The sequence below is a fragment of the Faecalibacterium sp. Marseille-Q4164 genome, assembly GCF_017377545.1.
Lineage (GTDB): Bacteria > Bacillota > Clostridia > Oscillospirales > Ruminococcaceae > Faecalibacterium > Faecalibacterium duncaniae.
Map to the genome: position 1 here is coordinate 56,167 of NZ_JAFREJ010000006.1, position 55,814 is coordinate 111,980.

General features: G+C 61.9%; 48 protein-coding genes, 3 tRNA genes and 1 riboswitch. Of the genes, 14 read left to right on the plus strand and 37 right to left on the minus strand.

Features of this window, described 5'->3' with window-relative positions; translation table 11 throughout:
* Positions 1-126 precede the first annotated feature (126 nt).
* The 7 genes from J3352_RS07945 to pflA all read left to right on the plus strand — a co-directional run bounded on the left by J3352_RS07945 (position 127) and on the right by pflA (position 9,301).
* Positions 127-1,287 carry an acyltransferase gene (locus J3352_RS07945; RefSeq protein ID WP_097773397.1) on the plus strand — a complete coding sequence of 387 codons (1,161 nt, stop codon included), beginning with the start codon at positions 127-129 and terminating at the stop codon, positions 1,285-1,287.
* Positions 1,288-1,347: 60 nt separating this feature from the next.
* Positions 1,348-2,175, plus strand: a complete 828-nt coding sequence (locus tag J3352_RS07950; RefSeq protein WP_097773396.1) for a hypothetical protein — start codon at positions 1,348-1,350, stop codon at positions 2,173-2,175.
* 22 nt (positions 2,176-2,197) lie between these two features.
* Complete coding sequence (locus tag J3352_RS07955; RefSeq protein ID WP_097773395.1) at positions 2,198-3,799, plus strand: glycosyltransferase; 1,602 nt, start codon at positions 2,198-2,200, stop codon at positions 3,797-3,799.
* 303 nt (positions 3,800-4,102) lie between these two features.
* Positions 4,103-5,128 (plus strand): lysylphosphatidylglycerol synthase transmembrane domain-containing protein, encoded by a 1,026-nt coding sequence (locus tag J3352_RS07960; protein WP_097773394.1) that lies wholly within the window; start codon positions 4,103-4,105, stop codon positions 5,126-5,128.
* 90 nt (positions 5,129-5,218) lie between these two features.
* Positions 5,219-5,671, plus strand: a complete 453-nt coding sequence (locus J3352_RS07965) for a hypothetical protein (RefSeq protein ID WP_097773393.1) — start codon at positions 5,219-5,221, stop codon at positions 5,669-5,671.
* A 635-nt stretch (positions 5,672-6,306) separates the two neighbouring features.
* Positions 6,307-8,559, plus strand: a complete 2,253-nt coding sequence (gene pflB, locus J3352_RS07970) for a formate C-acetyltransferase (protein WP_097773392.1) — start codon at positions 6,307-6,309, stop codon at positions 8,557-8,559.
* Positions 8,546-9,301, plus strand: coding sequence for a pyruvate formate-lyase-activating protein (pflA, locus tag J3352_RS07975; RefSeq protein ID WP_097773391.1), 756 nt, complete (start codon positions 8,546-8,548; stop codon positions 9,299-9,301). Before pflB ends, pflA begins: the two co-directional genes overlap by 14 nt.
* A gap of 134 nt (positions 9,302-9,435) precedes the next feature.
* On the opposite strand, the gene J3352_RS07980 is transcribed toward pflA, so the two are convergent.
* From J3352_RS07980 to J3352_RS08120, 29 genes are all read right to left on the minus strand, one after another.
* Positions 9,436-11,283 carry an HD-GYP domain-containing protein gene (locus tag J3352_RS07980; protein ID WP_156066513.1) on the minus strand — a complete coding sequence of 616 codons (1,848 nt, stop codon included), beginning with the start codon at positions 11,281-11,283 and terminating at the stop codon, positions 9,436-9,438.
* Between the two features lie 187 nt (positions 11,284-11,470).
* Positions 11,471-12,841 (minus strand): MATE family efflux transporter, encoded by a 1,371-nt coding sequence (locus J3352_RS07985; protein WP_156066511.1) that lies wholly within the window; start codon positions 12,839-12,841, stop codon positions 11,471-11,473.
* Positions 12,842-12,964: 123 nt separating this feature from the next.
* Entirely contained in the window at positions 12,965-13,636 is a 672-nt protein-coding gene (locus J3352_RS07990) for a precorrin-8X methylmutase (RefSeq protein WP_097773388.1), read from the minus strand.
* A complete protein-coding gene (locus tag J3352_RS07995; protein ID WP_097773387.1) occupies positions 13,633-15,135 on the minus strand; it encodes a cobyric acid synthase in 1,503 nt (500 codons plus the stop codon). The genes J3352_RS07990 and J3352_RS07995 overlap by 4 nt, the downstream gene beginning before the upstream one ends.
* Positions 15,132-16,181, minus strand: a complete 1,050-nt coding sequence (locus J3352_RS08000; protein WP_097773386.1) for a histidinol-phosphate transaminase — start codon at positions 16,179-16,181, stop codon at positions 15,132-15,134. Before J3352_RS08000 ends, J3352_RS07995 begins: the two co-directional genes overlap by 4 nt.
* Before the next feature lie 96 nt (positions 16,182-16,277).
* Entirely contained in the window at positions 16,278-17,228 is a 951-nt protein-coding gene (gene cbiB, locus J3352_RS08005; RefSeq protein ID WP_097773385.1) for an adenosylcobinamide-phosphate synthase CbiB, read from the minus strand.
* Entirely contained in the window at positions 17,225-17,824 is a 600-nt protein-coding gene (locus tag J3352_RS08010; RefSeq protein WP_097773384.1) for a histidine phosphatase family protein, read from the minus strand. Before J3352_RS08010 ends, cbiB begins: the two co-directional genes overlap by 4 nt.
* Positions 17,818-18,135, minus strand: a complete 318-nt coding sequence (locus tag J3352_RS08015) for a bifunctional adenosylcobinamide kinase/adenosylcobinamide-phosphate guanylyltransferase (RefSeq protein ID WP_005934987.1) — start codon at positions 18,133-18,135, stop codon at positions 17,818-17,820. The genes J3352_RS08010 and J3352_RS08015 overlap by 7 nt, the downstream gene beginning before the upstream one ends.
* Positions 18,132-18,884 carry an adenosylcobinamide-GDP ribazoletransferase gene (locus J3352_RS08020; protein WP_097773383.1) on the minus strand — a complete coding sequence of 251 codons (753 nt, stop codon included), beginning with the start codon at positions 18,882-18,884 and terminating at the stop codon, positions 18,132-18,134. Before J3352_RS08020 ends, J3352_RS08015 begins: the two co-directional genes overlap by 4 nt.
* A complete protein-coding gene (locus J3352_RS08025) occupies positions 18,881-19,402 on the minus strand; it encodes a bifunctional adenosylcobinamide kinase/adenosylcobinamide-phosphate guanylyltransferase (protein ID WP_097773382.1) in 522 nt (173 codons plus the stop codon). Before J3352_RS08025 ends, J3352_RS08020 begins: the two co-directional genes overlap by 4 nt.
* Entirely contained in the window at positions 19,396-20,460 is a 1,065-nt protein-coding gene (cobT, locus tag J3352_RS08030; RefSeq protein ID WP_005934993.1) for a nicotinate-nucleotide--dimethylbenzimidazole phosphoribosyltransferase, read from the minus strand. Before cobT ends, J3352_RS08025 begins: the two co-directional genes overlap by 7 nt.
* Positions 20,457-21,842 (minus strand): cobyrinate a,c-diamide synthase, encoded by a 1,386-nt coding sequence (locus J3352_RS08035; RefSeq protein WP_097773381.1) that lies wholly within the window; start codon positions 21,840-21,842, stop codon positions 20,457-20,459. The genes cobT and J3352_RS08035 overlap by 4 nt, the downstream gene beginning before the upstream one ends.
* Positions 21,839-23,041 (minus strand): bifunctional cobalt-precorrin-7 (C(5))-methyltransferase/cobalt-precorrin-6B (C(15))-methyltransferase, encoded by a 1,203-nt coding sequence (locus J3352_RS08040; protein ID WP_005934997.1) that lies wholly within the window; start codon positions 23,039-23,041, stop codon positions 21,839-21,841. Before J3352_RS08040 ends, J3352_RS08035 begins: the two co-directional genes overlap by 4 nt.
* Positions 23,038-23,775: a precorrin-6A reductase gene (cobK, locus tag J3352_RS08045; protein WP_156059719.1), complete on the minus strand. Its 738-nt coding sequence runs from the start codon at positions 23,773-23,775 to the stop codon at positions 23,038-23,040. The genes J3352_RS08040 and cobK overlap by 4 nt, the downstream gene beginning before the upstream one ends.
* Positions 23,772-24,506, minus strand: coding sequence for a precorrin-3B C(17)-methyltransferase (cobJ, locus tag J3352_RS08050; RefSeq protein WP_005935001.1), 735 nt, complete (start codon positions 24,504-24,506; stop codon positions 23,772-23,774). Before cobJ ends, cobK begins: the two co-directional genes overlap by 4 nt.
* Positions 24,499-25,497, minus strand: coding sequence for a cobalt-precorrin 5A hydrolase (locus J3352_RS08055; RefSeq protein WP_156066507.1), 999 nt, complete (start codon positions 25,495-25,497; stop codon positions 24,499-24,501). The genes cobJ and J3352_RS08055 overlap by 8 nt, the downstream gene beginning before the upstream one ends.
* Positions 25,494-26,255: a precorrin-4 C(11)-methyltransferase gene (gene cobM / locus J3352_RS08060; RefSeq protein ID WP_156066505.1), complete on the minus strand. Its 762-nt coding sequence runs from the start codon at positions 26,253-26,255 to the stop codon at positions 25,494-25,496. The genes J3352_RS08055 and cobM overlap by 4 nt, the downstream gene beginning before the upstream one ends.
* 1 nt (position 26,256) lies before the next feature.
* Positions 26,257-28,173: a cobalt-precorrin-5B (C(1))-methyltransferase CbiD gene (gene cbiD / locus J3352_RS08065; RefSeq protein WP_156066503.1), complete on the minus strand. Its 1,917-nt coding sequence runs from the start codon at positions 28,171-28,173 to the stop codon at positions 26,257-26,259.
* Complete coding sequence (locus tag J3352_RS08070) at positions 28,170-29,186, minus strand: iron ABC transporter permease (RefSeq protein WP_097773375.1); 1,017 nt, start codon at positions 29,184-29,186, stop codon at positions 28,170-28,172. The genes cbiD and J3352_RS08070 overlap by 4 nt, the downstream gene beginning before the upstream one ends.
* Positions 29,187-29,189: 3 nt before the next feature.
* The gene (locus J3352_RS08075) at positions 29,190-30,326 is read right to left on the minus strand and encodes an ABC transporter substrate-binding protein (protein ID WP_156066501.1); all 1,137 of its coding nucleotides are present in this window, start codon (positions 30,324-30,326) and stop codon (positions 29,190-29,192) included.
* Entirely contained in the window at positions 30,326-31,177 is an 852-nt protein-coding gene (locus J3352_RS08080; RefSeq protein ID WP_156066499.1) for an iron transporter, read from the minus strand. The genes J3352_RS08075 and J3352_RS08080 overlap by 1 nt, the downstream gene beginning before the upstream one ends.
* Positions 31,178-31,295: 118 nt before the next feature.
* Positions 31,296-32,531, minus strand: a complete 1,236-nt coding sequence (locus J3352_RS08085) for a sirohydrochlorin cobaltochelatase (protein WP_156066497.1) — start codon at positions 32,529-32,531, stop codon at positions 31,296-31,298.
* A gap of 177 nt (positions 32,532-32,708) precedes the next feature.
* Positions 32,709-32,928, minus strand: a riboswitch (cobalamin riboswitch).
* Between the two features lie 38 nt (positions 32,929-32,966).
* Positions 32,967-34,238: a glycerate kinase gene (locus J3352_RS08090; RefSeq protein ID WP_097773371.1), complete on the minus strand. Its 1,272-nt coding sequence runs from the start codon at positions 34,236-34,238 to the stop codon at positions 32,967-32,969.
* Between the two features lie 111 nt (positions 34,239-34,349).
* Positions 34,350-34,424: transfer RNA gene (locus tag J3352_RS08095), tRNA-Pro, on the minus strand.
* A gap of 72 nt (positions 34,425-34,496) precedes the next feature.
* Positions 34,497-35,276 (minus strand): ComF family protein, encoded by a 780-nt coding sequence (locus tag J3352_RS08100; protein WP_097773370.1) that lies wholly within the window; start codon positions 35,274-35,276, stop codon positions 34,497-34,499.
* Positions 35,276-37,462, minus strand: a complete 2,187-nt coding sequence (locus J3352_RS08105) for an S-layer homology domain-containing protein (RefSeq protein ID WP_156068752.1) — start codon at positions 37,460-37,462, stop codon at positions 35,276-35,278. The genes J3352_RS08100 and J3352_RS08105 overlap by 1 nt, the downstream gene beginning before the upstream one ends.
* 206 nt (positions 37,463-37,668) lie before the next feature.
* Positions 37,669-38,874, minus strand: coding sequence for an ABC transporter permease (locus J3352_RS08110; RefSeq protein ID WP_156066491.1), 1,206 nt, complete (start codon positions 38,872-38,874; stop codon positions 37,669-37,671).
* Entirely contained in the window at positions 38,871-39,620 is a 750-nt protein-coding gene (locus J3352_RS08115) for an ABC transporter ATP-binding protein (RefSeq protein ID WP_005935028.1), read from the minus strand. The genes J3352_RS08110 and J3352_RS08115 overlap by 4 nt, the downstream gene beginning before the upstream one ends.
* A gap of 12 nt (positions 39,621-39,632) precedes the next feature.
* The gene (locus J3352_RS08120) at positions 39,633-41,273 is read right to left on the minus strand and encodes an HlyD family efflux transporter periplasmic adaptor subunit (RefSeq protein ID WP_156066489.1); all 1,641 of its coding nucleotides are present in this window, start codon (positions 41,271-41,273) and stop codon (positions 39,633-39,635) included.
* Between the two features lie 235 nt (positions 41,274-41,508).
* On the opposite strand from J3352_RS08120, the gene J3352_RS08125 reads away from it, so the two are divergent.
* Both J3352_RS08125 and J3352_RS08130 read left to right on the plus strand, forming a co-directional pair.
* On the plus strand, positions 41,509-42,060 hold the full coding sequence (locus tag J3352_RS08125) for a biotin transporter BioY (protein WP_035394764.1): 552 nt from the start codon (positions 41,509-41,511) through the stop codon (positions 42,058-42,060).
* A complete protein-coding gene (locus tag J3352_RS08130) occupies positions 42,057-42,461 on the plus strand; it encodes a DUF1284 domain-containing protein (RefSeq protein WP_005935032.1) in 405 nt (134 codons plus the stop codon). The genes J3352_RS08125 and J3352_RS08130 overlap by 4 nt, the downstream gene beginning before the upstream one ends.
* 62 nt (positions 42,462-42,523) lie before the next feature.
* On the opposite strand, the gene J3352_RS08135 is transcribed toward J3352_RS08130, so the two are convergent.
* The 5 genes from J3352_RS08135 to J3352_RS08155 all read right to left on the minus strand — a co-directional run bounded on the left by J3352_RS08135 (position 42,524) and on the right by J3352_RS08155 (position 48,145).
* Positions 42,524-42,886 (minus strand): NusG domain II-containing protein, encoded by a 363-nt coding sequence (locus J3352_RS08135; RefSeq protein WP_005935033.1) that lies wholly within the window; start codon positions 42,884-42,886, stop codon positions 42,524-42,526.
* On the minus strand, positions 42,883-44,802 hold the full coding sequence (locus tag J3352_RS08140; protein ID WP_005935034.1) for a flavocytochrome c: 1,920 nt from the start codon (positions 44,800-44,802) through the stop codon (positions 42,883-42,885). Before J3352_RS08140 ends, J3352_RS08135 begins: the two co-directional genes overlap by 4 nt.
* A gap of 125 nt (positions 44,803-44,927) precedes the next feature.
* Positions 44,928-45,926, minus strand: coding sequence for a GGGtGRT protein (locus J3352_RS08145; RefSeq protein WP_005935035.1), 999 nt, complete (start codon positions 45,924-45,926; stop codon positions 44,928-44,930).
* A gap of 17 nt (positions 45,927-45,943) precedes the next feature.
* Positions 45,944-46,645 carry an iron-sulfur cluster assembly scaffold protein gene (locus J3352_RS08150; protein ID WP_035394767.1) on the minus strand — a complete coding sequence of 234 codons (702 nt, stop codon included), beginning with the start codon at positions 46,643-46,645 and terminating at the stop codon, positions 45,944-45,946.
* A gap of 276 nt (positions 46,646-46,921) precedes the next feature.
* Entirely contained in the window at positions 46,922-48,145 is a 1,224-nt protein-coding gene (locus tag J3352_RS08155; RefSeq protein ID WP_156066487.1) for an MFS transporter, read from the minus strand.
* A gap of 260 nt (positions 48,146-48,405) precedes the next feature.
* On the opposite strand from J3352_RS08155, the gene hisS reads away from it, so the two are divergent.
* Positions 48,406-49,647 (plus strand): histidine--tRNA ligase, encoded by a 1,242-nt coding sequence (gene hisS, locus J3352_RS08160; protein WP_156066485.1) that lies wholly within the window; start codon positions 48,406-48,408, stop codon positions 49,645-49,647.
* 193 nt (positions 49,648-49,840) lie between these two features.
* On the opposite strand, the gene J3352_RS08165 is transcribed toward hisS, so the two are convergent.
* Genes J3352_RS08165 through J3352_RS08175 form a run of 3 tightly spaced genes read right to left on the minus strand, consistent with a single transcriptional unit; the run spans position 49,841 to position 53,972 of the window.
* Complete coding sequence (locus J3352_RS08165; RefSeq protein WP_156066483.1) at positions 49,841-51,337, minus strand: carboxypeptidase M32; 1,497 nt, start codon at positions 51,335-51,337, stop codon at positions 49,841-49,843.
* A 17-nt stretch (positions 51,338-51,354) separates the two neighbouring features.
* Positions 51,355-52,017, minus strand: a complete 663-nt coding sequence (locus J3352_RS08170) for a metallophosphoesterase (RefSeq protein ID WP_156066481.1) — start codon at positions 52,015-52,017, stop codon at positions 51,355-51,357.
* 29 nt (positions 52,018-52,046) lie between these two features.
* On the minus strand, positions 52,047-53,972 hold the full coding sequence (locus J3352_RS08175; protein WP_242699915.1) for a BMP family ABC transporter substrate-binding protein: 1,926 nt from the start codon (positions 53,970-53,972) through the stop codon (positions 52,047-52,049).
* A 190-nt stretch (positions 53,973-54,162) separates the two neighbouring features.
* Between J3352_RS08175 and J3352_RS08180 the strand changes: the two genes are divergently transcribed.
* The 4 genes from J3352_RS08180 to J3352_RS08195 all read left to right on the plus strand — a co-directional run bounded on the left by J3352_RS08180 (position 54,163) and on the right by J3352_RS08195 (position 55,575).
* On the plus strand, positions 54,163-54,726 hold the full coding sequence (locus tag J3352_RS08180) for a DUF1643 domain-containing protein (protein ID WP_156066479.1): 564 nt from the start codon (positions 54,163-54,165) through the stop codon (positions 54,724-54,726).
* 12 nt (positions 54,727-54,738) lie between these two features.
* Positions 54,739-55,275: a phosphatase PAP2 family protein gene (locus tag J3352_RS08185; protein WP_097773361.1), complete on the plus strand. Its 537-nt coding sequence runs from the start codon at positions 54,739-54,741 to the stop codon at positions 55,273-55,275.
* A gap of 143 nt (positions 55,276-55,418) precedes the next feature.
* Positions 55,419-55,492 (plus strand) — tRNA-Arg (locus J3352_RS08190).
* A gap of 9 nt (positions 55,493-55,501) precedes the next feature.
* Positions 55,502-55,575: transfer RNA gene (locus J3352_RS08195), tRNA-His, on the plus strand.
* Positions 55,576-55,814 lie beyond the last annotated feature (239 nt).

Genomic DNA, 55,814 nt, shown 5'->3' on the forward strand with positions numbered 1-55,814 from the left:
TGATTGACAGCAAGGGCAAAAAGCATTATACTTATTATAAATATCTCTAATTTTTAACATGATGCGCCAAAAATCCGGCAATTCTGCCATCCCGGGGCGGGGTGCGGCGCAGAGGAGGACCTTTTTATGGAGGGAACCAAACGCCGTGCCGCAAATTCGCTGGGCATGTTCGATCTGCTCAAGGGTGTCGGCATGCTGACCATCGTCTTTGCCCACACCGGTGAGCTTTACCCCATGGGCGATGCCAGCCACATCAACCCGCTGACCTTTTGCATGTTCGCCTACCGCGAATCCCTGATGGCGGCTTTTTACATTGCCAGCGGCTACGGCTTCCGCAAGCGCTCCATCGGCAAGTGTATCGACCAGCAGTTCAAAACGCTGCTCAAGCCTTACATCTATACCGGCATTGCCACCACCGTGTTCCATTTTATCATCCATTACAGCCTGTTCGGCAGCCTGCACAACGCCACCTACGAGACCTACAAGGTGCTGGGCGGCTTTGCACTGGGCCTGCCCCACACGGCCACCTATTTCGGCCAGCTGTTCTTCTCCTGCGGCCCCATGTGGTATCTGCTCTCGCTGATGATCGCATGGATCCTGCTGGATCTCATCCTGAATATCTTCCCGGAGCAGTACATAAACTGGGCGGTGCTGGGTACCATGCTGTTAGGCTGGGGTATCTGTATCACCTGGGAGGCTCCTTTTTGCATCGGCCAGGGCATGGTCACCGTTCCGGCTCTGTATGTGGGTTACCTTGCCAAGAAGTATAAGATCTTTGAACAGCCTCTCTCGCCCCGTCTGCGCGGCGGGATGATCGCGGCGGCGCTGGCTGTGGCCGCACTGGTGCTTCTTACCAAGAGCACCGACTGCGTCTCGATGGCCGAGTGGACCCTCGGCCCCGTGAGCATCCTGCTGGATGCCGTGACGGGCCTGGGCATCCTTTCCATCGTCATCTGGTTCCAGCGCAGGGTGGAGAACGTTGTCACCCACGCCATTCAGGCCATTGGCCGTCGTTCGCTGTTCATCTTCTGCGTCCACACTGTGGAGCTCACGGCCATTCCCTGGTATCTGATGCCCCAGAAGTTTGCGGCTCACCCGGTGCTGGGCATGGTGCTGCAGTTCACCCTTTCGCTGGGCTCCACCCTGCTCATCTGCGAACTGCTGGTGCGCCGCCGGGACCTGAAGTTCTGGCTCACCTCCCGCCGGGAGCAGAAGGCGGCGGAAGCGCCCCGCCGGCGCAGCGCCCGCGCCGAAGCGCCTGAACGTCATTTTGCGGCAAAACACTGATTTTTTGCAGAGGGTGCCCCCTCTGCTGAAGTGAAATAATATTATGAGGAGAATCCGGTTATGAACAACGCAGCTCCTGAGAACACTGCGGCTCTGCAGGAAAAGATCGCCGAGCTGGAACAGCAGCTCAAGCTTTCGGACGAAGGTGCTTCCCATCTGGCAGAGCGCTGCCTTTCCCTGGAACAGAAAGTGCAGTCCTACCTTGCGGCACACCCCCAGCGCGAGATGCATACTGACTCGCCCACTCTGCTGCAGCCGCTGCTCTATTATGATGCAGGCTTCGGCTTTTCGGAAAAGGACACCCTGACCGCGCCCGACTGCACCACCGACGAGCTGACCGGTGCCGTGACCGCGACCTTTGAGCTGCCGGTGGCCGTGCAGGCCCTGCGGTTCGACCCGGGTGAGCTGCCCTGCTGCATCACCAACCTGATCTTTTCAGACGACCGCATCATCTGCGTGCCCACCAACGGCCTGAACCTTTCCGGTGGAAGCACCCTGTTCCTGGGCGATGACCCCAACTACCGGCTGGAGGGCACCACCCACTACCCCGCCGGGATGAAGCTGGTGGTGAGCTACGGCTACTTCCCGCTGGAGACCCTGACGGACGAGCCTTTGTTCTGCGCCGTGCTGCAGGGCGTGCAGCAGCTCCAGCTGCGCAAGGACAGCGAAAAACAGCATATCCAGCAGCTGGAGCAGAATGCCGCGGCCCAGCAGCAGATGGTGGCCGCCCTGCAGCAGGAGATCGCACAGCTGCACCAGAAAAACGCCGATCTGCAGGCCCGGAGCACTGCCTACGAGACCTCGCTGGAAAGCGTGTTTTCCAGTAAAAGCTGGAAGCTCACTGCTCCCATCCGCAGCCTGATGCGCCTGTTCCACCGTGGAAACTGAGAAGCGGAACGGAGGAACAGCCATGTATAACAATTACACCCCCCTGCAGCAGCGTCAGCTGGCCCTGCAGGAGTACAGCAACACCCAGAGCACCTATCTGCTGGTCTGCGCATCGGCCCGCAGCACGGCCCTGAAAGCCACCTTGACTGACCAGCTCCACCGCAAGTTCCGGCTGGTGGACCGGCTGGGCGGGGAGCTGACCGCAAGCGTGGACGGCGTGCTTCTGGCCGCCGAGGACGTGGAGCTGATGTCCACCGCCCTGATGTTCTTTGCCAAAGCCCTGCAGGATGGTGCGGATTACGCCGTCTGCAATGCTGTGTTCGGCTTTGGCGGGGCGACTGCCCTCTATCAGAGCCAGCCGCTGCAGGCGCAGAACCGCTGCGCCGTGGTCAGCCGTACCCTGCTGGAGCGCTGCCGCGCCGCCGCCCATGACCCCGAAAATGTGCCCGAGCTGCTGGCGCTGGCCGCGCAGCTCTGCACTAAGCCCACCCTCATTCCGCAGGCCCTGCTCCACTACGAGCGCGGCATCTGCGCCGAGGATGCGTTTTCGGCCCACGGCAAACGTGCCTTTATTATGAGCCATGTGCTGGATATGACCGGCGCACCCATCGTGCTGGTGAGCGCCGTGCCGGTGCTGCGCAGCATGGGGTATGAGGTACTTGTGCTGGGCCCCAGTGACGGCGGCTCCCTGCATCTCTTCCTGGATGCCGGGGCCTCGGTCATCACCCGGTCGTCCTGCCGCAATGTCTCCGATGCCTGGGGCATGGCCCTCTGTGCCGACTTCGTCATCGCCAACACGGTGGTCATGGCCCGGGCTGTCCGTGCCCTGAGCGGCACCGCCGTGCCGGTGCTGTGGTGGCTCCATGATGCCTTTGCTGGCTATCCCCACATTGCCCACCAGATCCCCACCCAGCTGGGAGAGAATGTCCGGGTCTACTCGGTGGGCAGCCACGCCGCCAACGCCATGCACGCCGTGCGGCCCGACTTCGAGATCCGGCCGCTCATCTACGGCCTGCCCGATTACGCGGCAGAGAACTTTGTCTGCACCGATCTGGGCTACAACCGCGGCCGCCCGCTGTTTGCCACTGTGGGCTCCTTTGAGCGCCGCAAGGGCCACGATATCTTCTGCAAGGCCATCCGCCTGCTGCCGCCCGAGGTACGGGAGAAGGCCTCCTTCCTCTTTGTGGGCCAGGCCGCTGACAAGGAGATGATGGACTCCGTCCGCGCCCTGACCGCAGACTACCCGGAAAACGTGTACTACTGCAAGCGGCTCACCCGTGACGAGATCAAGAGCCTGATGGAGCAGTGCACCGGTTTGGTCTGTGCTTCCCGCGATGATCCCATGCCCACCTTTGTCACCGAGGGTCTGATCTTCGGCAAGCCGTCCATCGTATCGGAGCACACCGGCACCGCCGGGCTCATCTCCGAGGGGCGGAACGGCTTCGTTTACCACAACGACGACCCGCAGCAGCTGGCTGTCCTGCTGGAGTACGCCATTGAACACCCGGAAGAGCTGGCCTCCATGCGGACAGAATGCCGTAAAATGTACGAGCAGTATTATTCCAAGGAGGCTTTTGAGCAGACGCTCCGGGCTGCTGTGGAAGATCTGACAGCGAAAAAGTAACACAAAACCTCTCCGTCATTGCTTCGCAATGCCACTTCTCCTCATAGGGGCAACAGCAACAACCGCCGCCAGTGGCGGATAAAGGGCGTTGCTGCTGGGGCCGCGGCCAGCAAGACACAAGTGTTGTTTCCAACACGAAGTGGATGCTGGGAGCCGCAACCCGAACCTGGCAAACGAAGTAAGCCTGAGAGGTTCTTTTTTATCATATCACACAAAGTGACGAGAAAAATTTTGTTTCAGTTCACAAAAACAAGGTTCCGCTGTGTTATACTGCAAGCAGTATCGTGAAAGGAGCCTTGTCCCATGGAACAGACCAACACCCCCCAGCAGCCCTCCCGCAAAAAGGCAATCCTTTCGCTGCTGGTGCTGCTGGCTCTGACCTGTGTAGTGGTTTTCATCTTCAGCAGCCACTGGGCCGAGATCTCGACCGCGCTGGCCCAGCTCTCCCTCTGGCAGGTGCTGCTGGTGCTGGCCATCGGCCTGACATACCCACTGCTTGAGGGAATCGTCTGCTGGCTCATCATCCGCTGCCGCCTGCCGGGGTTCACCCTGCGGCGCGGCATGGATGCCGCCTTTGTGGGCATCTTTGGCAACGTGGTCGGCCTGGGTGCCGGGGCTGTGCCCATGGAGTCCTACTATCTCTACCACTGCGGCCTGCCGCTGGGCCCCGGTGTGGGCCTGATGACCCTGCAATATGTATTCCACAAGACCACCGTTCTGCTCTATGCCACTGTGATGCTCCTGCTGCAGCACCGTTGGCTCGCCGCCAACACCTCCGGCGTGATGCATTATCTGCCCGCCGCCTACTGCGTGGTGGCGCTGGTCATCGTGACGCTGGTGCTGCTCTGTGTCTCGCCGCTGGTGCAGCGGCTGGCCCGCTGGGCCATGGGCTTTCTGCCCAAAACAGAACCGTGGCAGACTCGCCGGGAAAAGTGGCTGGAGCAGCTGGACACCCTGGCCACCGAGAGCCGCCTCCTACTGGCCGACAAGGGTCGCTGTGCCCGCATCCTTGCCGTGCAGACCCTCAAGCTGTTTCTGATGTTCACCCTGCCGTGGTTCTGCATCCGGTTCATGGGGCTTTCCTGCGGGCTGAGCTTCTGGCAGGTACAGCTGCTCACCAGCCTGATGCTCTTCCTTTCCAACGCCCTGCCCAATGTGGCAGGCATGGGCTCCATTGAAACAGCCTTTCTGCTGGTGTTCAGCAGCTTTATGACCAGCGGCGAGGCCATGAGCACCCTGATGCTCTTCCGCATCGCAAGCTACTATTTTGTGTTTGCCGCCAGCGCCGCAGGCACCTTTGCGGCGCAGAAGCATCTGGAGAACAGTTGACATCCTGCGCATTCCGGCACTATAATGAAAGCGTACTCTTTGAAGATCTCTGGCCGCCCAGCTGGGCGGCCCGCCAAAGGAGAACGCCTTATGGAAAACAAAAGTCTCCGTTTTTATGCCATCATGGCCCTCTGGGTCGTGTTGTTCGTGATGTTGTTCGTATCCAACCGCCGCGTTGACCTGAAAACTGATATCAATAAAAGCACTTCTGTCTCCGTCAGCGTGGAGGATACCGTCAGCCTGAGCCCCTCTGTGGTCACCACCCGTGCCTATTCTGCGGGCGATGATACTTATCAGGCATTTTTCGAGATCCTGCAAAACGCGAGCTGTTACCAAAAGTTCAACCAGAATGTCCGCTCCTACTCCCACGACTACGAAGCGCATTCCATCACCCTGCGCTTTGCAGACGATGCCAGCCAGAACCTGCTCTTCACCGTCTATTCAGACGGAGTCTGTCAGGTAAACGGAAAATTCGTCTTCCTCCGCTCCCCCGATGGAAACGCGGGGGCGATCTACCAGCTGCTGCGGGATGCGGTGGTGTAAAGAATGTCGTCCGCTCCCCGGGATGCGGCTGATCAACGACCGGGACAAAACAAAAATCGGGGCACTCAGGTGGTCAAGCTGAGTGTCCCGTTTTTGTTTTCATCTGCGCACAGTGCCGTACCAGAGCCCTGTGTGCCGCGCAGCGGATGCAGAGCAAACCAGAATGCTGCATCCTGCCAAGAAAAAGAGAATATGGAATGGAGGAATGGAACGGAGCGCTTGCAGACGCTCCGTTTTCTTGGTGCATCGTGGTTAGAATTAGCTAACCGCCGCTGCGAGAACAGAATACCATAAGCGGTTAGTCTTGTCAACCCTCAATTTGCAATTTTTCCCGAAAAAGGTGTGTGTCGCCGGGGTTTTAGCGTTTTTTCTACATTCTGCCCAAAGAATCCCCCTTGCTTTGGAAGAAAACCCACTTGTTTTCTATTGCTTTTTAAAGTGGTTCTTGTTATTATAGTAACGCAAGATTTTGTGGGCAAGTTTTCATTTTTGTCTACACCTTGTAGTTGGAACTGCCGCAGACGGCAGTTCAAGACCGTTTCGCCCCCAGAAAGCCGCCTATGCAGTGCGGTTTTTCAAAGGCTCAATAGTTAGAATGTGCTAACCTGCGCATGGAATGGAGCAAGGAGGTTCCAATGATCAATTTTGAACAGTGGGAAGGCTTTGAGGGCCGCATCTGGAAAGAGGAAGTCAATGTCCGCGACTTCATCCAGAAGAACTACACCCCGTACGACGGCGACGAAAGCTTTCTGGCTGGCCCCACCGAGGCGACCGATAAGCTGTGGGGTGCCCTGCAGAAGCTGCAGAAGGAAGAGCGCGCCAAGGGCGGCGTGCTGGACATGGAGACCGAAGTCGTCAGCAGTCTGACCGCTTACGGCCCCGGCTATATCGACGAGACCCTGAAGGATCTGGAGCAGATCGTCGGTCTGCAGACCGACAAGCCCCTGAAGCGTGCATTCATGCCCTACGGCGGCATCAAGATGGCAGAGCAGGCCTGCACCACCTACGGCTATCAGCCCAGCGAGGAGCTGCACAAGATCTTTACCGACTATACCCGCACCCACAACCAGGCTGTGTTCGATGCCTACACCCCTGAGATGAAGGCTGCCCGCCACACCCACATCATCACCGGCCTGCCCGACACCTACGGCCGCGGCCGCATCGTGGGCGACTACCGCCGCGTGGCCCTGTACGGCATCGATGCCCTGATCAAGTTCAAGCAGGAAGATTTCGCCAACTGCGGCGACGGCACCATGACCGATGACGTGATCCGCCTGCGCGAGGAGATCGCACGCCAGATCAGCGCCCTGAAGGGCATGAAGAAGATGGCCGAGGCCTACGGCTGCGATATCTCCCAGCCCGCTAAGAACGCCAAGGAAGCCTGCCAGTGGCTGTACTTCGGCTACCTGGCCGCCATCAAGACCCAGAACGGCGCTGCCATGAGCGTGGGCCGCATCTCCACCTTCCTGGATATCTACATCCAGCGCGATCTGGAGAACGGCACCCTGACCGAGAGCCAGGCTCAGGAGCTGATCGACCACATGGTGATGAAGTTCCGCATGGTCAAGTTTGCCCGCATCCCCAGCTACAACCAGCTGTTCTCCGGTGACCCCGTGTGGGCCACCCTGGAAGTGGGCGGCATCGGCATGGACGGCCGCAGCATGGTCACCAAGAACTGCTACCGCTTCCTGCACACTCTGGAAAACATGGGCCCCGCACCGGAGCCGAACCTGACCGTTCTGTACTCCTCTGCCCTGCCCGAGAGCTTCAAGAAGTACGCCGCCAAGGTGTCCATCAACACCAGCTCTGTTCAGTACGAGAACGACGATGTGATGAAGCCCGTGTGGGGCGACGATTACTCCATCTGCTGCTGCGTGTCTGCCACCCAGACCGGCAAGGAGATGCAGTTCTTTGGTGCCCGTGCCAACCTGGCAAAGTGCCTGCTGTATGCCATCAACGGCGGCGTGGACGAGAAGAGCCACGAGCAGTGCGGCCCCAACTATGCCCCCATCACCAGCGAGTACCTGAACTATGACGAGGTCCTGCCCAAATATGTTCAGATGCTGGACTGGCTGGCCGGCCTGTACGTCAACGTGCTGAACCTGATCCAGTATATGCACGACAAGTACTACTACGAGGAAGCCGAAATGGCCCTGATCGACACCGATGTGCGCCGCACCTTTGCCACCGGCATTGCAGGCTTCTCCCACGTCATCGACTCCCTGAGCGCCATCAAGTACGCCAAGGTCAAGGTCGTGCGCGATGAGACCGGCCTGGCCACCGGCTATGAGGTGGAGGGCGACTTCCCCAAGTACGGCAACGATGACGACCGTGCCGATGAGATCGGCGTGTGGCTGCTGCGCACCTTCCTGGAGATGATCAAGAAGCGCCACACCTACCGCAACTCCGAGGCTACCACCTCCATCCTGACCATCACCTCCAACGTGGTGTACGGCAAGTACACCGGTGCTCTGCCCGATGGCCGTGCCGCCTTTACCCCCTTTGCACCCGGTGCAAACCCCAGCTACGGTGCGGAGCAGAACGGCCTGCTGGCTTCCCTGAACTCTGTTGCCAAGCTGCCCTACCACTGGGCTCTGGACGGCATCTCCAACACCCAGACCATCAACCCCGAGGCTCTGGGCCACAGCGAGGAGGAGCGCAAGGAGAACCTGGTGCAGGTGCTGGACGGCTACTTCGATCAGGGTGCACACCACCTGAACGTGAATGTGTTCGGCAAGGAGAAGCTGCTGGATGCCATGGAGCACCCCGAAAAGGAAGAATACGCCAACTTCACCATCCGCGTCTCCGGCTATGCGGTCAAGTTCATCGACCTGACCCGCGAGCAGCAGATGGACGTGATCTCCCGTACCTGCCATGCCGCACTGTGACCCTGTCGGTCTCGTCCACTCGCTGGAAAGCTTCGGCTCGGTGGACGGGCCGGGTGTCCGGTTCGTTGTCTTTCTGCAGGGCTGTGCCCTGCGCTGCAAATACTGCCACAACCCCGAAACGTGGAGCGCTGAGGGCGGCACGGAATGGTCTCCGGAGAAGCTGTTCCAGCACGTCTGGCGCTACCGCAATTACTGGGGCAAGAAGGGCGGCATCACCGTCAGCGGCGGCGAGCCGCTGCGGCAGATGGACTTCTTGACAAAATTCTTCCAGCTGGCGCGCGCCAAGGGGGTGCACACCGCGCTGGACACGGCCGGTCAGCCGTTCCAGCCCGATGACCCCGCCTACCTGGCCGCCTTCGATACCCTGATGGCTTCCACCAGTCTGGTGATCCTGGATCTCAAGGAGATCGACCCGGAGAAGCACCGTCAGCTTACCGGCCGGGACAATGCCAACATCTTAGCCATGGCACGGCACATCTCTGATCTGGGCGTTCCGCTCTGGATCCGGCATGTGCTGGTGCCCGGCCTCACCGATGACGAGGAGGGCCTGCGCAGGACCGCAGATTTCATCCGCAGCCTGAAAACGGTGCAGCGGGTGGAGGTGCTCCCCTACCACACGCTGGGGCTGTTCAAGTGGCAGAAGCTGGGCATCTCCTATCCCCTGCCCGATGCTGTTCCCCCCACGGCGGAACAGGTCCGCCGGGCGGAGGAATTGTTGGAAGTGGCTAAGTACCCCGGCTGAACTGCACCGGCAGGGTAGACTGGGAAAGCTTCATCCTGACTTAAACAAAAAGAATGACCCTCTCTATCACGCTGACGTATGCCCGCTCCCTTTTGTGGGAGGTGGCACTGCGAAGCAATGATAGAGAGGGTCGTTTATTTTTCTTCACTTCCGGCGTGATACACCTGCAGATACACCCTTTTGCGCTCGGCATCCGTGTTCTCTGCCAGCTGCTGGCAGAAACGCTCATCCTCGAACAGGGCGACCACATTGGGCGCATAGCGGGTGCCGCTCTGGGCCCGCAGCTCTTCCAGCAGCGTGCGGAAGGGCTTGGCAAGGTTGTAGCACCGACCGATATTATCGGTGGCGGCATCCAGCGAGTCTGCCACGCTCAGCGCATCCACGATTCCCTTGATCTCCGGCGGGCAGGAGGGTACATCATTGGGATAGCCGCCTTTGCCGTTGTAATAGCAGTGGTGATAGAGCGCCGCCAGGGCCAGCGTTCTTCCGCAGCCCATTCTATTCAGAATGTCAGCGCCGGTCCTTGGGTGGCTCTGGATGCAGAAAAATTCCTCATCCAGCAGGCGGCGGGCGTTGTTGTCGATGTACATCAGAACGGCACACTTGCCAAGGTCGTGGTACAGGCCGCACTCATAGGCCGTCTGGCAGAGCTCTTCCCGCCGGGCCTGCACCTCGGCCGCGCTCCTGCAGCCCAGCAGGCCCACCAGTGTTTCGGGCCGTGTCTCGATCTGCCGCTGCAGCAGGGCACGGGTCAGCTCTGCCACCATCAGCGAGTGGACATAGGTCGGCTTGTGCCCGGCCAGGATACTGCCCAGCATCCGGCGGTTCGCCGTTTCATCTGAGCTGGTGTTGATCTTGCTCAACTCCCAAGCAGCAGAGTTTACCACACGGGGATACTGGCTGGCCGGCATCTGTTCCAGATACTGATCCGCAGAACGGCGTACCTGCTCCACGGTTGCACGATATCTCTGTGCTCCCGCCTCGTCCAGACGTTCTGCATAGACCGAAAGATAGGCCGCCAGAACCAGCTTCCGGTTGATGGCCTCGGCAGAATAATCATCCTGCGCCACGCTTCCCGCCGATTCCAGAAGGATCTTGACCACGTCTTCCAGGCTGCCCACCCCGGCATGGTAGCGGGCAGCAGCGTAAAAATAGGGCACCCGCCAGTTCTGCAGGCGCGCATCCTGACCCTTGTACTTCTTCTTGTGCCCCCAGATGTATTCCGCCGATTCCAGCACCTGCCGCGCCACCTCGGGATCCTCCTCCTGCCGCAGATGGGTCAGCAGGGTCATGCGGTCCATGTGCATGGAATAGATGTAGCTTTCCCAGGGGAACTCCGGGTCCAGCGCATGGTAATGCGCAGACTGGATGATGTCCATTGCGCGGCGGAACCGCTCCAGATACCGGCAGCTTTCCGCATGGGTGCCGCGGGACATCCCCAGCCGGGTGTTGCCCACACAGCGGATGAGATACTGCCGGGTATTCCTGTCCAGCTGTTCATACCGTGACATGTATTCAGCAGCTTCCGTAAAATAGACCTGGATCGCATCTCCCAACAGGTTGATGCCAGTTCCCTCATCCCGGACGTTCATATAATGCAGGGTGATGCCTGTGTAGTACAGCTCCCTGACGATCATGGGCACGTCTTCCCGGCTGCGGGCCGCTGCCAGCAGCAGCTGATGCACCTTGAACGCCACGCCCATATCCTCGCTGTTCGCATAGTTGAACAGCCTGCCTGCAAAGGCACTCAGTCCCTGGATATCCGTTTCGGTCAGGGAGGCAGGGTCACGGTCGTAGACAAGCTGCGCCAGCAGTGCCTCATTCTGCCGCATCAGGGCGTTGCATCTCAGCGCGTTGGTCTGGATCTCTTCCAGCACGGCAGTGGGAGCTTTGCCCTCCGGAAAGCTGGGCCGGGAGATCGAGCGCACAACGCGCAGATCCCGAATATACTGTTCAAAAGCCTCTGCCTGTGTGCACTCCATCTCATCAGCCCCTTTTGTCGAAGTCCGTCGTTCGATTTGAAAACTATAATTCAGTATACGGTATTTTTCGGCAGAAATCAACTGATTTTCGCAGATTTTTTATCCCCCCCCCCCCGAATATTTTTACGCATTCATACGTCATTTTTGCATAAAATACACTTTTACCGGGGGATCGGGTGCGTCCGGTTTATGAAATTGCTTCCGGCAGCTGCATCCATTTGCCCTTCCAGGCGTAGAGCACCATCAGCACTGCACCCACAGCCCAGGACACCGGGTAGACCAGCAGCACACCCTCAATGCCTGCAAACAGGGGCAGGGCAAACTGGATCCAGACAATACGGAACAGGCACAGGGAGATCAGCAGCACCACCATGGGCGGCACGCTCTTGCCGGTGCCGCGCACCGTACCGGCAAGGCCCTGCAGGATGCCCAGCATCCAGTAGAAGGGGCAGAAATAGAGCATACAGATCTTGCCGTAGGCAATGACCGTTTCATCGCCGGTGAACAGGTGCATGATGGGGTCCTGGAAGATGAGCAGCAGGATGCCGGTCAGGATGGTGTAAACGATGCACATGCCCAGGGTGACAAAGGTGCCCTTTTTGACACGGTCGATTTTGCCCGCACCAAAGTTCTGGCCCACAAAGGTGGTGGCCGCCATGCCGAAGCTCAGCACAGGCAGAATGTTGAAGCCATCCACCTTCATATAGGCGGCAAAGCCTGCCATGGCAGCGGCACCATAGCCGTTGACGCTGACCTGCACCAGCACATTGGAAAGGGAGATGACCATGTTCTGGATACCGGTGGGCAGGCCCACCTTGATGATGCGGACCGCCATCTTTTTGTGCACGCGCACTTCCTTTGCCGTCACGCGGTAATCGTCCTCCACCCGCATCAGAAACCGCAGGGAGAGCACACAGGACACCAGCTGGCTGATATCGGTGGCAATGGCCGCACCGGCCACGCCCATCTTGCATCCGGCGATCAGGACAAGGTCGAGGACGATGTTGGTGATGGAGGCAACGCCCAGGTAGAGCAGGCTCCGCTTGGAGTTGCCGGCGGCGTTCAGGATACCGGCCGCCATGTTATACACCACGCTGAACAGCACGCCGCCAAAATAGAGCCGCATATAGAGCACCGCATCCTCCAGCACCTCTGCGGGGGTGTTCATGGCGGTGAGCAGGGCCCGGCTGACGGCAATGCCGCACACGGTCAGGATCGCACCCAGAATGGCCGAAAGGGCCAGCGAGGTGTGCACCGCAGTGTGCGCGCCCTCCCTGTCCTTGGCTCCCAGAAACTGGGACACCACGACACCGGCACCCACGGCAATGCCCTGGCTGAACCCGATGAGCAGGAAGATGGGCGAGCCGCTGGAGCCGACCGCTGCCAGCGCGTTGCTGCCCACAAAGTTGCCCACGATGATGGAATCGGCGGTGTTGTACAGCTGCTGCAGCATGTTGCCCAGGATCAGCGGCACCGAGAAGAGCAGGATGCTCTTCCAGATGCTGCCCTCTGTCATCAGCCGTGATTTTTTCTTTTCTTCTAAAATCGTCTGTGCCATAATGTTTCCTTTTTCACGCAAAGCTTCAGCTCATATATCAATCGTCATACAAATAAACGATACCTTGTTTCTGCCAAAAAGTCAAGCAAAAGCGTAAAAAGGGGCGTTTTTACCGGTTCCACCCTATTTCCACCCTCTTGCCGCTGGGTCCAGCATCTCGGCAGCGGAGTAGACCAGAGCGTTGCAGACTGCAGCGGCCACGGTGCTTCCGCCCTTGCGGCCCATGGCCGCGATGGCAGGCACGCCGTGGGCTGCACAGGCGGCAAACAGCGTCTCCTTGCTTTCCACCACATTCACAAAGCCCACCGGCACGGCGATGACCAGGGCAGGCCGCAGCCCGGCCTCGACCTCTTCCGCAATGGTCAGCAGGGCGGTGGGGGCATTGCCCACCGCAAGAATGGCCCCGGGGTGCTCCTGCGCCGCGCGGTGCATGGAGGCCACTGCCCGGGTGGTTCCGGTCTCGGCTGCGACCCGCGCCACCTCGGGGTCCGCCATATAGCAGAGGGCACTGCCGCCCAGCCGGGCAAGGGCAGGCTTGGAAATGCCCGAAAGCGCCATGTTGGTGTCGGTGATGATGGGAGTTCCGGCCCGCAGGGCGGCCACACCTGCCGCCACAGCCCCCGGCGTGAAGCGCAGATTTTTCGCATAGTCAAAGTCGGCGGTGGTGTGGATGACCCGCTTGACCACAGCGGCAGTCTCGGGCGGCGGGGTCAGGCCCAACGCTTCCAGCTCTGCCGTGATGATGGAAAGGCTTGTCCGCTCAATGTCGGCGGGCAGATGATGTTGTGGGATCATTGTGCATTCCTCCGCGGGTTCTCCAACCCCATGGCCGCGTAAACGGCATCCAGATCCAGCGCGCCGCGCACGCCATCGGCCAGCAGGTCAAATTGCTGCTGGCGGTACTGCTCCATCGGGATGAGGGCGGCACTGTCCGGCGCAATGCCCTTGCGCTGGCAGAGCAGGGCCACCAGCTTCTCGGTAAGCTCCCCGGTATCAAACAGGCCGTGCAGGTAGGTGCCGAACACATTGTCCTGCACGCAGCCCTCGGGTGTGCCGTCTGCCAGTGTGCAGAAGGGCACACCCTGCACCTCGGTGCGGCCGGTGTGGATCTGGTATCCGGTCAGGGCCGCACCCGCAAAGGGGGCGGCGGTCACGGCGGCAGTGTCCTGGGTGCGGTGCTTCTGGCCGGTAAAGACCGTGTGGGTGGGCAGCAGCCCCAGCCCCCGCACGGTCTGCGCCGTACCACTCTCCGTGCCCTCAGGGTCGGCCAGCGTCTCGCCCAGCATCTGATACCCGCCGCAGACCCCCAGCACCGGCGTGCCGCTGGCCGCCAGCTTCAACAGGGCTGCTTCCAGCCCGGACTGCCGCAGCCAGAGCAGGTCATCCACAGTGTTCTTGGTGCCGGGCAGAATGACGAGATCCGGTGTGCCCAGCTGGCGGGTATTCTGCACATACCGCACGCCCAGCAGCGGGTGCTGCTCCAGCGGCATGAAATCGGTAAAGTTGGAGATGTGCGGCAGGCGGAGGATGGCCGCATCCAGCGGGTGGACCGCTTTGCCCGCATCCAGCCGGGTGGAAAGAGAATCCTCATCCTCAATGTCCACCTTCAGGTAGGGCACGACCCCCAGCACCGGCAGCTGCGTTTTTTCTTCCAGCATAGCAAGGCCGGGGCGCAGGATCTCCACATCGCCGCGGAATTTATTGATGAGCAGCCCCTTGATGCGGGCGCGCTCCTCTGGCTCCAGCAGCGCCACCGTGCCGTACAGCTGGGCGAACACACCGCCCCGGTCGATGTCTCCCGCCAGCAGAACGGGGGCATCCACCAGCCGGGCAAGGCCCATGTTGACGATATCGTCTGCCTTCAGGTTGATCTCCGCCGGGCTTCCGGCCCCCTCGATGACGATGATATCCACGGCTTCGGCCAGACTGTTGTAGGCTGAGAGGATCTCCGGGATGAGCGCTCTTTTCATTTTGAAGTAGGCGGCGGCGGGCATCTGGCCCCGCACCTCGCCGTTCACGATGACCTGACTGCCCACGTCACTGCTGGGCTTGAGCAGGATGGGGTTCATCCGCACATCCGGCTCGATGCCTGCGGCCTGCGCCTGCACCACCTGTGCCCGGCCCATTTCCAGCCCATCCCGGGTGACAAAGCTGTTCAGCGCCATGTTCTGGCTCTTGAAGGGAGCCACGCGGTAACCGTCCTGCGCAAAAATGCGGCAGAGGGCGGCGCACAGCAGGCTTTTGCCTGCACCGCTCATGGTTCCCTGCACCATGATGCACTTTGCCTTGCTCATTCCAGCACCTCCGCAAGAAGTTTCAAAAGCTGTTCGTTTTCAGATCCGGTGCGCACGGCGGTGCGGTACCAGCCGGGGCCCAGCCCGGGGTAGTTCGCACAGCTGCGCAGCACAGCACCCCTTTGCCGCAGGGCTTCTCCCAGCGTCTCCGGGGCCTGAAACAGCAGGTAATTTGCCCTGCCGTCCAGCACCCGCAGGCCCAGCGCCCGCAGCCCGGTCGTCAGGCGGGGCCGCTGTTCGGCAATGAGGGCCCGGACCTTTTCCACATACGCCGTCTCCTCCAGCGCGGCAAGCCCCGCCGTCTGCGCCAGACTGGACACGCCCCAGGGCTGGCCGCAGGCCTGCATCTGTTCCAGCAGCGCTGTGTCGGCACTCAGGGCATAGCCCAGCCGCACGCCCGCCATGCCGTAAAGCTTGGTGAAGGCTTTCAGGATGACCAGATCTCCCTCCCCCAGCAGGCCTTTTGCCGTGTGCAGGGCATGGTCGGGCAAGAAATCGAGGAAGCATTCGTCCACCACCAGCAGAGTGCCGCACGCCGCGCAGCGGCGGAGGATCTGCTCCACCAGCGGCAGGGCCGTCAGCTGGCCGGTGGGGTTGTTGGGCTGGCAGAGGAATACCATGTCCACCCCCGGACGGATGGCCGCACAGAACGCATCCGTGACTGCAAAGTCCTCCTGCTCCCGCAAAAAGAAGCGTTCCACCGTGCAGCCGATGCTTTTCAAGGCAGTGGCATACTCCGCAAAGGTGGGTGCGGTGACCAGCGCCCGGCGGGGCTTTTTTGCCCAGACCAGCCGGAAGATGAGGTCTGCCGCCCCATTGCCGCAGAGGATCTGCTCCGCCGGCACGCCCTCATGGAGCGCCAGCTTTGCCCGCAGCTCCCGGCACAGAGGGTCGGGGTAGCGGTCGGCCGTGGGCAATGCCGCCGTGATGGCCCGGGCCACCCCTTCCGGCAGGCCCAGCGGGCTGACGTTGGCCGAAAAATCCAGCGGGTCCCGCCCGAACTCGGCCCGGTAACCGGCCCAATCGCCGCCATGTACTAGTTGCATGTTCGTTCTCCTTTTCCTGGATGGTTCTGGATCCCAGCTCTTGGCTCCCCCTTTGGGGGAGCTGTCATGCAAGGCATGACTGAGAGGGTGAGGTGGTTACAAAAAAGCCCGTATTGCCACGCCCCACGCCAGTGCAAAAGCGCTTGCCACGTACATCATCTGGTTGGCACGCAGGATATCCTCCGGTTCAATGGGGCGCAGCGGATCACCGATGGTGGGCTTGGCGTAGTATTCGCCAAAGTAATAGGCGGGCCCGGCCAGCTGCACCCCCAGCGCACCGGCGCAGGCGCTCTCGGTCTGGGCGCTGTTGGGGCTGGCGTGGTTGCGGCGGTCCCGCCGCCAGATCTTCCACGCCCCTTTTGCGTCATTGCGGGTAAAGGCCGCGGCAGCCACCCACAGCAGGGCGGCAAGGCGGCTGGGAAGGTAATTTGCCGCATCGTCCAGCTTGGCAGGGATGCGGCCAAAGTAGAGGTATTTTTCGTTTTTGTAGCCCAGCATACTGTCCATCGTGTTGATGGCCTTGTAGGTCAGGGCCAGCGGTGCCCCGCCGATGAGCATATAGAGCAGGGGCGCGATCACGCCGTCGCTGGCGTTTTCGGCCACCGTCTCCACAGCGGCTCTGGTCACCCCCTCCAGCGTCAGATCCTGGGTGTCCCGCCCCACGATGCGGCTGACCGCCCTGCGGGCGGCAGGCAGGTCGGGCTTGACCAGTTCCCGGTAAACATTGGTGCTCTCCTGCGCCAGCCCCTTTGCGGCCAGTGCCTGCCCGCACCAGAACATCTGGACGGCCAGCCCCAGCCACGGGCTGATACGGGCAGCCCCCAGGCAGACAAGGCTCGTCAGCAGAAAGGTGCCCACCGGCAGGCAGAAGGCCACAATGGCACCGCCCAGCAGTTCCCCCTGAGGCGTTTTGGGCAGGCGGGCCCGCAGGCGCTTTTCCAGCGCCGAGATGGCCTTGCCCATGTACACCACCGGGTGGGGCAGCCAGGCCGGGTCGCCCAAGAGGCAGTCCAGCACAAAACCGCCGAGTACTGCGTATTCGATCATCGGGCATCCTCCTTTGTGTACTGCACAGTCTTCAGCAGGTGCAGCGCCCGCTGCTCCGCCCAATCTCCTGCATCCAGAACGTAGCCGCCCGCGTTGGGGGCGCACCAGTGGTAATAATCCGCATGGGGCAGGGCGTAGCGCTCCATGGCAGCCATCTGGGTGCCGCCGTGGGCCAGAATGACCAGTGTCTCTTCCCCATCGGCAAGGGCCCTGTCCACCAGTGCGGCAAAAGCCCTGCACACCCGCTCCGAAAAAACAGCCTTGGTCTCGCCGTCCGGGCAGGGGCTTTCGCAGTTGGCGTTCACCCAGGCCAGATAATCCGGGTCGTGCTCCATCTCAATGAAATTGCGGCCCTCAAAGCTGCCGAAGCACATCTCCTGCAGGTCTTTCACCTCCACGAGCCTTGCACCCGGGAAGAGCACCTCCGCGGTCTGCCGGGTGCGGCAGAGCGGGGTGATATAGACCGTTTCCGGCCGGAGATCCGCCTGCCGCAGCTGGGCGCGGCCCGCGGGGCACAGGGGGATATCCCGCTGGCCCTGATAGCGCTTTTCGGCGTTGTAGGCCGTCAGGCCATGGCGCAGAAGATAGATCAGCATGGGGGCAGTTCTCCTTTCAATACTGTGGGGATGCCGCAGAACATCTGCACCACGCACCCGGCCCGGGCCGCCAGCAGGCAGGCCAGCCGCCCGGCGGCTTCCCGGGCGGCCCGCTCCCCTGCGTCCATGGGCACCACGCCGCCGCCCACCTCGGTGGCCATCACGATATCATAAGCGGAGAGCTCCTCCGCAAGCTTTTCCAGATCCTCAGCCTCTGCGGCCAGGGCCTGCACCTCCGCAATGCGGGTGCCGGGCAGGCGCTGGGCAAAGGTGCGCTTGCCGCTGTACAGCGGCCCGGTGATAAAGATCATAACAGTCCTCCCCACTGGCAGGCACACAGCGCCGCCAGCATCCACAGCTCGGCTTTCTGCAAAAACCACCCGGCCAGATCGCCGGTGATGCCGCCAAACTGCTTGTCCGAAACAACATGATAGCGTGCAAACACAAGAAACGCCGCCAGCACCAGCGCCCAGCCGCCCAGTGCCAGCAGGGCGGCGCTGAGCAGAGCGGCCAGCACCATCAGCACCCGGCGGACAGTAGTTCGATCCGCCGCCGTGGCAAAGGTGTGGGCAAGGCCGGTGTTCTTTGCCATCGGGAACGATGCCACGGCCAGGCCCGAAAGGGCCCGTTCCAGCACAAGGGCCAGTGTCCAGCACAGGCCCACCCGGGGCGTAAAGTCCACGCAGGCGCAAAGGGCAAGGTAGGCCGCAAAATAACTGCACAGCCGGATCACCGCAAAGGCACCGCAGTGGGGGTCTTTGAGGATCTCCAGCTTCTTTTCCCGGTCGCCATAGCTGGAAAGTGCATCGCAGGTGTCGGCATAGCCATCCAGGTGGATGCCGCCCGTGACCCAGACCGGGATCAGGCAGAACCCCGCCGCTTTTGCGGGCATCGGCAGGGGCAGAGCGCCGCACAGGCACCACAGCCCGCCAATGACCACCCCGATGAGCGGGAAGGCACACATGGCATACCGCATGTTTTTCTGGTTCCACGCGAACTGCGGCACCGGCAGGGCCGAAAACATGGCAAAGGCCACTGCAATGGTCTGCAATCCAATCATTTTTCCACTCCTTTATAATAGACCGGGATGCCGCACACCACCCGCACCACATGGTCAGCCCGGGCGGCAAGGGCATTGTTCACCTGCGCCAGCGCTTTCAGGTAGCGCCCGGTGTCGCCTGCATAGTCGGCACCGCCGCTGAACACCTCGTTGGAGACCACGATGAGGTGCGCGCATTGTCCGGCCAATTGGTCCAGTCCTTCCAAAATAGCCGAAGCGGCATTTTCTCCCGCCCCGGCGGGGTCGTAGAGCTCGTTGGCGGTCAGGTTGCCCAGATCCTCCAACAGCACAGTTCCCCGGGCAGGCAGACGGATGTTCTCCAGATGCAGGGGGCACTCCACGGTCTCAAACTGCTTTGCCGCCCGCATCTTCCGGTGCTTTTCCACCCGGGCGGCACATTCCGCATCCCACACCTGCATGGTGGCGATGTAATAGCGCGGAAGCGCGGTTTTCATCACCAGGCTCTCGGCATACCCGCTCTTGCCGCTGGCGGCACCGCCCAATACCAGCGTCAGCATTGGGGGGTGTACGGCGTGATGCCGCCCTCCGTGAAGGAATAGCAATCGCGGTAAACGGCCAGCGCCATATCCCACAGCGGGATGCTTGCCACCGCTCCGGTGCCCTCGCCGAGATGGAGCCCGGCGGTGAGCAGAGGCACTTTGCCCAGCGCTTCCAGCACCAGCCTTGCTGCCGGTTCGGTGGAGCAGTGGCTGGCAAACACGGCCTTTTCCGCGGCGGGGCAGAGCCGCACAGCGCACAGCGCCGCCACCCCGCTGATGAAGCCATCCATCAGCACGGGCAGGCCTTCCAGCGCACCGCCCAAAAAAACACCGCACAGCCCGGCGATGTCAAACCCGCCCAGCTTGGAGAGCACATCCAGAGGGTCAGCGGCATCGGGCTGATTCCGCGCAATGCCCCGCCGGATGGCATCCAGCTTGCGGGCAAGCCCCGCGTCGGAAAGGCCCGCACCACGGCCTGTCATCCGCTCCACGGGCTGACCCAGCAGAACCGCAGCCACGGCGCTGGAGGTGGTGGTGTTGCCAATGCCCATCTCCCCCGTGGCCAGCAGCTGCACCCCCGCCGCCTTCTGCGCCCGGACAAGCCCGATGCCCGCCGCAATGGCATCCACCGCCTGCTGACGGGTCATGGCAGGGCCGGTGGTGAAATCCGCCGTCCCGGCGGCAATGCGGCAGTTCTGCACCCCGGGCACCGGCTCCCCGGCCATGCCAAGGTCCACAGGCACCACTTCGCAGCGGGCCGTTTTTGCCATCTGGCAGACACTGGTGCGCCGGGCGGCAAGGTTCTCGGCCACGGCCCGGGTCACGCTCTGGTCCGTCTGGCTCACGCCCTGCGCCACCACGCCGTTGTCGGCGCAGAGCACCAGCACGGCCCGGCGGGAAAACGCCAGCTCTGCCGTACCGGTCAGGGCGGCGGCATCCTCCAGCATGGTCTCCAGCCTGCCCAGCCCGCCCAGCGGCTTGGCCAGGCTGGCCCAGTGAGCATGGGCGGCGGTGCGTGCGATCTCGTCCGGCCGGGTGATCTTGGAAAGAAGCTGTTTCAGTTCAAGCTCTGTCATTGGTCCTGTTCCTCTTGATGATAGTGTGCTGCGGCATCCACGAACCGCCGGGGCAGGGCCGTGCCCGCCCAATACAAATGCGGGAAGCCCGCATAGAAATGCTCGTTTGCAAAGCCGCAGTCCCATTGTTTCCCGTTGGGCTTTGCGGCGGTAAAGCCGGTGCCGTTGTCTGTGGAATCCCAGTGGTGGAACTCGTGCACGGGCAGACGCTCCCCGGCGCGGAACAGCATACTGTCGGCGTGGGCAGTCAATGCCGCGTATCCAAACCGTACCAGCCGCCCCACCCGGAAGCCCTGCCCCGGCAGGACACCTGCCATGGGCCAGCGTTCCCCGTTGGCATCCTCCAGGCTCTGGCCCAGATAGAGAAAGCCCCCGCACTCGGCCACCGTGGGCAGACCGCGCTCCACAGCCCGGCGCACAGAGGCCAGCATGGAGCGGTTCGCGCTCAACTGCCCGGCATACAGCTCCGGGTAGCCGCCGGGCAGATAGAGCCCGCCGATCTGCTCCGGCAGGGCGGGGTCCTGCAGGGGGCTGAACCAGCAGAGCTCCGCCCCCGCCCGCTCCAGTGCTTCCAGCGTTTCGGCGTAGGTGAAGCAAAACGCCGCATCCCTTGCAACGGCAATGGGAACGCGGGGGCGCTGTTCCTCTGCTCCCTGGGGCGGCAACTCTCCCGCAGGGGGGAGCCTGTCGGTGTACGCCAAAGGCGCTGCGCCTTCGGTCAGGGCAAAAAGCTTCTCCCAATCCACCACCAGCGCATCGGCCATCCGGCTGATCTTCTGCTGTAAGTCCGCGATCTCCCCGGCAGTTTTCAGGCCTAAGTGGCGGCTCTCAAGGGCAGCATCCGGCAGGTGGGGCAGATAGCCCAGCACCGGCAGGCCGGTCTCCCGTTCCAGCATGGGAGCCAGCAGAGCATACAAATGGGGGGCGCAGTCATTGAGCAGGATGCCCGCCAGATGGCTGGGGGTGCGGAACTGCTTCAGTCCGTTGATCTGGGCCGCCAGCGTCAGGCTGGCCCCTCTGGGCTGGACCACCAGCAGCACCGGCAGGCCCAGCGTATCGGCCAGATGCCAGGCACTGGCGGTATCACTCACGCCGCCCAGTCCATCGTAAAAGCCCATAGCACCCTCGCACACGGCTGCCCCGTGCCCGGCGGCGGCCTGCGCATAGAGCGCGCGCACGGTCTCCGGCGCGGAGAAAAACAGGTCGAGGTTGTGGCTCTCCACCCCCAGCACGGCCCGGTGAAACATGGGGTCGATATAGTCCGGCCCGCTCTTGAAGGAGCAGGGGTCCTGCCCCCGCCGCTTGAGCGCCGCCAGTAGGGCGCAGGTCAGTGTGGTTTTGCCGCTGCCGGAACAGGGCGCGGCCACAAGAAATTGGATCATTTACGTTCTCCTGTGATAAGGAAGATGGGGTTATTGGCCATCAGCAGGTGGAGCCTGCCCGCAGGCCGGGTGCGGCTGACCGAGATCTGCGTCACCTCCGCAGCAAGGCCGTGGGCAGTCAGTGCGGCCACGGCGGCGCTCAGCGTTTCCAGCGCAATGGCAGAGATGCAGATGCGGGCGTTCGGATTCCGGGCAAGCACCGTGTCCACCACAGCCTCCATGCCCCCCTTGGTCCCGCCGATGAACACGGCATCCGGAGCGGGCAGGTCAGCCAGCGCAGCGGGGGCGCGGCCCTCCACCAGTGTCAGGTTGCAGGCGTGGAACGTTTCCCGGTTCTGCCGGATGAGCCCGCAGGCCTCCGGATCACACTCCACGGCATACACATGCCCCCGGGGTGCGGCCAGCGCCAGCTCCACGCTCACGCTGCCGGTGCCCGCCCCCACATCCCACAAGGTATCGCCGGGCTGCACGGCCAGCTTGGCCAGCGCCGCCGCCCGCACCTCCTGCTTGGTCATGGGCACCTCTCCCCTGTGGAAGGCTTCATCCGGGAAGCCGGGCACCCGCCGGGGCGGCTGAGGAACGTGTTCCACAAGCAGAACGCTCAGGCTTGCAAACTGCTTTTGCGCAAATTCCTGCGCCGTGCCGAACAGGATCTTTTCCTCTGCCCGGCCCAGCTCTTCGCCCACCAGCACATGGGCATCGCCCAGCCCGGCAGCAGCCAATCGGCCGCAGAGGGAGGCAGGCGTTTCTGCCCCGCCGGTCAGGAAAAACACAGGCTTTCCCCCGGCCGTCAGGCATTCGGCCACCGGGTCGCAGGCACAGCCGTGGGCCGAGACCAGCTTCCACTCCTGCCAGGAGCGGCCCACCGCAGCGGCCAGCAGCTGAACGCTGGAAAGCCCCGGCAGCACCCGGCAGGAGATGCCAAAGGCCCGCAGCATCGGCAGCAGCTGGGCCGCACCGGAATAAAACCCGGTGTCGCCGCTGTACACAAGGGCAGCATCCACCTCCGGGTCAGCCGCCAGCGCGGCAAGGACATCCTCAGGCTGATACAGGGCCTTCCGGTGATCCGTGCAGCCCTGCGGCAGCTGTTCCAGCAGGCGCTTTGCCCCCAGGATCAGTCCGGCGTTCTGCAGGGCGGCAAGGCCCTGCGCGGTCAGGCTTTCCGGCGTGCCCGACCCCATCCCGATGAGTGTGATCATTGCAGCATCTCCTTACAATGTGTCAGGATCTGTTCCGCCGTTTCGCCCTGCTCGGCCGGGCGGCGGATGACGATGAGCTGAGCCCCGGTGTCCTGCGCTGCCCGGGCTTTTTCTTCAAAGCCGCCCGCCGCGCCGCCATCTTTGGTAACGAGGAAGCGGATGGCAAACTGCTCCATCAGCGCCCGGTTCAGCGCATAGGAGAACGGCCCCTGCATGGCGATGATGTTCTTATGGGGGATATCTGCCCCCTCGCAGGCGGCAATGCCCTCCCGGGTGGGCAGGACACGGGGAAAAAGCCGTGCCGGTTCCAGCACAGCAAAGGCAGAAAGCTCCTTGGCCCCGGTGGCAAGCAGGACATTTCCCTGCGTCCGGGCCAGAAATCCCGCCGCATGGGCCGCAGAGGCAAACACCATGCTCCCGGCAGGCAGCGGGCTTTCGGGCCGGAGCAGGCGGCGGTACTCCGTGCCCGCTGTTTTGCAGGCTGCCCGGATGTTCCGGGTGGCCTCCACGGCATAGGGATGGGTCGCATCCACACAGAGGTCAGCCCCTTGCAGCAGGGCGGTCATCTCCTCCGGGGTCAGCCGCCCGCAGTGGACGGTGATGCCGGACCTTTCGCCCTGTTCCTCGGCCCCCAGCGGGGTGGCCACGCTGACCAGTACCTCGGCCCCCAGTGCGGCCAGCTGCTTTGAAAACACACGGCCCTCGGTGGTGCCGCTGAATACCACGGCCCTCATGCGCGGTACCCCCGCGGCGTGACCATCCGCCCGCTCAGCTGGCGGGTCTGGGCGTTGCCGACAAACACGGTGGTGAACATATCCACCGGGGTGGTTTCCAGCGCAGCCAGCGTCAGAACGCGGCTTTCCTGCCCCTCCCGGCCAATGTTCCGCACAATGCCGCAGACCGTTCCGGGTGCTTTGCCGTTTGCCAGCAGGATGCGCACCGCCCGCGCCAGATAGTCCGGCCGCCCCTTGGAGGAGGGGTTGTACAGCGCGATGCAGAAATCCCCCATGGCTGCTGCCGCCAGCCGCCGCTCAATGACCTCCCAGGGCGTAAGCCGGTCAGAGAGGGAGAGCACACAGAAATCGTGGGCCAGCGGGGCACCCAGCACCGCACCGCCGCTCAGGGCGGCGGTCAGGCCGGGCACCACCTCCACCGTCACGTCCGGGAAGTGCTCGGCCAGCTCCAGCAGAGGGCTTGCCATGCCGTAGACCCCGGCATCTCCCGAGCAGACCAGCGCCACCGCCCTGCCGCTCCGGGCCGTTTCCAGCGCCCAACGGCAGCGGTCGATCTCCTTGGTCATGCCGGTGGAATAATAGAGCTTGTCCGGGAAGTAGGGGCGCACCAGATCCAGATAGACCGTATAGCCGCACAGCACCTCGGCTTGCGTTAAGGCGCTCTGCGCCTGTGCGGTCAGAAACCGGGGATCCCCGGGCCCAAGCCCGACAACAAAAACAACATTAGGCATCCTGCCACCTCCAATCCGGGGCAAAGGGACGAAGCGCCAGCGCAAAGGTCACGCCGTTGCCCGCCTGTTTGGGAAGAATGATCGTGCCGCCTGCCGCCAGCACCGCCGCCCGCTCGCAGACATTGTCCACACCGGTCACGCTCCGGACAAAGGCCGAAGGTGTGAACTGCCCGGGGGCATTCTGCAGCTGTGCGGCAGAATAGAACTGCACCGGCCAGCCGTGGGCTCTGCAAAATTCCAGCAGACCCGGCTCATGGGCTTTCAGGTCGATGCTGGCTGCCGCCGTGATGCACACTGCTGCAAGGCCGTGGGCCGCACAGAACTGTGCAAAGGCCGCTTCCAGCTGTGCGGCGCTGGTCCCCCGCCTGCACCCGATGCCCAGCACACCGATCTTCGGGATCAGGTGCAGCGCATCGCCCGCCGGGAAAAGGGTCAGGGCAAAGTCGGCGCGCTCTGCCTCCCCCGCCGGGACCACCCCGGCAGGGGCCTGCCCGGCAATGGGGAATTCTGACCGGTACCGCACCGGCCCGCCCGCCAGCAGTCTGCTGCTGACGCGCTTGATGCGCCCCGGCTCCAGCACGGCGCAGTTCTGGTGCCTGGCCCACTCATCCACGGCAAACACACCGTTGGCATCGGTGGCCGTGGTAATGACCGGCACCGCACCGCAGACCGCCGCCAGCGCCCGGACCAGATCGTTGGCCCCGCCCAGATGCCCCGAAAGGATCGGCACCGCAAAATGACCACACTCGTCCAGCACCACCACGGCAGGGTCCACCGCCTTGCTCCGGCAGTGGGGCGCAATGGCCCGCACCGCTATGCCCACAGCCCCCACAAAGATCAGGGCATCCGCATGGGCGAACTGCTCTGCAGCCCAATCGGCAAGGCCGGGCCCGCCATGGCCGCAGCGGTCTACGGTGCCGGGCAGGGCACCGGCCAGCTTTTGGGCCAGCGCCAGCCCTTTTTCCGTAAAGGCGAGATAGGCGCGGGTCACTGGTCTGCCCCCTTGCGGAACTCCGTCGTAAAGGTTGGGTCGTAGAGCTTGCTCCGCTCATACCGGGTGCCCAGAAATTCCCCCACCACGATGAGCGCCGTCTTGGTGATGCCGTTGGCGCGGGTGCTCCCGGCCAGCGTGCCCACGGTGCAGCGCACCACCTTCTGCTCCGGCCAGCTGGCCTTATAGACCACGGCGGCAGGAGTCTCCGGCGTGTAGGCTCCGCCTGCCAGCAGGGCCTGCTGCACCTTGTCGATGAGGCCGATGGAAAGGAAGATCACCATGGTTGCCCCATGGGCGGCAAGGCTGGCCAGCTTCTCCTTTTCCGGCACCGGGGTGCGCCCCTCCATCCGGGTGATGATCACGGTCTGGCTGATGGTGGGCAGGGTGTACTCGGCGTTCAGCGCCGCCGCCGCCCCGCAAAAGCTGGACACGCCGGGGGTATCATCGTAGGGGATGCCATCCGCATCCAGTGCGTCCATCTGCTCCCGGATGGCCCCATACAGGCAGGGGTCGCCGGTGTGGAGCCGCACGGTGGTCCTGCCTGCGGCTTCCACCCGGCGCATCACGTCCAGCACCTGTTCCAGTGTCATCTCGGCGCTGTTGTAAACGGCACTCTCCGGCTTCGCCAGCCCCAGCAGAGCCGGGTTGACCAGACTGCCCGCATAAATGATGCAGTCGGCTTCCTGCAGCAGGGCCGCGCCCCGCCGGGTGATGAGGTCAGGTGCGCCGGGGCCTGCGCCTACAAAATGTACCATCTCAATGCTCCTTCCATTCGTTCAGCAGTTGTGCGGCAGTGTCGGTGGCTCCCAGTGGGCCGTGCTGGTTGGAAAACAGCACCGCCCCCACCCGGAACGCCCCGCAGGCCCGCCGGTCAAGGTGGAGCTGGACTGCCCGCAGCAGGCTTTCCAGCACCGGAGCCCGCAGGCCGGCGCTGTCCAGGAGTTCCAGGCAGGCATCGGTGGTGGCAGCGTTCATCAGGGCGGCGCAGACTTCCCGGGAAGCGCCGCAGAGTGCCGCATGGGTGCAGAACAGCTCGGTGCGGCAGTCAGCAGTGTGGGAATGGGTGTTCATAATGCCGCCCGCCACCTTGACCAGCTTGCCCACATGGCCCACCAGAAGCACCTCTTCAAAGCGGGCCGCTGCAGCCATATCCAGCGTGTCTCCAATAAAGTTCGAGGTTTTCACCACCGGAACAGCGTGAAACTCCGGGTATCTTTCGTGCAGATAGTCCAGCCCGTAATTGCCGGGGGCCAGGATGAGCCGCCTGGGGCTGCCCGCCCGGAGAGCAGCCTGATTCATTTCCAGCTGGATGGTGTCCAGGATCGCCTGCTGGCTCATAGGCTCCACAATGCCGCTGGTTCCCAGCACCGAAAGCCCGCCCTCGACCCCGATGTGGGGGTTGAAGGTACGCTTTGCCACCTCTTCCCCTCCCTCGATGGAGATGGTCACGGCAAAGCCGCCGGTGTAGCAGGCGCTTTCGGCTTCCCTTTGCAGGGCCTCAGCGATCATCTGCCGGGGCACATGGTTGATGGCAGCTTCCCCCACCGGCTGATCCAGCCCGGCCTTGGTCACCCGGCCCACGCCCTTGCCGCCGGAGATGCGGATCTCGGTGGTATCGGGCAGCAATTCTACGGCGGCGATCACGGGCAGGCCGGTGGTCACATCCACATCATCCCCGCCGTCTTTCTCAATGGCGCATTCGGCACCGGCTCCGGCGGGGCGGCAGTACAGCGGGGCCACCTCCACCACGATGCCCTTCGGCGTGCGCAGGGCAACGCTCTCCGGTGCATGGCCGGTGAGCAGGAGCCGCGCGGCCCCCGCCGCACCCAGCGCCGCGCAGGTGCCGGTGGTGTACCCGCAGCGGAGCAGCTTCTGCCCACTGCGGACGTAATGTTCAAACTTTGGCCCGGCAGGCTTTTCCGGGCCGAACACGGCCTCGTACTGCTCCTTGGTCAGGCTGTACAGCGCCCGGATGTTCTCTGGGGCAAAGGCCTCCTTTGGGGTCAGCACCCCCGAAACGCTGTGCGGGAACACGCAGACCACCGCATCCGCGATCTTCTGCGCCATGTCCAGCTCGTGCAGGCTGACGATCACGGCCAGCCCCCGCTCATGGGCCAGTTTCTGCAGGATGGTCAGCAGCTCGATCTTGCCCTTGACATCCAGAAAAGAGGTCGGCTCGTCCAGCAGCAAAACTCCGGGCTGCTGGCAGATGGCACGGGCCAGCAGAACGCGCTGGCGCTGGCCGTCGCTGATGCAGTTGAAATCCCGGCCCGCCAGAGGGGACGCCCCCACCAGTTCCAGCGCGTCCCGCACGGCCTGCCGGTCGGCATCGGACAGGATGCCCAGCCGCCCGGTATAGGGGATGCGCCCGGCGGCGGCAAACTCAAAGCAGGAAGTCAGCTCGGTGCGGCGGGTGTGGGGCAGCATCAGGGCCAGCTTCCGGGCCCGGGCCGGGCCGGTGTAATCGGTCAGGCTGCGGCCATCCAGCAGGACAGCCCCGCCCAGGGGGGCCAGCTGGCCCGCCAGCGTTTTGAGCAGGGTGGATTTTCCCGCGCCGTTTGGCCCGATGAGGGCCAGGATCTGCCCCGGCACCGCCCCCAGCGTGATGTCGGAAGCAAGGGGCGCGCTGCCATAGCCGATGGCCAGCTCTTTCGTTTCACAGAGGTATTTCATCGCACACCCTCCTGACCCCGGCGCACCAGCAGCCAGATGACCACCGGTGCACCAAACACTGCCGTTACGGCGCTGATCGAAAGCTCGGTGGGGGCAAACATGCTGCGGGCGATGAGGTCGCACAGCAGGCAGAAGGCCGCCCCGCCCAGGCAGCACCCGGGCAGCACCACCAGCGGCCTTGCGCTGCCGAACAGCTGCTTGACCAGATGGGGCACCGCGATGCCCACAAAGGAGATGGGCCCCGCAAAGGCCGTGACACAGGCGGCCAGCAGGCTGGAAAGCAGCACCAGCAGCCGGGAAAAGGCTTTGACATTGATGCCCACGCTCCGGGCGTAGGCCTCCCCCATCTGGTAGGCGGCCATGGGCTTGGAAAGGCAGAATGCTGCCGCCAGAGCGGGCAGCACCACCAGCGCCGCCGCCCGCACATTGCCCCAGGTCATGCCGGAAAAGCTGCCCTGAGACCAGTTGTGGAGGTTGACGATGTTGCTGTCCTGGGCAAAGGCCACCACAAACTCCGTAACGGCCGAACAGATGTAGCCGATCATTACGCCGCAGATAACAAGGATGCTCATCCGCTGCACCCGCCGGGAGACCGCCAGCACAAAGGCCATGGAGGCCATGGCCCCCGCAAAGGCGGCTGTGATCAGGGTAAGGGAGCTGGTGAGCAGGCCATGGTTCAGAAAAGCCACCATGACCAGTGCCACGGCCAGCTTGGCCCCGCTGGAAATGCCCATGACAAAGGGCCCTGCAATGGGGTTGGCAAAAAAGGTCTGCAGCAGGTAGCCCGCCGCCGAGAGCGCCGCCCCCAGCAGCACCACCATCACGGCCCGGGGCAGGCGCAGCTGGGTGATGATACCCACGCTCAAAGCGTCCTGCCCGCGGCCGGTCAGGGCCGCCAGCACTGCCCCCGGTGTCAGGGACACACTGCCCCAGAACAGATTGGCGGCAAACAGCACCGCCAGCAGCAGGGCAAGGATGCCGTAAGAAAGGATCAGGCGCTTTTTGCTGGTCATAGGTTACTCTACTTTCCTCAGAAATTGCAGGTCGGCTGGGTCGTTCTCCGTAAAGACACGGTGCAGGTCGAGCACAAAATCGACCAGCGCCATGCTCTGCTGGAAAAAGCTCTGGGTGGTGCACCAGACACTGCCGCTCTGCACGGCCTTGAACTCGGCCAGCAGGGGGCATTTTGCCACCAGTTCCTCGGTGGTGTGCACCACGCCCTCAATGGTGCTGTTGTAAAGGAGCACATCCGCATCCTTTGCACCGGCGTAAAAATCCTCCAGCGGCAGGTTCATGGTGGAAAGGTTGTTGCCGTTGTCGGTCAGGTCCGCAAAAACATAATCACCGCCCGCCATCTCGATCATCTGGGCCACATAGTCGCCGCCCTTGCGCACATTGGCAAGGTTGTTGGCTGTGATGGAGAAAAAAGCACAGCGCTTGCCGGTGGAAGCCTGCCCGGCCAGCGGTGCAAGGCGCTCCACCTGCCGGGCGAATTCCTGTTCCGCCAGCTCCTCTTTCCCCAGCAGGATGCCCCAGAACTTGAGCCATTCCAGCCGGGCCAGCGGGCCGCTCTCATAGCTGGAGCGCTCCACCAGCACCGGGATGCCAAACCGTTCCAGCTGCTCCTTGACCTCCGGGGTGTGGTAGATCATGGTGTTCTCGATGGCAAGGCCGCAGTTGGCCGCAAGGATCTTTTCATAGTCCGGGGCGCTGTACTTGCCCGCATAGGCAATGCGCCCGGCCTCCATGGCGGCTCTGGCCTCATCCAGATACCAGCCCTCCGCCTGGGTACCGGAAAGAGTCACACTGTCCAGCCCATCCAGCGCGAGGAACAGGTCCATCACCGAGGTGGAGACAAGGTAGATGTTCCGGACGGGCTGACGCAGCACCGTCACGCTCTCGGGCAGGCCTTCCACCGCAGCGGCATCCTCCGGGGTCACAAGGAACTGCTGCCCCGATTCGGTCAGGGTCAGCATGGTATAGCCGCCCTCATAGCAGTCGGCAGTAAACTGTGTGGCGTAATCCAGCGGACAGGCATGGTCAAAGACCAGTTCTTCTGTGCTGGCGGGCGCTGTCTCGGAGGCGGCGCAACCCGACAGGGCCAGTACTGTAGCAGGCAGAACGCGCAGGAATTGTTGTCTCGTCAGTTTCATCAGTTCAGCGCAAAGGTCAGCGTATACTCGATCTCATGGGGGGTGCTCATGGCTACGGTATCGGCAGTGACAGCCAGCGGGGTGCCCAGTGCAGAAACAGGGATCTCAAAGGTGGAGTTGCCCTCGGTGTTGGTGGGCAGATACTTCTCACCATCCACGATCATGTAATCATAATTGGGGCTGCTCCACCGGATGACAGCGGTCATTTTGCCGTCCGCCACGGTCAGGGCGGCAGGGCTTTCCACAGTGGCACGGCCAGAGCCGCCCTCCAGGGTCACATTGACGCTGTATTCACCGTCCGCAGGGGTCTCGGCAGCTTCCTCAGCCTTGGGCTGTGCATTGCGGATGCTCACAGTGTGGTCATACCACTTGCCCTTGGTCCCGAGGAGTGCCAGCTGGAAGTCCTGGTCCACAGCGGCCACGGGAATATCATAGCCGTAGACTTCCTCCGAGGTGCCGTCGGAGTAAGTGACGGTGTCAGTGGTAGGCAGCAGCCAGTCTGCCTTGTTGGCCTCGGCATCGGCGGCCATGCCAACGTACAGGTTGACGATCTTCTTGGAGGACAGACTGACATGGAAGGTCATCTGCCCGCTCTCCACGGTCAGGGTGCCCATGCCATTGCAGGCTTCGTTGGCGTGGAACATGCCGCTGTCGGTGTCGAACTCAGCCGTGTATACGCCGTCCGGCAGGGCGGCTTCGGTGCTTTCGGAAGCGGCGGCAGCGCTCACGGCAGAAGCGGCTTCCGAGCTGGCAGCAGAGGAAGCAGTGGAAGAAGCCCCGCCGCAGCCGGTGAGGACGGCGGCCAGCATCAGAGAAGCAACGGACAGGGAAACAAGCTGTTTGCAGTGCATAAACAAAATACCTCAAAAATTCAGAATTTGAAATGGGAGTGTTTCTCCTCATGCGGGGAAGCTCTCCATAAAAAATGCCCGAAAAGATCTCTCCCTTCGGGCATTGGAATGCGGAATATTAGCCGTTCAGGGAATCAATGGCGGCTTTGGTGTGCTCAATGTAGCGCTGCTGGATGTCCTCGATCTCACCCAGACCGGCGATCTGGCACTCCACGGACGCGAAGTCACCGGAGGCCTGGAACTGGCTCAGCCAGGAATCGTCATCCGCACCGGCCATATCGTTGTTGGCGTGGTCACCGGCAACGACCATCAGGGGGCGCAGGATGACCTTGGTGTAACCGGCGGCCTTGACAGCCTCGATGATGTTCTCGCAGGCGGTCTCCTCGGGTTCACCCTCCACCGTGCCGATGAACACGTTGCTGTAGCCCAGGGTCTGCATGGCGGTCTGCATCTGGCTGTAGCTCACCTTTGCGGTGTGGGAGGTGCCGTGGCCCATAAAGACGAAGGCGACCTTCTCCTCAGCAGCGGCCTCCAGGCTGTCGAAACCGGCATCCTTCACAGCGGCAGCGGTAACGGCCTTGGCAACAGCTTCCTTGTCGGCGTTGATGACCGCAGCATCGGCACCGACCTCGCCCAGCAGGGGCTCGGCAACGGCGACGCTCTCGAACTTGTCCTTGTACTCGTCGATCATCTCCATCATCTCGTCGTACTCTGCACCGTGCATCAGGTGGGTGGGCTGGACGACCAGGTTCTTCACGCCGTTGGCCACAGCGCGGTCCAGAGCCTGCTGCATGTTGTCGATCTTCTCGCCGTCGCGGGCCTGAACATGGTTGATGATGATCTGTGCGGTGAAGGCGCGGCGGACAGACCAATCAGGATAAGCGGCCTGCAGCGCATCCTCGATGCCCTTGATATCCTTCACTCGGCTGTCGTTGAAAGAGGTGCCGAAGGAGACCACCAGCAGCTCATTCTCGCCGATGTCGTCCTGATTGCGGCTGTCGTCCTTGGAAGCATCGCCGGTGTCGCGGCCAAAGTAGTCAGGGTCAGCCTCTTCGCCCTCGACCAGCTCCTTCTGGGCATCGGTCAGGGCATCCCATGCGGCCTTGGCGGCCTCACACTGGGCATCGGTGTCATCGGTGCGCTCCTGCACATAGATGGCATCGATCAGGTCTGCAACGTTCTTTGCGGCCAATTCGTCAGCCTCCTCGCCGGAAACCTCGCTGCTGGCAGCAGATCCTGCCGTGCTGGAAGCAGTGGTGCTGCTTGCGGCACCGCCGCAGCCGGTCAGTACACCGGCGCAGAGGGCCAGAGCGGTCAGAGCGGCCGCTGCTTTGTGGATGGTGCGTTTTCTCATTTTTGTTCGTTCCTTTCCTGTTTTTGAACATGATTTTTGCTGAACAGAAGGTACAGGAAAGAGTGCCCGGCAAAACAAAAGGGGCCTTTCTGCTTGCGGGACGGCAAAGCAAAAAGGCCCTTTTCAGTTTTTTCAGGCTTTTTGGGTACAACCAATTCCTCGTGATCTGGGGCTTGCGCCCCCGTACCAACAGCGGGCAGGTTTCCTGGCTGAAAGCTCAACATCCACCGCCGCCTTCCCGGAACATACGTTCCAGTGACCGGTGCAGCTGCACCCTGGCGGTAAACTCCCTTATCACAGTGACGAGATCGTGCGGGATTTGCACCCGCTTCCCTTTTAACGTGCCTGCCCCCGGCCAGAGCCGCGGGCGGTACGCACCTGCTGTTTTCTATTCAGTTCGCTGTTCAGTATAACATACTCAACGGAGGAATGCAATCACCACTCCGGGGAAACTTCCGGGCTCACAGGCGGTGTTTTTTCCCCGATCAGGGCCACCGCCACATCGTTGACATTGGTGCCCGTTGCCCCGGTGATGATCAGGCCATCCACTGCTTTCAGGGCGTGGTAGGAATCGTTGTTCTGCAAAGCAGCGTATCCGCTCCAGCCCCCGGCCTCCAGCGCGGCAAGGGTATCCCCATCCACATAGCCGCCGGCGGCATCGGTGGGGCCGTCTGTGCCATCGCTGCCCACAGAGAACACCGCCGCGTTCAGCCCGGCAATGGCAGGCGCAGCCGCAAGGGCCAGCTCCTGATTTCTTCCGCCAAGCCCTTTTCCGGTCAGGTGAACGATGGTCTCGCCGCCCGCGATGTAGGCCAGCTTTTTCCCCTGCCCTGCCTGGGTGCGGACAATGGAGCCAAGAAAGCTGCCTGCTTCCCGTGCTTCGCAGCAGAGTTGGTCGGTCAGGAGAACCGGTTCATATCCCAGATTCCGGCAGGCACTGGCCGCGGCACGGCAAAGCTCCCGCACGCTGCCGGTGATCCGGGTGGTCACATTGTCCAGCGTTTTGGGCGTTTCCTGCGCCAGCAGGGCCCGGGCCTGTGCTGAGAGTGCCAGATGATACCTTTCGGCAACGGCAAGCGCCTGGGCGCAGGTGGAGGTATCCGGCACCGCCGGGCCGCTGGCGATCATATCCAGCGGGTCCCCCAGAATGTCGCTCAGCACGATGCTGAACACCTGCGCAGGGGCACAGCGCTGCGCGAACCGCCCGCCCTTCACACCGGAAAGCCGCTTGCGGATGGTATTCATCTCCACAATGTCGGCCCCGCTGGCCAGCAGCTGGCTCGTGATGTCCTGCAGCTCTGCCCCGGGAACGAGCGGCTGCTCGAACAGCGCACTGCCGCCGCCGGAAAGCAGGAACAGCACTGTATCCCCGGCGGTCAGCCCCTGCACCAGCTCCAGCGCCTTTTGGGTGGCCGCAAAACCGTTTGCATCCGGCACCGGGTGGCCCGCCTCATAGCAGGTCACACCTGGGATCTCACCTTTCACATGGCCGTACTTGGTCACGACCACGCCGCCATCCACCCGGCCCAGCGTTTCAACCGCCGCGTGTGCCATCTGCCAGGCCGCCTTGCCCGCCGCCACCAGAAGCACCCGGCCCTTCCCGGGCCGGAGATCCCGCAGCGCGCGGCGCACCGCCTCATCCGGCAGAACAGTGTTCAGGCTGGAACGAAGGATCACATCCGCATCCCGGCGCAGTGCAGCATTCATAGACTCGCCCTCCTTGCAGCGGTGCCCGCCCCTCCGGGACAGCACACCGAAAACAGCCGAATAAAAAATCAAGACCGACGATCTCTTTTGAAATCGTCGGTCTTGTTCCAATCCGAGTGGCGAGAATCGAACTCACGGCCTCTTGAACCCCATTCAAGCGCGCTACCAAAACTGCGCTACACCCGGACATCTGATCGAGCTTGTCGCTCACAGCTCAATCAGTATACCCGAAGAATGGTGTTTTGTCAAGCACTATTTTCAAATTTCTTCTTCATTTTCGGCAATGGCCGTTGTGCTGCCCACCGGCTGCGGAAACTCCACCGTGGCCAGTGCCACAGCGAACACGCTCTGCGCACCGGCATCCAGCAGAGCCTGCGCGCAGGCCGAGGCCGTGGCTCCGGTGGTCAGGACATCGTCCACCAGAAGGATGCGCTTTCCCTCCACAGCCTCCGGCCGGGCCACCCGGAAGGCACCCGCCACATTGGCCAGCCGCTCGTCAAGGGAGAGCCCCTCCTGCCGCCGGGTGGAGCGGGCACGGGTCAGCGCGTCCGTGACCACCGGCACGCCCACCGCCCGGGCAAGGGGCTGTGCCATCCGCTCCGGCACATTGTAGCCGCGCTTTTTGCTGGAGGCCGGTACCGGAAGGATGCAGTCGTAACCCCTGTCAAGGCCCGGCACCGGTTCGGGCAGGGGCTCAGAGCCGCACATTCTGATCTCGCTGCCAAAGAGCAGGCGGGCCATCTCCACGCCCAGCTCCACAGCTGCCCAGGGCGCGCCCTGATATTTCGCCCGCAGCACCGCGCGGCGGACAAGGCTGGTGTATCGGTAGGGCGCGGCTGCCCCATCCAGCCGCCCCAGGTAATGCTCGGAGCCGCGCAGCCGCATGGAGGGTGCACGGCGCAGCTCTGCCAGCCCATCGGCGCAGTCCGGGCAGGCAGGCTGGTTCCCCAGCACCCGGTCACAAAAAGGGCAGCGGCGCGGGTAAAGCACCCAGCGCAGCTGCCGCAGTGTGCGGCTCAGGCCGCTGTAATATAGCATCAGTCGTTCTTGACCGCAATGATGACGCGGATCTTTTTTCCGGCAGCGCAGCCGAAATTATCGTACCAGCCGGTCAGCTGGTAGCCGTCCGCATCCACCTGAGCCAGCTTGGTGGGGTAATACTGGCCCTTGTACCACAGGTAGACCTGCACATTGTCTGCCATCTCGTAGCGTTCATTGCCCGAGAGCACCGAGGCCGCGCCGACCTTGTCGATCTTCAGGGGCATCAGCTGCATCATGGCCTTGACAGAGCCGGTGGTCTCCTGCCGCACGGCAATGCCGCCCGCCAGCACCGGATACTTGATGGCCGTGGTGTAGCTGGCCACCGCGCCGTTGACGTAGCAGATATAGGTCGCCCCGCCGCCGATGTAGTTAAAGATCTGCTTGAAGGGGGTGCCCGTGATCTCCGCGATCTGCTGGAAGCCAATGCTCATCAGGGAGCCGGTGTTGCTGGTCAGCTTCTGCCAGGCCGTGCTCAGGATATCGCCCGAGACGATGCCCCACAGGATCTCGCTGGTGGTGGGCACCAGCAGGTTGGACAGGCGGTCTGCCGCCGTGGCACCGGTCACAGTGGTGGTGGTATCCGAGGTGGAACCGGAGCCGTCGGTGCCGCCCGTGGCCGCTCCGGTGGTGGTGCCTGTCGTGGTCGTGGTGCCGGAAGCGGAATCTCCCGCCGCAATGCTGGTGACGAGGCTCTTCAGATCAGAATAATTCATGGCCAGATTTTTCACATCGTCCAGCACGCCGTAGCTCCACAGGTCGCCGGTCACATCGTTCAGGATGAGCCGGTCGATCTGTCCGGCATCGTTGACGGTATAGTAGCGGACATCGAGGTCACTCAGTGTTACCCCCGATAGGCGGCTGGGACGAACCGTCCCAGCCACACCCTCCGAAGTTGTATCCAGAATCTCTACATCGTCGGCCAGGGCGGCAGCGCCCAGCGCAGTGGCATTGGTATTGATGGTGCCGTTGACGCGGCGGTCCTCGATGTGCTCCACGCTCTCGCCCTCCGGGGTGACCTTGATCTCTACCAGCCACCCCTGCGGAAAGTTCAGGCTCTTGTCCACGTTCACAGTGCGGGCAATGCCATCGGTGCACATGACGGAGACTTTCTGCAAAACATCCGCGCCGTTCTCTTCCACCAGACTGCGGGTGGCGGTCTGCACGACACCGTAGAACACACTGTCGGCTTCCTCGCCGGTCACGATTCCGGCAGCCTCATTGTTCATGCCCAGCAGCAGGGTGACGACCTCGCCCACGCCGCCGCCGTTGAGGGAGGACACCTGGGAGGCCACCGCAGAGGAACCCAGCGTATAGCTGGTGCCTGCCACCGTTACACTGGTGGGGGCGCTGGCACTGGGCGAAACTGCCGTGATGCGGCCAGCGGCGCGGCGGGTGTAGACCCACAGTGTCTGTAAACTCTCACTGTAATAATACACATCGTATTTGTTCAGTTCCGCAGATTCCGACGCTTTATCGTTGCGATAGACCATCTTGGGAACAAAGGGCAGCTGGACCGTATCGCCCGCCACAAAGGGGCCCTTCAGGCTCTTGAGCATGACGCTGGAGGTATCCACCTGGCCATTGGAGACCGTGAAGCCCAGGCTGCTGCCGTAGGCACTGCCGCTGGCGGCGTTGGCTGTCAGGGTGTTGTAGAACAGCAGGGCGCACTCCTCGTAGTTGAGCACCTCGCCCTGGCTGCGGTCCACCTGATTGCGCAGGCCCAGCTCACTGGCCTTGTTCAGCTGTGCGTTGGGGAAGGAGCCGCTCAGGTCGGTCATCTTATAGCCCATCAGCTTGAGGATGGCCGTGACCGCTTCTTCCAGCGTCACGGCATTGTCGGGCCGGAAAGAACCGTCGGTGTAGCCGTTCATCCAGCCGTTCTGCACCGCAATGCGGACATAGGGTGCATAGGGCGAAGTGCCGGGCAGGTCGGTGAACAGGGTGCCCACCGTGCCCTGAGAGCCCACGCTCTCGCGGTAGGTGGAGTAGGACACCAGCATCCGGGCCAGTGCACCGCGGGTGACCACCGCGTTCAGGGCAGCCTGCTGGCTGCTGTCCATCGCGTTCAGCGTGATGGACAGCTGGACCGCCGTGTTAGCGTTGCCCGCTGCCGATGCCGGCAGCACCAGCATCGACACGGCAATGCTCACCGCCAGCAGAAATGCAAGGATTCGCTTTTTCATGGAAAATCCTCCTTAAAATAGTTTCTAATGTATTCCGGGTTGCGGCTCCCAGCATCTGCTTCGTGCAAAGCCTTGCACTTGCATCCTGCTGGCCGCGGCCCCAACAACTCCTCCCTTCATCCGCCACTGGCGGCGGTCGTCGTTGTTGCCCCTATTAGGGGAGCTCCGCAAGGCACTGGCAAAGCCAGACCGAAGCGGTGAGAGGTTTAATCATATCTCAGCGCTTCAATGGGGTTCAGCCTTGCGGCGCGCTTGGCGGGCAGATAGCCGAACAGCACGCCGATGCCCACCGAGATGCCAAAGGCCACCACGACGGAGTTGAACGAGGGGCTGACGGTCACATCAATGTCGCTGGAGATCATGGGCAGAATGCGGTTTGCCGCCATGGACACGATATAGCCAAGGACGATGCCCAGCACGCCGCCCAGTGCGGAGGTGGTGGCAGCTTCCACCACGAACTGCGACAGGATCACCCGCTCCTTGGCACCCAGTGCCTTGCGGATGCCGATCTCCCGGGTGCGCTCGGTCACCGACACCAGCATGATGTTCATAATGCCGATGCCGCCCACCAGCAGCGAGATGCTGGCAATGCCGGTAAGGATGATGATGACCATGTTGATCATCTCGTTCATCTCTTCCAGCCACTCGCTGGCGCTGTAGATGTAGTAAGCGTTGTCGCTCTTGAGCAGGTCGTACAGGCCGCTTTCCACCACCGCCTTGGCCTCGTTGGCCCGGCTCTCGTCCTTCATGATCGCAACAAAGTTCTTGGCGCTGGACTGGCTGGAGAGCCGCATGGCCGTGGTGTAGGGCAGATAGATGCAGTCATCGTCGGAGCCCTGCTGCATGTTCTTGTCCGTCACCTTGGCGTTCAGCACGCCCACGATCCGGAACTTGTAGGCCCCCAGCTTGATGGTCTGGCCCACCGCATTGCCGCCGTAGGCCGCCCGGTTGAGGTAATCACCAATGATGCAGACCTGCTTGTTGTCCTTGATGTCCATGTACTGCAGGCCGCGCCCCTGGGCGAGGGTATAGTTTTTCATCTCGGCGTAGTGCTCGTCCACACCGTAAACACTGGTGCCGTAGCGGTAGGTCGTGGTGCCCACCTTGGGGGTGTTGTTGCTGAAATCGATCTGGGGCGAGACTGCGGAGATGAGCTCCTTGTTCTTATCCGCGATCTTATACACATCCTCCACCGAGGCGGTGCGGGAGCCGTAGCCCCAGACCTGAATGGACAGGGCATTCGTGCCCAGTGCTGAAAAGCTGTCCCGCATGCTCTGGGTCATGCCGTTGCCCAGACCCACGATGACGATGACCGCCATGACACCGATGATGATGCCCAGCATGGTCAAAAAGGTGCGGAGCTTGTTGCTCCACACGTTCTGGAGGGCCTGACGGAAGGTCTCAATGATCATTTGTTCCCCTCCTGTTCTGCCGGTTCAAAGTTCAGCGTCGGCTGGACGATGGCTTCCGGCGCGCGGGAGTCGCCATCGTAGACCACCTGACCATCCTCCAGCCGGATGATGCGGTCGGCCTGCACGGCAATGGAGTTGTCATGGGTGATGAGCACCACCGTATGGCCCTGCCCATGCAGGTCCTGCAGCATTCCCAGCACCTCGCGGCCGGTGTGGCTGTCCAGCGCGCCGGTGGGCTCGTCGGCCAGAATGATCGCCGGGTTGCGCACCAGCGCCCGCGCGATGGATACGCGCTGCTGCTGGCCGCCCGAAAGCTGGTTGGGCTTGTTTTTCAGCTTATCGCCCAGCCCCACCTGCTCCAGCACCTCGCGGGCCCGGCGGTGGCGCTCGGCGCGGGGGATGCCCGCATAGACCAGCGGCACCTCCACGTTTTCCAGTAAGTTTAATTTGGGCAGAAGATTATACTGCTGGAAGATGAACCCCAGCATCTCGTTGCGGATGGAGGCCAGCTCATTCCGGCTCATCTTGCCCACATCCCGGCCATTCAGCCGGTAGGTGCCCGCCGTGGGCACATCCAGACAGCCGATGATGTTCATGCAGGTGGACTTGCCCGAGCCGGACTGGCCCACAATGGCAACAAACTCGCCTTTTTCTATTTTCATGGTGATGTGGTCGGCAGCTTTTACCGTGGTGTCGCCCATCTGGTAATACTTGCAGACCGCATCAAATTCGATCAGAGCACTCATTCCATCCTCCCATCAGAAGATCATCATGCCGCTGCCATCGTCATAGTAGCTGTCGCTGCTGACCGAGTTGGGGTCGTAACCAATGGTGTCCCCCTCCTGGATGCCGCTGACGATCTGGGTGTAATCATCATCGCTGACACCGGTCTTGACGGCCACATAGACAAAGCCCTCGGGGGCCTCCATGGTGGTATCCGCCTTGGAGGCGCTGGGGGAATCCTGGGTCACCAGCACATATCCGCCCCGGACGATGGCCGCATTGGGCACGGTCAGGGCATTGGCGGCCTCGGCCACCACGATCTCAGCGTTGGCGTTCATGCCGGGGCGCAGGCCGTCGGTCTCGTCAATGCGGATGGTCACCGGGTAGGTGGTGGTACCGCCGTTGGAAGCGCCCTTCATGGAGACGCGGGTCACAGTGCCCACATAGTTCTTATCCTGCACGGCATCGGCTGTGATCTGCACTTTCTGGCCCACAGACAGGGAGCTGATCTGCAGTTCGTCCACGTTGATGACCATTTCCAGATAGCTCAGGTCGTAGATGACGCAGAGGGTATCGCCGGATTTGACCGCATCGCCCACCTTGGCATCCTTTTCAATGATGGTTCCGCTGATGGGAGAGGTGACGGTATAGTTGGCCATGGTATCCTGCAGGTTCTGCAGGGAGATCTCAGCGCTGCGCAGGGTCTCAGAGGCAGACTGGATGCTCTCGGTCAGGTCATCGCCGCTCAGCTCGATCAGGATATCGTTCTTGGCAACGGTCTGGCCCTCCTGCACATGGATGGAGGTCACAGTACCTGCAGCCTGTGCGGTCAGGGTACGCTCCGCCTGATAGCCAAAGGTGGCAGAACCGATGGAGCTGACCCCGTTGATGGAGGCGGTGGCCGCCTGCGCGGTGGTCAGGCCGCCCGCGTTCTGCACGGCAATGGTCACGGTGCGGGTGAGCAGGTTGCCGGTGCTCAGGGCATCCGTTCCGGTCACGCTGGTCACGGTGCCGTCCAGCTGCTCAAAGGTGCCGTCCAGCGTCACCTGGGCGGTCTGGCCCACGCTGAAATTGGCGGCATCGGCAGCGGGGAATTCCAGCGTCAGCAGCATTTTGGAGCTGTCGCGGATGATGGCGACCTCCTGCCCGCTGGTCACCTCGTCGCCCTTGGCGACCTTCAGGGTGCTCACGGTGCCATCCACCTCGGCACGCACATACTGGCGGTCCACCACCTTGTCATAGCCGCGCTGTGCCTGCTGCATGGCGATCTCAGCCTTTTCAAAATTGGTGGAAGCGTCCGAGCTGTCCAGCGTGTAGAGGACGGTCCCCTCATCCAGCACGTCGCCCTCCTCAAACTCGCCGGTGAGCACCTTGCCCTCCACCAGAGATTTCACGGTGTAGGTGTTGGCAGGGTTCAGGGTACCGGTGCCGCTCAGGGTATTGGAGACATCCCGCACTTCAGGGCTGGCTTCCAGATAGCTGGGGTCCACGGCTGTGGTGCTGGCGTTCTTGGGCTTGAGCAAAAACACACCGCCCGCGATCACCACACAGACCACCGGCACGAGCCATTTCCAGTTCTTCTGCAAGAACAGCACCGGGGCCTTGGTTGTCTGTGCCGCAGGCGTTTCCGCACCCGGGTTCTCCGCGCCGTCCTTCTTCTTATTCCAGATCATCATGTTCCTCCTATCAGATTCAGGCTCGCCGGGGGCGGCCTGTCAGATTCCTTTCCTATGTATAGATGTAGTGTATCGCATTTTATCCGGATACACAAGCGTCCAAATTTCGTTTGCACGCTTTTCAGCAAATTTTCACAGATTGTAAACCTTTGTGCAAATCGCAAGTTGACCTGTCCGTCGCTTTCTGGTTTAATCGGGACGTTGTTTGTACCAAATCAGAGGAGGATTTTTTACCATGAATCAGACCAGTAAGTTCTCGGTGCGCGATATCTGCTACGCGGGCCTGTTTGCCGCCGTCATCGCCGTGATGGCACAGATCTCCATCCCCATGCCGCTGGGTGTGCCCATGACCATGCAGACCTTCGCCATCACGCTGGCGGCTGTGGTGCTGGGCTCCAAGCTGTCCGCCATTGCCACGCTCGTTTACCTGCTGCTGGGCGCTGTGGGCGTGCCGGTGCTGGCCAACTTCTCCGGCGGCATCGACAAGTTTGTCGGCCCCACCGGCGGCTTCCTGATCTCCTTCCCCATCATGGCCTACATCATCGGCCTGGGCGTGGAGCACAGGGATGCCTTCAAGGGTGCTTTCCCCGTGGCGGTTGTCGTGGGCACTGTGGTCAACTATATCGTGGGTGTCATCCTGTTCGTGATCGTCGCCCACAGCACCGTGTCTGTGGCCGTTTCCGCCTGCGTTCTTCCCTTCATCCCCACCGCCATCATCAAGGCTGTGCTGGCCTGCGTGCTGGGCCTGAACATCCGGAAGCGGATCCCGGGGGTAAAAAAGGCATGAGCATCGTACTGCGCCCGCATCACCTGCTCTGCACCCAGGGCTACTCCGGCCATGGCTACAGCGAAGCCTTTGTGGAGCACATGAATGATGTCGTCCACCAGCTGCGGGAGGTGCCCGGGACGAAGATCCAGCTCACCTTCTCCACCGACACCCTCTGTTCCTGCTGCCCCAACAAGCTGGGCACTGACCTGTGCGACACACAGGAAAAGGTCAAGCGGTACGACCGCAAGACCGTGGAGTATTTCGGGCTGGAGGAAAAGGAATACGACTACCAGGCCCTCATCCGGGAGATCGATGCCAAAGCCACCCCCGAGATGCTGGCCGATATCTGCCGGGACTGCTGCTGGTTCCCCATCAGCGCCTGCTGCAAGAATATCTGCGAAGGCAAATACGTGAAATAACATTTCCCCTTATACAACAGGCCGCCGTGCAGGAGATGATCCTGCACGGCGGCCTCTTTGTTTTATTCTGTTTCTGCGGCCTGCACCGTTACATAGACCCCGGCGGGGACACAGGCGGCCCAGGCATCCTGCTCGCTCAGCCAGCCGAATTGCTCGCACACATGGTCCGGGCACTGACTGTCGAGGAAGGCGATGGCCCCATCCTTTACCTGCAGATGCACGATGTAATCGCCCACATCATACAGATAATCGTGGTCCTCGTCCAGCGGGATCGTTTCGGTGATGCCGTCGCCGAAATCGACCACGGCCACCAGCGGCTCCGCTTTGGGGGCGTTGGCGCGGTACAGCACGAACAGGAGTGCTGCCGCGGCCAGCACCACGGCCGCAAAGATCAGATTTTTCTGCCAGCTTTTCAGGCGTTTCATGCAGCGTACTTGCTTGCAGCTGCGCCGGCAATGCGGCCAAAGACAACGAAGTCAGAGACAGCAGTGCCGCCCAGACGGTTTGCACCGTGGACACCACCAGTCACCTCACCTGCTGCGAACAGGCCGGGGATGATCTCGCCGTTCTCGTTCAGGACTTCGGTGTTGGTGTTGATCTTCAGGCCGCCCATGGTGTGGTGCACGCCTGCGGTGACCTTGATGGCATAGTAGGGAGCGGTATCCAGCTTGTCTGCAAAGCTGGTGCGGCCAAAGTCGGGGTCGTTCTTGGCCTCAACATAGCCGTTCCAGGTGTTCATGGTCTCGGCCAGAGCGGCACCGTCCACGCCGATCTGCTCAGCCAGCTCCTCGTAGGTCTTGCCCTCGAAGGTATAGCCCTTCTTGATGTAGCCCTGGATGACGCTGGAATCATCGACCATCTTCTGATCAATGATCAGCCAGCTGTAGCTGCCGGGCTGAGCGATCTCAGCGGCGGAGACAACGTCACGGGTACTGACTTCGTCAATGAAGCGCTTGCCCTCGGAATTGATCAGCACAGCACCGTCGCCGCGCAGGCCCTCGGTGATCAGAGAAGCGCTGTCGTACTGGACAGTGGGGTGGATCTGGATCTGGTCCATATCCACGGTGTCAGCACCGATGGCCTGTGCCATCTTGATGCCCTGGCCCAGGATGCCAGGGGCGTTGGTGGTCATAAAGCCCTTCAGCTCGGGCTTGTACTCAACGACCATATCCATGTTTGCGCCGAAACCGCCGGAGGTCAGGATCACGGCCTTGGCGTTGATGGTGATGGTCTCACCGGAAGCGCCGGTGGCCTTGATGCCAACAGCAGCGCCGTTGTCATCGGTCAGGATCTCGGTGGCGGTGGTGTTCAGCATCATCTGGACACCAGCCTTCTGGCAGTCCTCCTCCAGCAGGGGCACCATGTAAGCGCCCACAGAGACGACCTTGCCCTCCTCATTCACAGGGCGGTGGATCCGCTTGACAGATGCGCCGCCTGCAGAGGAGACGCTGTTCAGGGTGATGCCCTGCTCACCCAGCCAGTCGATGGCATCAGCGCTGTTGGAGCACAGGGTCTCCACCAGAGCAGGGTCATTGACACCCTTGCCGCCGATCATGGTATCCAGCTCCATCAGCTCAACGCTGTCAAAGTAGCCGGTGGGGTTGGCCTGGTAGGCAGCCCACTGCTCGGCCACGGTAGCAGCCAGAGCGGTGATGGTCTCGTTGTCAGCATACTTTTCAGCAGCGGCCTTCAGGGTCTTTTCGACACCTGCGCCCTCAGCGAACTCGTTCTCATCCTGATACACGGTCTTGCTGGCGTTCATGCCGCCGGTAGCGCGCACGGAGTTGCCGCCCACCACGGGCTGGCTCTCCACGATGACAACGCTCTTGCCCTCGCTGGTGGCAGTCAGGGCAGCGGTCATACCTGCGCCGCCTGCACCCACAATGACGATGTCGGTATCAACGGTAGAGTCCTCAGCAGGCTCAGCGTTGTTCTCCACAGCGGTCTGGAAATCCTCAGGCTTCAGACCAGCAGCGGTAATGGCAGCAGCGGCTGCCTCCTTGATGGCATTGGAGGTGATGGTAGCACCGGACACGCCATCTACTTCGATGCTGCCGCTCTCGGCGATCTCGCCGGGCAGCTGCTCGATTGCCTTGGAGCCCACGCCCTCGGTTTCATCGGCACCCTCAGCGGTGCAGCCGGTAATCTTGCCGTCGGTCAGGGTCAGGGTAACGGTAACATCGCCGCCAAAGCCCTTGGCAGTGCCGGTAAAATCGCCGGTAGCACCCGCGCCGGTGGTGGAGGCGGACTTGCTGCCGCAGCCGTAGCCCAGCAGGCTCACTGCAACGACAGCGGCCATAGCCAGCGCTGCAATGCTCTGTTTCATCTTCGTGTTTTTCATGGTTTCTTCTTTTTCCTTCTTAGTTGAAGCAACGTTGCAGGCAGTTAGCCTGCGCGAACATATCTCAGCATAAAAAGGGGGCTGCCCATTCGGAAGGCAGCCCCCTTTGCCGAACTAGGAAAAGATCAGGCGTTGGCCTGTGCAGCAGCAACAGCGCAGGCAACGGTAGCGCCGACCATGGGGTTGTTGCCCATGCCGATCAGGCCCATCATCTCAACGTGTGCGGGCACGGAGGAGGAACCTGCGAACTGAGCATCACCATGGACGCGGCCCAGAGAGTCGGTCAGGCCATAGCTTGCGGGGCCTGCAGCCACGTTATCGGGGTGCAGGGTACGGCCCGTGCCGCCGCCGGAAGCAACGGAGAAGTACTTCTTGCCGTTCTCGATGGCCCACTTCTTATAGGTACCTGCAACCAGGTGCTGGAAGCGGACGGGGTTGGTGGAGTTGCCGGTGATGGAGCACTGAACGTCCTCCTTCTTCATAATGGCAACGCCTTCCATAACGTCGTTTGCGCCGTAGCACTTGACAGCAGCGCGCTCACCCTCAGAGAAGGGGATCTCCTTGACGACGGTCAGGGTCTGGGTGGGGATATCGTACTCGGTCTGCACATAGGTGAAGCCGTTGATACGGGAAATGATGTAAGCTGCATCCTTGCCCAGGCCGTTCAGGATAACACGCAGGGGGGTCTTGCGGACCTTGTTTGCGGTGCGTGCGATACCGATAGCACCCTCAGCAGCAGCAAAGGACTCGTGGCCTGCCAGGAAAGCGAAGCAGGTGGTGTCCTCGCTCAGCAGACGAGCGCCCAGGTTGCCGTGGCCCAGACCGACCTGACGCTGCTCAGCAACAGAGCCGGGGATGGTGAATGCTTCCAGACCTTCGCCGATGGCAGCAGCGCACTCGGCAGCGTCGGTCAGGCCGCGCTTGACGGCGATGGCGGTGCCCAGGGTGTATGCCCAGACAGCGTTATCAAAGCAGATGGGCTGCACGCCGCGCACGATCTTGTCGCAGTCGATGCCCTTAGCGAGGAGCATCTCGTTGCAAGCGTCCAGAGACTCCAGGCCGTTGGCCTTCAGGCATGCCTCGATTTTCGGCATACGGCGATCCATAGATTCAAAAGTTGCCATGAGTTGTTCCTCCTCTCTTATTCCTCACGCGGGTCAATGTACTTGACAGCGCCCTGCTCCTTGCTGAAGCGGCCGTAAGTACCCACGTTCTTCTCGTAAGCCTCGTTGGGGGTCTTGCCGTGACGGATATCCTCCATCATCTTGCCCAGCTTGACGAACTGATAGCCGATGACCTCATCGTTGGCATCCAGAGCCAGCTTGTTGATGTAGCCCTCGGTCAGCTCCAGGTAACGGACACCCTTGGCCTTGGTGGAGAAGATGGTGCCGGTCATGGAGCGCAGGCCCTTGCCCAGGTCATCCAGACCTGCGCCGATGGGCAGACCGTCCTCAGAGAAAGCGGTCTGGCTACGGCCGTAGACGATCTGCAGGAACAGCTCGCGCATTGCCACGTTGATGGCATCGCACACCAGGTCGGTGTTCAGAGCTTCCAGAATGGTCTTACCGGGCAGGATCTCGCCAGCCATAGCAGCGGAATGGGTCATACCGGAGCAGCCGATGGTCTCCACCAGAGCCTCCTCGATGACACCGTTCTTGATGTTCAGAGACAGCTTGCAGGTGCCCTGCTGGGGTGCACACCAGCCCACACCATGGGTGTAGCCGCTGATGTCCTTGATCTCATAGGCCTTGACCCATGCGCCCTCTTCGGGGATGGGAGCCGGACCATGCTTAGGACCTTTGGTGATCGGGCACATATTCTGTACTTGCTGCGAATAGGTCATAATCATACTCTCCTTTTGACAAATTGATGCCATTGGCAGGGGGTGTCCTGCCGTTTGCATTGACCGGCTGCGCCGCTCTCTTCCGCGCCACGCCGGTACTACCACGCATAATTTTATTATAGAGAACCTTGGCGGAATTTGCAAGACGTTTTGCGGATTTTTTCACAAGCATTTTTAACGGTTATTTGTTGCTAACTAGCACTTTCACCGCTTTCGCCGCCCAGTTCGTCACATTTCTATCATATTTGTCAAAAGGAATATCTTGCGCTGTCCGGTTCAGTTTTTTCTGGGCAGCTGTTGGGCCCTGACAGGCCGGAGCGCCCAGATGCACACAAAGCCCGCCGCCGCGCCTGCCATAGCCAGCCAGTGCCGCCCGGTGGCAAGACCCCACAGGTTCGCCGCAAAGGGGAAGGCAAGGCTGCCCACGCTCTGTCCCAGCGCCAGAAAGCCGTAGTTCACCCCGGCATGGGGCAGGCCGAACAGGTCGGTGGAGAGGGAAGGCAGCACCGCCGCCAGCGCCGAATAACAGAAGGTAAGCCCTGCGTACACAGCCACAACGAGCCACCCCTGCGCGAACAGGAAGACCGCCGAAAGCCCCAGCGACACGCCGAACAGGATCAGGTCAGTGGGGCGGCGGCCGATCCGGTCGCTGAGCAGGGGCATCAGCAAGCGGCCCGCCGCGCTGCCCACGCTGCCCAGCACCACGCTCCACAGGGCAGCGCCCTCGTCCAGGCCCCGCTCCATGCCCAGCTTTAAGATGATGGGGCTGAACAGCAGCACCGCCGGGGTGGAAAAGCAGACCGCCCCGGCACAGAGCCAGTATTGTTTTGTTCTGAGCATCTGCAGCGGGGCAAGGTCGAGGGACGGGGTGCCTTTTCCCCTGCCCTGCTCCTCGGGCTTCTGCTTTGCCGGAGGCGGGTCGGTGAGCAGGGCGCTGCCCACAAGGCAGACCGGCAGCGTGAGTGCCCCCAGCGCCCAGAACGCCCCCCGGATTCCCTGCACCGGGCCAAAGCCCTTCAGCGCCGTGCGGACGAATCCGGTCAGGAACGCACCGCTCAGGCCCACCGCGCCGCCAATGACCCCCGTGGCAAGGCCCTTGCGCCCGGCGTACCATTTCTGGGCACAGGACTGGATGGACGGGTAGAGAAACGCCGTGCCCAGCCCCGCCGGAATGCTGAACACTGCCCAGAACCATGCCCCCTTTTCCCCGGGCAGGAGGGCCGCCGCAAAGAACCCGCCGCAGAGCAGGCCGGTGCCCCACAGCGCCGCGCAGCGCGGGCCTTTTTTATCCTGCAAAAAACCACCGATGACGCAGCCCACCCCGAACGCTGCGATCAGGATGCCGAACGCATAGCCCGCGCCGTCCTCGGTCAGGCTGAACTCGTCCATCACCGGCTGCTGGAACACGCCCCACGCCGCAGGCAAGCCCGTCAGGATCTGAATGGCCGCCCCCGCCGCCAGGATCGCCCAGGGGTGTTTTGCTGCAAACTGCTGTTTCATTGCCTTGCCTCCGAATGGTTTTTCCCCTACAGTGTACCCATTTCAATTGACAAAACGGCAGATTCCTTTATAATGGATAAAGTAACAACTAAACACGGCCTCGCCCTCTCCGTCATCGCTGCGCGATGCCACCTCCCCCAAAGTGGGAGGCTTTGGCAGTCCACACAAAGTTTACGGTTTTGCCAAGGGCTCTCCCTTTGGGAGAGCTGGACGCGGAGCGGCCTGAGAGGGCGAGCAGGCTATAGAGAGGAATTGCAACTATGAAATCACAGGCATTGAAGGGTATGCGCGACCTGCTGCCCGCTGAGCAGACCCTGCGCGACTACATCCAGGGCAAGATCCTGGAGACCTACCGTGCTTCCGGCTTTGAGCGCATCTCCACCCCCATGCTGGAGGATATGGAGAACCTGGACAAATCCGACGGCGGCGACAACCTGAACCTCATCTTCAAGGTGATGAAGCGTGGAGACAAGCTGACCAGCGCGCTGGGATCCGGCGACCCCAAGCAGCTCTCCGACATGGGCCTGCGCTATGATCTGACCCTGCCCCTGAGCCGTTTCTACGCTGCCAACAAGGACAAGCTCCCCCACCCCTTCAAGGTCATCCAGACCGACCGCGTGTTCCGCGCCGAGCGCCCCCAGAAGGGCCGCCTGCGCGAGTTTGTCCAGTGTGACATCGACATTCTGGGCGACGAGAGCCCCAATGCAGAGGTGGAGCTGATCGATGTGACCGCTCGTGCCCTGCTGGGCATCGGCTTTACCGGCTTCACCGTGAACATCAACGACCGCCGCATCCTGCGCGGAATGCTGGAGAGTATGGGCTTTGCCGCCGACACACTGGACTCTGTCTGCATCACCTTTGACAAGATGGATAAGATCGGTGCTGAGGGCGTGAAGGCCGAGCTGACCGAAAAGCAGCTGCCCGAAGCTGCCATCAGCGCGCTGGCCGATTTCATTGCCGCCGGTGATGTGACACTGGAGTCCGTAGCTTCCCGCTGTGCCGACCCCGCCATTGCCGATGACCTGAAGTATGTGCTGGCCACCGCAAAGGCCATGGCCAACGGCCGCTTCGATGTGGCCTACTGCCCCAGCCTGGTGCGCGGCCAGGGCTACTACACCGGCATGGTGTTTGAGATCACCTGCCCGCAGTTCAGCGGTGCAGTGGCTGGCGGCGGCCGCTACGACAACATGATCGGCAAGTTCCTGGGCACCAAGGTGCCCGCCGTGGGCTTCTCCATCGGCTTCGAGCGCGTCTGCGGCATCCTGCTGGAGCAGGGTTATCAGATCCCCGGTGCCAAGCAGAAGATCGCCCTGCTCTACACCAGCGATGTGGACTTCCCCGCCGTGCTGGCCAAAGCCGCACAGCTGCGCGACACCTACAACGTCACCGTTCTGCCTCAGGCCAAGAAGCTGGGCAAGCAGCTGGGCCAGCTGGAGGCTTCCGGTTTCGCCGGTGCCGCCTTTATGGACAAGGATGAGGTAAAGATCTTCGCACAGCAGTAATGGTCGGGCGGCGGGAAGTTTCCCAAAGCAAGTGTCCGCTGGGGTGGGACCCTGTTGCCGCAGGCAATAGGGCGGGCGATGGAATGGCCCGTTTCACTTGCGCAGGAAAGCTTCCCGCCGCCCTTTGCAACAGCATATATAACAAAGCCCTCTCAGCCGATTGGCCGGGAGGGCTTTGTTCTGTGCGGGTTAATTACAGGTTGTACAGTTCCGTATATTTTTTGGTCAGATAATCCAGATAGTAGTGTGCATCAAAGGTACCGCAGGCGTTTCTGACGACCTCGGCAGGCTCCAGCAGGTGGCCGTACTGGTGCACCTTTTCCCGCAGCCAGCCGGTGACAGCGGAGAGATCCCCGTGGGCCACGCCGCCGTACACATCGAATTTCTGCTCCATATTGTGGAGCATCTGGGCACCGTAGGCATTGCCCAGAGCGTAAGACGGGAAGTAGCCGAAGGAACCGCCCGACCAGTGGCTGTCCTGCAGGCAGCCCTCGCGGTCATTGGGAACCTCCACGCCCAGATACTCCTTGTACAGCTCTGCCCACGCGGCAGGAACCTCCTTTGCCGTCAGGGTGCCCGCAATGAGCTGCTTCTCGATCTCGTACCGCACCATAACGTGCAGGCAGTAGGTCAGCTCATCGGACTCGGTGCGGATGAGGCTGGGCTCCACCTTGTTCACAGCGCGGTAGAACTGCTCCGCAGTCACATTTCCCAGCTGTGCGGGGAAGAATTCCTGCACCTTGGGATAGATGGCCCCGATAAAGGCGCGGGAACGGCCGATGAGGTTCTCGTAGAAGCGGGACTGGCTCTCGTGCACACCCATGGACACACCGCCAGTCAGGCAGGTGTACTGCAGGTCATCCCGGATGCCCAGCTCATACAGGGCATGGCCGCCCTCATGGAGAACGGAATACATCGAGGAGGCCACATTGTGCAGGTCGTAGTTGGTGGTGATGCGGACATCCTTGTTGTTGAACTCCAGCGTAAAGGGGTGTTCGGTCTCGCCCAGGCCGCAGTGGCCCCGGTCCAGACCCATGACCTCCATGAGATAGTCCGCAAACGCCTTCTGCTGCTCGACCGGATATTCCAGATGCAGGAAGCTGTCATCGATCTGGGGCTTCTCGCCGATGGCCCGGATGAGGGGCACCAGACCCTTGCGCAGGGTGTCAAAGAACACGTCCAGCTGTTGGGTGTCCACGCCCCGCTCATACTCGTTCAGCAGGGCATCGTAGGGCGCTTTTTCCGCATCATAATAGCCCGCGAACTTCCGGTTATACTCCACCAGCTCCTGCAGGATGGGGCAGAAGGAGGCAAAGTCGTTTTCTTCCTTGGCCTTGTGCCAGACATCACTGGCGCGGTTGGTCAGCTCGCTGTATGCCATATACTCCTCGGCGGGGATGCGGGTGAGCTGCCGGCAGCTGCGGCGCAGCTCCTCCACCTCGCGGCGGTGGAGGGTGTCCAGCGTCTCCCGCCGGGCATAGAGCTCCTCCACCAGTGCAAGGGTCTCGGGGGCGGTCATCAGCTTCTGCAGCTCACCGGCCAGAATGCTCAGAGCCACACCCCGGCCCTCGGCCGTGTTCTTGGGGGCCACAGTCACAGCGTCCAGATACAGGCTGTTGGAGGCGCAGTTGTAGGCGTACAGCTTCTTCTGCAGGGTCTCCAGCGCCCGCAGCTTCTCATTTTGTTCCATTGGGTGTTTCTCCTTTTTCAGTTTTTGGTGGGAAATGCCGGGTCATTCCAGAAAAAGCGCTTCCGGGCCACCGGGTCCGGGTCCGGGATCTCAAAGGTATAGCGCTCCGTTGCATTGATGACCGTGGTCTGGCCGTGGGTGCACACCCGGGGCAGATTGGCATTATAGCTCAGGTGGACATGCCCGTGCACGAACCACTTGGGCTGGTACTCCTCCAGCAGGTCGTTGAAGCAGGCAAAACCCTTGTGGGCCCGGTCGTCGCCATCGTTCAGGCCGGCCGCCGGGGAATGGGTCAGCAGCAGGTCGATGCCGCCCGCCCGGTGGGCCTTGAACCAGAGCCGCCGCATCCGGCGGCGCATTTCCTGCTCCGTGTACTGGAAGGTCTCCTCGCAGTTGTAGCGGATGCTGCCGCCCAGCCCCATGATGCGCAGCCCTTTCCAGACATACACCTGATCGTCCACACAGATGCAGCCGCCCGGCTCGCCCTCCGTGCGGTAGCAGCCATCGTGGTTGCCGTGGACATACAAAATGGGGGCCGCTGTAAAATTTGTTATATATTCGAGGTATTTTTTTGGCAGATCCCCGCAGGAGAGGATCAGATCGACCCCAGCCAGGCGTTCCCGGGAGCAATAGTCCCACAGCGCCTTGGAGGGGGTATCGGAAATTGCAAGTATCTTCACGTCCGCAACACTCCGTTCTGTTGAGCTTTTTACAGCGTCGTCTCTTTCAGGCTGCTCAGGCCGTTGATCTCCAGCAGGCCCAGCGTTCTGACATCCAGCTGATCGTACCGGGGCAGGCTGCCCTCCACGCACTCGCCCAGCCAGTCCATCTCCATCAGTTCCTTGGGGGTGTAGGTGTCTGCGGTGGGTGCCTTGGGGATATGCCCCTGCGCAAAGATGCCCGCAGGGAAGATGGGGAACTCGTTGGCCGCAAGGTTCTTTTCCAGCAGATCGAGCAGCTGCTGCGTGCCCTTGGGCAGGGTCTCGTAGTAATCCAGCCGCTCCGCGTCACTGCGGAAGCCCCACCAGTAGTTGATGGCCTTGCCGCTGGAACCGCTGTCCCAGGTGCCCTCGAAGATGGAGCGGATGATGCCGATATAGAACACTTCCCACTTCCAGACCGGCAGCGCCACCGGCTGGATGCTGCCATCCGGCATCCGGCGGCACAGGCCGTATTCCCTGGCGCTGCCGGTGGGCTCAAAGGGGCTGCAGGCGTAGAACAGCTCGATATCCGGGCAGTCGGAGAAATCCAGCGGTTTCCCCGGCTCCTGCAGGCAGGCCCAGCGCAGCAGGATATGGCTGTTGGGCCGCACGGTGCGCAGACCCCGGGCAAAAGCATTGACGGCCGCAGGCACACCGTAAACGGGGTTGGCCGCCACATAGCCCACCCGGTCGGTCAGATTCAGGATACCCGCCAGCATTCCCAGCAGGTAGTTGGCCTCATAGGTGCGGGGGTAATAGGTGCGCACCAGCGGATGGGGCGCGTTCAGGCAGCAGTTCAGGAACCGGGTCTTGGGGTGCTGGGCCGCCACCTTGAGGCAGGCGGGCCGCATCCGGATACTGGTGGTGAACACCACGTCCGCGTTGTCGTGGGCCACCTCTTCCATGATCTGCTCCGCGTCCACCTCGGGGGAGACGTTTTCCCGGTTGGTGATGACGAGCCGGTCCGGGAATGCCTTTTTCAGGGCCTCGATCCCCTTTTCGTGGCCCCGCACCCAGGCGCTATTTTTAGCATTGTACTCGTGCAGGAACACCACCTTGAGCTGGCTGGGCTTGCTGAAGATGTTCAGCTTGTTCAGCAGCGGCTCACTGCCGGGCTTTGGCTCCAGCGAAAGCTCCACGGCGTGGGGCTCCGTCAGGATCTTGATCTCATCCCACAGCTTGGCCAGGTTTTCCCGCACCTGGCTGGGGGTGGACTGGCAGGCATCCGAATACCGGTAGACCGAGAGGTACACCAGCAGCGCGTCGCCCGGGGTCAGCCCCAGGGCGGAGCCGCCCAGCGCATAGAACTGCTGGCTGAACATGGTATACAGGGCCGAGAAGTTCAGCCGGTCGTCATCCGACCATACCTCGCTGGCGGCCTTGCAGACCAGCGTCTGCAGTTTTGCATAGCCGCCCAGCCGGGAGAACTGGACATTGTTGATCTTGCTCAGCTTATAAAAATCGAGAAACTCGTAGTAGATCTTGTTTTCCAGCGTGTCGTTCCGGGCCGGAACAAGCCGGGTGACCGTGCCCGGAATGGTGACCGCCTCGTAGTATTTGAGGACAGACACCCGCTTGTTGCCCTCCTGCACATAGAACTTGTTCAGGTATTCGTAGGCAATGATGGGGGTGTGGATGCCCTCCTCCAGATGGGCCTCACAGAGATTCGACCACTTGATGGCAAACTCGGTGTCCTCTTCCAGCAGGGGCATAAAGTTGGCCGCAAAGGCCGTGTGCCGCCCGCTGGTCTTGGTGCCCACAATGCTCTCGGCGGGGATATCCACCAGCCCCAGCGGTTCCTGGGCAACGATGTTCACCCCGTTCAGGATATCATCCAGCACCGCAAGGTACGGCGACTGGCCGCGCGCCACACAGGCACGGTAGGCACGCTGACCCGCGCGCAGGGCGCTTCTATAATCTTCTATCATGGCCATAGCAGAACTCCCTTCTTCAATGGCTCCTGTTTTCCTTTCCCGGCCCGTGCCGCCGTGTTTGCGGCACAGGTCCAAGAACAGTATAGCATGAAATTCGGATTTATGGGAGACTTTCTCCGCCAAAGGTGTTGATTTACAGAATTTTTTCAGGTACGATAAATAGGAAACCATATTTGTGAGGTACATTTTCATGCAGACTGAACAGCTGCCCCGCCTGGAAGCGGGGGAATACCCCGGCGGCATCTGGTACTACGAGCCCCACACCTACCTGCCCTACCGCTATGTGCTGGGGCGGGTGGGCAGGCACCCGCTGGTGTGCATCGGCATCAACCCCAGCACCGCCCAGCCCGGCGCACTGGACCCCACCTTAAAGAGTGTGGAGCGGCTGGCCAACGCCAACGGCTTTGACAGCTGGATCATGTTCAACGTATATCCCCAGCGCGCCACCGACCCCAACGACATGGACCGGGTGCCGGACCGCGCCCTCTGCGACGAAAACCTGCGCTGGCTGCGGGCCGTTCTGGCCGAGACCGAGCCCACCATGTGGGCCGCATGGGGCACCCTGATCGAAAAGCGGGACTACCTGCCCGGCCTGATGCGGGAGATGGTGACCCTGACAAGAGAGCGGGACATCCCGTGGGTCACCTTTGGCAAGCGGAGCAAAAAGGGCCATCCCCATCACCCGCTCTACCTGCGCAAAGATTCCACACCCGAGCCGTTTGATGTTGAAAACTATCTGGACACCTGTTTTTGAGGGAGGGATACCATGACCCCGGAACGCTACCAGGCCCTGCTGCGCTGGCTGGAGGCCCGCCCCGCCCTGAAAAAGCTGGTGATCGCCCTGAACCGCTGGCTGCCTGCCGTGCCCTTTGCCTGCTACCCTTTGCTGCTGGTGCTGCTGAATGTCCGGTGGTTCCGGCTGCTCTCCGCAAACCGCGCCGCCGCTCTGGATTTTATGCAGCTCATCGCCCGGGCAGTCTTTGTGCCGGCCTTCGTCTTTCTGGGCGGCACGCTCCTGCGGGCCAGGCTGAACTTTCCCCGCCCGTATGAGCAGCCCGGCTTCACGCCGCTGGTGCCCAAGGAGACCCACGGCAAGTCCTTCCCCTCCCGCCACGCCCTGAGCGCCGCCGTGCTGGCCGCTGTGTGGTGCTACTTCTACCCCGCCGCCGGGGCCTGCATGGTGGTGGTGGCCCTGCTCATCTGCGCCCTGCGGGTGCTTGCCGGGGCGCACTATGTCCGGGATGTGGCCGCCGGTGCTCTGCTCGGCTTTGCCCTTGGGGCCGCCGGAATGTACCTGCTGTGACCCCAAAATGCCCCCTGCGCCGGAAAATCCAAAAAAATTTGAAATTCCGCTTGACAGAAGCCTATGCGTATGGTATTATACTTCTCGCAGCGTGTGCCGAACGCACACTGCCGCCAGATAAGTACCCCATGGGATAACAACGTGCGCCCGTAGCTCAGGTGGATAGAGCAACTGCCTTCTAAGCAGTGGGCCGGGGGTTCGAGTCCCTTCGGGCGCATATTATGTGGTGCCTTTAGCGTAGTCGGTTAACGCGCCAGATTGTGGATCTGGAGACCGTGGGTTCGAGTCCCACAAGGCACCCTGTTAGGAATCAGACCGGAAGCCGAAAGGTTTCCGGTCTGATTTTTTGCTTTTTTGGCCCACTTTAACACGCATTTCCGTTGTTTTTCCGCTTTCTGCCGAAAAGTACAACTTTTTTTGAAATTGCGCTTGACAATTCCGGATTCCATGGTATAATAACTAACGTTCCGAGCCGAACGGCCCACGAACAAAACAGAATATGCGGATATGGCGGAATTGGCAGACGCGTTAGATTCAGG

Coding starts and splice junctions, on each gene's coding strand:
- J3352_RS08175 (WP_242699915.1), bottom strand. CDS start 53,972: ATGGCCATGATAGAAGATTATAGAAGCGCCCTGCGCGCGGGTCAGCGT.
- cobK (WP_156059719.1), bottom strand. CDS start 23,775: ATGAGGGCCGTGGTATTCAGCGGCACCACCGAGGGCCGTGTGTTTTCA.
- J3352_RS08115 (WP_005935028.1), bottom strand. CDS start 39,620: ATGAGTGCTCTGATCGAATTTGATGCGGTCTGCAAGTATTACCAGATG.
- pflA (WP_097773391.1), top strand. CDS start 8,546: ATGCCGCACTGTGACCCTGTCGGTCTCGTCCACTCGCTGGAAAGCTTC.
- J3352_RS07990 (WP_097773388.1), bottom strand. CDS start 13,636: ATGATCCCACAACATCATCTGCCCGCCGACATTGAGCGGACAAGCCTT.
- cobM (WP_156066505.1), bottom strand. CDS start 26,255: ATGGTACATTTTGTAGGCGCAGGCCCCGGCGCACCTGACCTCATCACC.
- J3352_RS08180 (WP_156066479.1), top strand. CDS start 54,163: ATGCAGACTGAACAGCTGCCCCGCCTGGAAGCGGGGGAATACCCCGGC.
- J3352_RS07950 (WP_097773396.1), top strand. CDS start 1,348: ATGAACAACGCAGCTCCTGAGAACACTGCGGCTCTGCAGGAAAAGATC.
- J3352_RS08120 (WP_156066489.1), bottom strand. CDS start 41,273: ATGATGATCTGGAATAAGAAGAAGGACGGCGCGGAGAACCCGGGTGCG.
- J3352_RS08040 (WP_005934997.1), bottom strand. CDS start 23,041: ATGATCACACTCATCGGGATGGGGTCGGGCACGCCGGAAAGCCTGACC.
- J3352_RS08135 (WP_005935033.1), bottom strand. CDS start 42,886: ATGAAACGCCTGAAAAGCTGGCAGAAAAATCTGATCTTTGCGGCCGTG.
- J3352_RS08100 (WP_097773370.1), bottom strand. CDS start 35,276: ATGCTATATTACAGCGGCCTGAGCCGCACACTGCGGCAGCTGCGCTGG.
- cbiB (WP_097773385.1), bottom strand. CDS start 17,228: ATGATCGAATACGCAGTACTCGGCGGTTTTGTGCTGGACTGCCTCTTG.
- J3352_RS08155 (WP_156066487.1), bottom strand. CDS start 48,145: ATGAAACAGCAGTTTGCAGCAAAACACCCCTGGGCGATCCTGGCGGCG.
- cbiD (WP_156066503.1), bottom strand. CDS start 28,173: ATGAAATACCTCTGTGAAACGAAAGAGCTGGCCATCGGCTATGGCAGC.
- J3352_RS08140 (WP_005935034.1), bottom strand. CDS start 44,802: ATGAAAAACACGAAGATGAAACAGAGCATTGCAGCGCTGGCTATGGCC.
- hisS (WP_156066485.1), top strand. CDS start 48,406: ATGAAATCACAGGCATTGAAGGGTATGCGCGACCTGCTGCCCGCTGAG.
- J3352_RS08165 (WP_156066483.1), bottom strand. CDS start 51,337: ATGGAACAAAATGAGAAGCTGCGGGCGCTGGAGACCCTGCAGAAGAAG.
- cobJ (WP_005935001.1), bottom strand. CDS start 24,506: ATGCCTAATGTTGTTTTTGTTGTCGGGCTTGGGCCCGGGGATCCCCGG.
- J3352_RS08185 (WP_097773361.1), top strand. CDS start 54,739: ATGACCCCGGAACGCTACCAGGCCCTGCTGCGCTGGCTGGAGGCCCGC.
- J3352_RS08000 (WP_097773386.1), bottom strand. CDS start 16,181: ATGCAACTAGTACATGGCGGCGATTGGGCCGGTTACCGGGCCGAGTTC.
- J3352_RS08015 (WP_005934987.1), bottom strand. CDS start 18,135: ATGATCTTTATCACCGGGCCGCTGTACAGCGGCAAGCGCACCTTTGCC.
- J3352_RS08035 (WP_097773381.1), bottom strand. CDS start 21,842: ATGATCCAATTTCTTGTGGCCGCGCCCTGTTCCGGCAGCGGCAAAACC.
- J3352_RS07995 (WP_097773387.1), bottom strand. CDS start 15,135: ATGAGCAAGGCAAAGTGCATCATGGTGCAGGGAACCATGAGCGGTGCA.
- J3352_RS08020 (WP_097773383.1), bottom strand. CDS start 18,884: ATGATTGGATTGCAGACCATTGCAGTGGCCTTTGCCATGTTTTCGGCC.
- J3352_RS07955 (WP_097773395.1), top strand. CDS start 2,198: ATGTATAACAATTACACCCCCCTGCAGCAGCGTCAGCTGGCCCTGCAG.
- cobT (WP_005934993.1), bottom strand. CDS start 20,460: ATGACAGAGCTTGAACTGAAACAGCTTCTTTCCAAGATCACCCGGCCG.
- J3352_RS08085 (WP_156066497.1), bottom strand. CDS start 32,531: ATGAGAAAACGCACCATCCACAAAGCAGCGGCCGCTCTGACCGCTCTG.
- J3352_RS07945 (WP_097773397.1), top strand. CDS start 127: ATGGAGGGAACCAAACGCCGTGCCGCAAATTCGCTGGGCATGTTCGAT.
- J3352_RS08090 (WP_097773371.1), bottom strand. CDS start 34,238: ATGAATGCTGCACTGCGCCGGGATGCGGATGTGATCCTTCGTTCCAGC.
- J3352_RS08070 (WP_097773375.1), bottom strand. CDS start 29,186: ATGACCAGCAAAAAGCGCCTGATCCTTTCTTACGGCATCCTTGCCCTG.
- J3352_RS08130 (WP_005935032.1), top strand. CDS start 42,057: ATGAGCATCGTACTGCGCCCGCATCACCTGCTCTGCACCCAGGGCTAC.
- J3352_RS08010 (WP_097773384.1), bottom strand. CDS start 17,824: ATGCTGATCTATCTTCTGCGCCATGGCCTGACGGCCTACAACGCCGAA.
- J3352_RS08150 (WP_035394767.1), bottom strand. CDS start 46,645: ATGACCTATTCGCAGCAAGTACAGAATATGTGCCCGATCACCAAAGGT.
- pflB (WP_097773392.1), top strand. CDS start 6,307: ATGATCAATTTTGAACAGTGGGAAGGCTTTGAGGGCCGCATCTGGAAA.
- J3352_RS08105 (WP_156068752.1), bottom strand. CDS start 37,462: ATGAAAAAGCGAATCCTTGCATTTCTGCTGGCGGTGAGCATTGCCGTG.
- J3352_RS07960 (WP_097773394.1), top strand. CDS start 4,103: ATGGAACAGACCAACACCCCCCAGCAGCCCTCCCGCAAAAAGGCAATC.
- J3352_RS07985 (WP_156066511.1), bottom strand. CDS start 12,841: ATGGCACAGACGATTTTAGAAGAAAAGAAAAAATCACGGCTGATGACA.
- J3352_RS08025 (WP_097773382.1), bottom strand. CDS start 19,402: ATGCTGACGCTGGTATTGGGCGGTGCCGCCAGCGGCAAGAGCGGGTAT.
- J3352_RS08145 (WP_005935035.1), bottom strand. CDS start 45,926: ATGGCAACTTTTGAATCTATGGATCGCCGTATGCCGAAAATCGAGGCA.
- J3352_RS08075 (WP_156066501.1), bottom strand. CDS start 30,326: ATGAAACTGACGAGACAACAATTCCTGCGCGTTCTGCCTGCTACAGTA.
- J3352_RS08110 (WP_156066491.1), bottom strand. CDS start 38,874: ATGATCATTGAGACCTTCCGTCAGGCCCTCCAGAACGTGTGGAGCAAC.
- J3352_RS08080 (WP_156066499.1), bottom strand. CDS start 31,177: ATGCACTGCAAACAGCTTGTTTCCCTGTCCGTTGCTTCTCTGATGCTG.
- J3352_RS07980 (WP_156066513.1), bottom strand. CDS start 11,283: ATGGAGTGCACACAGGCAGAGGCTTTTGAACAGTATATTCGGGATCTG.
- J3352_RS08125 (WP_035394764.1), top strand. CDS start 41,509: ATGAATCAGACCAGTAAGTTCTCGGTGCGCGATATCTGCTACGCGGGC.
- J3352_RS07965 (WP_097773393.1), top strand. CDS start 5,219: ATGGAAAACAAAAGTCTCCGTTTTTATGCCATCATGGCCCTCTGGGTC.